The 57,671-nt window shown below is 44.5% G+C and carries 29 protein-coding genes and 1 riboswitch (2 of these 30 running past the window's edge); of the genes, 20 read left to right on the plus strand and 9 right to left on the minus strand.

Annotated elements, in window-relative coordinates; all coding sequences use genetic code 11:
* Positions 1-462, minus strand: partial view of a class I SAM-dependent methyltransferase gene (locus BAE31_RS13745; protein ID WP_076840694.1) — the 5' portion only. 312 nt of this gene lie to the left of the window's left edge; the window shows 462 of its 774 coding nt (coding positions 1-462); its start codon is at positions 460-462; its stop codon lies beyond the left edge, outside the window.
* Positions 463-578: 116 nt separating this feature from the next.
* Here BAE31_RS13745 and BAE31_RS13750 point away from each other — a divergent pair, with 116 nt between their 5' ends.
* Positions 579-1,484, plus strand: a complete 906-nt coding sequence (locus tag BAE31_RS13750; protein WP_076840695.1) for a LysR family transcriptional regulator — start codon at positions 579-581, stop codon at positions 1,482-1,484.
* Positions 1,485-1,529: 45 nt separating this feature from the next.
* Here BAE31_RS13750 and BAE31_RS13755 read toward each other — a convergent pair whose 3' ends face one another.
* A complete protein-coding gene (locus BAE31_RS13755; RefSeq protein ID WP_076840696.1) occupies positions 1,530-2,315 on the minus strand; it encodes a carbon-nitrogen family hydrolase in 786 nt (261 codons plus the stop codon).
* Between the two features lie 212 nt (positions 2,316-2,527).
* On the opposite strand from BAE31_RS13755, the gene BAE31_RS13760 reads away from it, so the two are divergent.
* Entirely contained in the window at positions 2,528-3,484 is a 957-nt protein-coding gene (locus BAE31_RS13760) for an acetylxylan esterase (RefSeq protein WP_076840697.1), read from the plus strand.
* A 35-nt stretch (positions 3,485-3,519) separates the two neighbouring features.
* Here the strand turns inward: BAE31_RS13760 and BAE31_RS13765 are convergent, their stop codons facing one another.
* Positions 3,520-3,834 (minus strand): hypothetical protein, encoded by a 315-nt coding sequence (locus BAE31_RS13765; protein WP_041106627.1) that lies wholly within the window; start codon positions 3,832-3,834, stop codon positions 3,520-3,522.
* A 92-nt stretch (positions 3,835-3,926) separates the two neighbouring features.
* Between BAE31_RS13765 and BAE31_RS13770 the strand changes: the two genes are divergently transcribed.
* From BAE31_RS13770 to BAE31_RS13790, 5 genes are all read left to right on the plus strand, one after another.
* The gene (locus tag BAE31_RS13770; protein WP_076840806.1) at positions 3,927-4,697 is read left to right on the plus strand and encodes a nucleotidyltransferase domain-containing protein; all 771 of its coding nucleotides are present in this window, start codon (positions 3,927-3,929) and stop codon (positions 4,695-4,697) included.
* Between the two features lie 161 nt (positions 4,698-4,858).
* Complete coding sequence (locus BAE31_RS13775) at positions 4,859-5,776, plus strand: proline dehydrogenase family protein (RefSeq protein ID WP_076840698.1); 918 nt, start codon at positions 4,859-4,861, stop codon at positions 5,774-5,776.
* 23 nt (positions 5,777-5,799) lie between these two features.
* Complete coding sequence (gene pruA / locus BAE31_RS13780; protein ID WP_024424316.1) at positions 5,800-7,347, plus strand: L-glutamate gamma-semialdehyde dehydrogenase; 1,548 nt, start codon at positions 5,800-5,802, stop codon at positions 7,345-7,347.
* A 126-nt stretch (positions 7,348-7,473) separates the two neighbouring features.
* Positions 7,474-8,706, plus strand: coding sequence for a PucR family transcriptional regulator (locus BAE31_RS13785; RefSeq protein ID WP_041106624.1), 1,233 nt, complete (start codon positions 7,474-7,476; stop codon positions 8,704-8,706).
* Between the two features lie 133 nt (positions 8,707-8,839).
* Positions 8,840-10,138 carry an arsenic transporter gene (locus tag BAE31_RS13790; RefSeq protein ID WP_076840699.1) on the plus strand — a complete coding sequence of 433 codons (1,299 nt, stop codon included), beginning with the start codon at positions 8,840-8,842 and terminating at the stop codon, positions 10,136-10,138.
* 157 nt (positions 10,139-10,295) lie between these two features.
* Here BAE31_RS13790 and BAE31_RS13795 read toward each other — a convergent pair whose 3' ends face one another.
* Together BAE31_RS13795 and BAE31_RS13800 are read right to left on the minus strand one after the other, a co-directional pair.
* Positions 10,296-10,973 carry an amino acid ABC transporter permease gene (locus BAE31_RS13795; RefSeq protein ID WP_034283291.1) on the minus strand — a complete coding sequence of 226 codons (678 nt, stop codon included), beginning with the start codon at positions 10,971-10,973 and terminating at the stop codon, positions 10,296-10,298.
* A 12-nt stretch (positions 10,974-10,985) separates the two neighbouring features.
* Entirely contained in the window at positions 10,986-11,858 is an 873-nt protein-coding gene (locus tag BAE31_RS13800; RefSeq protein WP_024424312.1) for a transporter substrate-binding domain-containing protein, read from the minus strand.
* 181 nt (positions 11,859-12,039) lie between these two features.
* Between BAE31_RS13800 and BAE31_RS13805 the strand changes: the two genes are divergently transcribed.
* Positions 12,040-12,369, plus strand: coding sequence for a YckD family protein (locus tag BAE31_RS13805; RefSeq protein ID WP_024424311.1), 330 nt, complete (start codon positions 12,040-12,042; stop codon positions 12,367-12,369).
* A gap of 44 nt (positions 12,370-12,413) precedes the next feature.
* On the opposite strand, the gene BAE31_RS13810 is transcribed toward BAE31_RS13805, so the two are convergent.
* Positions 12,414-13,178 (minus strand): MBL fold metallo-hydrolase, encoded by a 765-nt coding sequence (locus BAE31_RS13810; RefSeq protein ID WP_076840700.1) that lies wholly within the window; start codon positions 13,176-13,178, stop codon positions 12,414-12,416.
* A gap of 115 nt (positions 13,179-13,293) precedes the next feature.
* On the opposite strand from BAE31_RS13810, the gene BAE31_RS13815 reads away from it, so the two are divergent.
* Positions 13,294-13,710 (plus strand): Lrp/AsnC family transcriptional regulator, encoded by a 417-nt coding sequence (locus BAE31_RS13815; protein ID WP_025092811.1) that lies wholly within the window; start codon positions 13,294-13,296, stop codon positions 13,708-13,710.
* Positions 13,711-13,738: 28 nt separating this feature from the next.
* A complete protein-coding gene (locus tag BAE31_RS13820; RefSeq protein WP_076840701.1) occupies positions 13,739-14,545 on the plus strand; it encodes an AAC(3) family N-acetyltransferase in 807 nt (268 codons plus the stop codon).
* 1 nt (position 14,546) lies between these two features.
* Here the strand turns inward: BAE31_RS13820 and BAE31_RS13825 are convergent, their stop codons facing one another.
* The 3 genes from BAE31_RS13825 to BAE31_RS13835 form a co-directional block, all read right to left on the minus strand.
* Positions 14,547-14,933, minus strand: coding sequence for a competence protein ComJ (locus BAE31_RS13825; RefSeq protein ID WP_041106618.1), 387 nt, complete (start codon positions 14,931-14,933; stop codon positions 14,547-14,549).
* 119 nt (positions 14,934-15,052) lie between these two features.
* The gene (locus tag BAE31_RS13830) at positions 15,053-16,750 is read right to left on the minus strand and encodes a methyl-accepting chemotaxis protein (RefSeq protein WP_076840702.1); all 1,698 of its coding nucleotides are present in this window, start codon (positions 16,748-16,750) and stop codon (positions 15,053-15,055) included.
* A 128-nt stretch (positions 16,751-16,878) separates the two neighbouring features.
* Positions 16,879-17,307: a NucA/NucB deoxyribonuclease domain-containing protein gene (locus BAE31_RS13835; RefSeq protein ID WP_076840703.1), complete on the minus strand. Its 429-nt coding sequence runs from the start codon at positions 17,305-17,307 to the stop codon at positions 16,879-16,881.
* 367 nt (positions 17,308-17,674) lie between these two features.
* On the opposite strand from BAE31_RS13835, the gene BAE31_RS13845 reads away from it, so the two are divergent.
* The 10 genes from BAE31_RS13845 to BAE31_RS13890 all read left to right on the plus strand — a co-directional run.
* Positions 17,675-19,744 carry a hydantoinase/oxoprolinase family protein gene (locus tag BAE31_RS13845; RefSeq protein WP_076840705.1) on the plus strand — a complete coding sequence of 690 codons (2,070 nt, stop codon included), beginning with the start codon at positions 17,675-17,677 and terminating at the stop codon, positions 19,742-19,744.
* The gene (locus BAE31_RS13850) at positions 19,734-21,722 is read left to right on the plus strand and encodes a hydantoinase B/oxoprolinase family protein (protein WP_076840706.1); all 1,989 of its coding nucleotides are present in this window, start codon (positions 19,734-19,736) and stop codon (positions 21,720-21,722) included. The genes BAE31_RS13845 and BAE31_RS13850 overlap by 11 nt, the downstream gene beginning before the upstream one ends.
* Complete coding sequence (locus tag BAE31_RS13855) at positions 21,719-22,804, plus strand: ABC transporter substrate-binding protein (RefSeq protein ID WP_076840707.1); 1,086 nt, start codon at positions 21,719-21,721, stop codon at positions 22,802-22,804. Before BAE31_RS13850 ends, BAE31_RS13855 begins: the two co-directional genes overlap by 4 nt.
* Positions 22,805-22,812: 8 nt before the next feature.
* The gene (locus BAE31_RS13860; RefSeq protein WP_076840708.1) at positions 22,813-23,904 is read left to right on the plus strand and encodes an ABC transporter ATP-binding protein; all 1,092 of its coding nucleotides are present in this window, start codon (positions 22,813-22,815) and stop codon (positions 23,902-23,904) included.
* Positions 23,904-24,773: an ABC transporter permease gene (locus BAE31_RS13865; protein WP_024424299.1), complete on the plus strand. Its 870-nt coding sequence runs from the start codon at positions 23,904-23,906 to the stop codon at positions 24,771-24,773. Before BAE31_RS13860 ends, BAE31_RS13865 begins: the two co-directional genes overlap by 1 nt.
* Entirely contained in the window at positions 24,766-25,569 is an 804-nt protein-coding gene (locus tag BAE31_RS13870; protein WP_076840709.1) for an ABC transporter permease, read from the plus strand. Before BAE31_RS13865 ends, BAE31_RS13870 begins: the two co-directional genes overlap by 8 nt.
* Positions 25,570-25,937: 368 nt before the next feature.
* Positions 25,938-26,031: riboswitch (cyclic di-GMP riboswitch) on the plus strand.
* A 145-nt stretch (positions 26,032-26,176) separates the two neighbouring features.
* Positions 26,177-36,889 (plus strand): non-ribosomal peptide synthetase, encoded by a 10,713-nt coding sequence (locus BAE31_RS13875; protein ID WP_076840807.1) that lies wholly within the window; start codon positions 26,177-26,179, stop codon positions 36,887-36,889.
* Positions 36,890-36,911: 22 nt separating this feature from the next.
* On the plus strand, positions 36,912-47,612 hold the full coding sequence (locus BAE31_RS13880) for a non-ribosomal peptide synthetase (RefSeq protein ID WP_076840710.1): 10,701 nt from the start codon (positions 36,912-36,914) through the stop codon (positions 47,610-47,612).
* 43 nt (positions 47,613-47,655) lie between these two features.
* Positions 47,656-51,489, plus strand: coding sequence for a non-ribosomal peptide synthetase (locus tag BAE31_RS13885; RefSeq protein WP_076840711.1), 3,834 nt, complete (start codon positions 47,656-47,658; stop codon positions 51,487-51,489).
* A gap of 63 nt (positions 51,490-51,552) precedes the next feature.
* Positions 51,553-57,671 carry the 5' portion of a non-ribosomal peptide synthetase gene (locus tag BAE31_RS13890; RefSeq protein WP_076840712.1) on the plus strand. The gene runs 4,015 nt beyond the window's last position, so only the first 6,119 of its 10,134 coding nucleotides appear in the window; the start codon lies at positions 51,553-51,555; its stop codon lies beyond the right edge, outside the window.

The following is a 57,671-nucleotide window of genomic DNA, read 5'->3' on the forward strand; positions in this document are numbered from 1 at the left end:
ATCCTGTGCAGTGTTTTCAGGTGCATAATGATCAACGAGCAGAAATTGGCCGCCTTTTTTTAAGACTCGGCTGATTTCAGACATGGCTGCCTGAAGGTTTGGAAAGTGGTGAGCAGCAAATCGGCACGTCACTAAATCAAATGATTCATCAGAGAAGGGCAATGCTTCTGCGGCTGCCTGCTCAAAAGTAATGTGGTTCAGGTGGCGTTCTTCCGCAAGTGCTGCTGCAACCTCGATCATTTTTTGCGTGACATCAATGCCGATCCCTTTAGAGATAACGTCTGAAAAGGAAAAAACGGTATGTCCTGCCGCGCAGCCAATATCAAGTAAATGCTCATGTCCCTTCGCATGTGCTGTTGTTTTCATCCATTCCAGCTCTTCTCCGGCTGCAAATATAGGTGAATCTCGATAGTTCTCGGCATTTTGTGAAAATTGGTTCTCGGCTTTAGCATATGGATTCATTTCTTTTCCCCCTTTGTGGTCTCTTTATCGTAGAATTCCTTCTGTTATTTGTCTAAGACATAAAAGATATGACACGGATAGTTAAAACCTATGAGGTGATGAAAGTGGATATACGAATGATGGAATATGTCATTGAAGTGTACCGGCAGCAAAGCTTTACAAAAGCAGCGGATCAACTTCATATTGCACAGCCTTCTTTAAGCCAGCAAATGAAGAAGCTGGAAGAGGAATTAGACACACCGCTATTTATTCGAAAGTATGGACAAGTAACGCCTACACCTCAAGGGAGACGATTCATTAAAAGGGCTGAGAATATTTTGAAGGAAAGAGATGATTTGCTGCGTGAAATGGGAGAAGCAGCTTATGAAATCGGGAAAGAGCTGAACATTGGAGCGCCAGCAGTGACTGGGGGATATGTCTTGCCCGGTTTATTAAAAACCTTTTGTCAAACGTATCCCCATGTTCACGTTCAACTGATAGAAGAGTCTCCTCGTGAGCTCGAAAAACGTCTATTGGCTGGAAAACTGGATTTGGCTATTTTATCTATGCCTGTCGAGCATGAATCATTGAAAACGAAACAAATGCTGACAGAGCCGCTCCTTCTTGCAGTTCCGCAAGCTGCTCAGCCTTGGTTATCAGAGGAATTGAACGAGATTATCAAGCAAGCAGGGCAAAAAGAAATGGTTCCCTTTCAACTTCTTGAAGGTACCCCATTTATTATGCTGAAAGAGGGATACGGTTTTCGGCAAGTGGTCATGGAGCTGTGCCGTCATCACGGTTTTCAGCCAAAAGCGGCTTTTGAAACAAGTCATATTCAAACAGCACAGGCATTGGTCAAAAACGAACTAGGTGTGACCGTTGTGCCGAAAATGGTGGCACAAGAGGATAGGAACGGGGTCATTTATTTACACATTGATTCATGCCCCACCCGCACACTTGTGTTTGCATATGTGGAAGAAAGGTATTTAACGAAAGCCGCTCAAGCCTTCATGGACCTTTATCAGGATCAAGGGAAAGCTTAAACAAACGTTTAATTAAACGCAAAAAGCAGGGGAGCACCCTGCTTTTTAATATAAGTCGAGACGCTGATCCGTCATAACCGGAATTTGCTGTCTGACTTCATCCACCAGCTGAAGATCAATTTCCGCATAATAAATATCTTCGTCATCGTTTGTTTCAAGCAGGATGCGGCCGAGTGGATCAATTACCATAGAGTGTCCAGGGAATGCCGTGTCTCTGCTTGTGCCTGTTCTGTTAACAGCAATCATAAATGACTGGTTTTCAATCGCTCTTGCGATGAGCAGGCTGCGCCAATGGTCCACTCTTGCTGACGGCCATTGCGCCGTATTGACGAGCACCTTCGCTCCTTTGTTCACAAGTGTTCTGGAAAGCTGCGGGAAGCGGAGGTCATAGCAGATCATCGCACCAATCGTTACATCTTCACCATAGTCAAATAAACCAAGCTGATCACCAGCGGTTAAATAGTTATGCTCATCCATTAAGCGGAATAAATGAATTTTATCATAATCTAACAAAAGCTCACCTTGGCGGTTAAAGACATACATCGTGTTGGTAATGTGTTCATCTTCTGTCCGTTTATTTAATACACTGCCTGCGATGAGATACACTTGATGCTTACGTGCAAAGGAAGAAAAGAGCTGTTTTGTGCGTTCACCGTTTACATCCGCAAGCTGATCGGCTTGCTCAAGGGCGTAGCCGGTATTCCACATTTCGGGTAAAATGATCAAATCAGGCTGCTCGCGGACCGCTTCTTCTAAAAACGCTGCTGCTTTTTTAAAATTCACTTCAGGTTCTCCAATTTGTACGTCCATTTGGACAAGGGCGATTTTCATACGAGTTCCTCCTTTATTTGCTATATGTCATGTGAAAATCATGAATGTATGTAATGGTTTTATTCTAGTCTTCAAGGCCAGTTTCTTTATCATAAAGGTTTCCATCATCTTTGCCAATAGAAATGTCAGAAGGTTTTGTTAAATAGCTTTCTAACTCAAGAAATCGGTGTTATGATACATATAATGAATAAAACAAAGGGGGATACTCGGATATGCAATTGTTCGATTTACCACTTGAAGAATTAAAAAAATATAAACCAAAGAAAACAGCACGTTCTGATTTCTCAGATTTTTGGAAGAAATCACTCGAAGAACTGCGCCAAGTGGAGGCAGAGTCATCACTTGAACCTTATGACTATCCAGTGAAAGGCGTCAAGGTGTACCGCCTGACATATCAAAGCTTTGGACATTCTAAAATTGAAGGCTTTTATGCTGTACCTGATCAAACTGGCCCGCATCCAGCGCTCGTTCGTTTTCATGGCTATAATGCCAGCTATGACGGCGGCATTCACGACATCGTCAACTGGGCGCTCCACGGCTATGCAACATTTGGTATGCTCGTACGCGGTCAAGGCGGCAGTGAAGATCAGACAGTGACACCAGGCGGTCACGCTTTGGGGTGGATGACAAAAGGCATTTTATCAAAGGAGACTTACTATTATCGCGGTGTTTATTTAGATGCGGTTCGTGCACTCGAAGTCATTCAGTCCTTCCCTGAAGTGGATAAACACCGGATCGGCGTAATTGGTGGAAGCCAGGGAGGCGCATTAGCGGTAGCAGCTGCAGCACTTTCAGATATTCCGAAGGTCGTCGTGGCAGATTACCCTTACTTATCAAACTTTGAGCGTGCAGTGGATGTGGCATTGGAGCAGCCTTATTTAGAAATCAATTCGTACTTTCGGAGAAATAGTGACCCGGAAGTGGAAGAAAAGGCATTTGAGACATTAAGCTATTTTGACTTAATCAATTTAGCTGGATGGGTGAAACAGCCAACATTGATGGCGATCGGTCTAATTGACAAAATTACCCCACCATCTACTGTATTTGCGGCTTACAACCATTTAGAAGCAGATAAAGACCTGAAGGTATATCGCTATTTTGGACACGAGTTTATCCCGGCTTTTCAAACAGAGAAGCTCTCCTTCTTACAAAAGCATTTACTCAAATAAAAGAACAAAGAGGCCGCTCTAGGAGGGCCTCTTTTTTAATAACTCGTATTTTGTCTCGTTTTTTCATCAGGTACTAACGCGGTGATAATAAGGGCAAGAGCTGTGATGATGTGAAGGATGAATCCGAGTATCGGAATCCAGGCGAGGCAGGATGTGATAATCCCAATGATGCTGCCAATCATTGGTCCTTGGTCTCGCTTCGATAAGACGAGTGTGATAATATGCAGAATAAGCATGACCATGAGCGGTGTATAGCCATTACTAATAATAAATAGTCCTCCGATGACAGGGATGGCAAGACAGGCTTCAAAAATCCCGGTGATCCATTTCATGATGCGAGATATAGACATGAGATCCAACTCCTTTTTCATATATGTCTTATTCGTATTTTACCAAAACGTGAAGAAGTCATGCAGATTTCTATAGAAAGAGTTGATGGATGATGAGAGAGAGAATCAAGGAAGAGCTGAAAATCATCGAAGAAACGTATGACGTAAAAATTTGTCTTGCGGTCGAATCAGGCAGCAGAGCATGGGGATTCCCCTCGACTGATAGTGATTACGATGTTCGCTTTTTATATGTTCCTCGAAAAGAATGGTATTGGGCGATGGAAGAACATCGTGATGTCATTGAACGGCCGATTGATGATGTGCTTGATATCAGCGGCTGGGAGCTTAGAAAGGCACTTCGCTTATTCAATAAATCGAATCCGTCCATCATGGAATGGCTGTCTTCTGACATCATCTATGCTGAATCCTTTTCTTTGGCAAAGCAGCTAAGAGAATTAAAGGATCGAGCGTTTTATCCTGCAGCATTGATGTATCATTACCTCAATATGGCGAAGCGGAATGAAAGCCGGCATTTACGAGGAGAGCAGGTGCGAATCAAGAAGTATTTTTATGTACTTCGTCCGCTGCTTGCCTGTCAGTGGATTGAACGCTACCGGACGGTTCCGCCGATGGACTTTCATGAACTACTCGAGGAACTAGTAGAGGAAGGTCCGCTTTTAGCGGAAATCCATGAGCTGCTCAAACGTAAAATGGACGGCGAAGAAATGGATGTAGAGAACCGCCTCGCTTATGTCCATCCATTTATCGACAAAGAGATTGCGCGATTTGATGAATTGGTGAAAAGCTACAATCAGCCGAAAGACAATCTGATGCAAGAATTAAATGAGCTGCTGCAGTCTACCCTTGATGAGGTGTGGGCGTAAGCAGGGAAGAGCCAGCCGGATCGCGGCAGGCTCTTTTTTATCTCTTATTGTGATAAAACCACAAAAAAAGTCAGAATTTTTGTCATCTTCAAATATTGTAGGGGACAGCTTATGAGCTTTACAATAAAGACATAGCTTACAAAGAGTGGGAGGTGCCCTTTATGGAGTCGGTCACAAGAAATTTCTTCTTGTTTTTGTCAAAGAGCAGTCTCTTGAACCATATTGCTCGTAATTGGGGAAGTGCTGTTGCATCTAAGAAAATCATCGGAGGGAAGGATTTTGAGAGTGCCATCCCTGTCATCAAACGATTAAATGAACAAGGAATGTCCGTGACAGTTGATCACCTTGGTGAGTTTGTCACAAAGGCAGAGATTGCAAATGAGCGGACGACTGAGTGTATTCAAACCATTCAGCGGATTGCAGAGGCGGGACTCAATTCCCACGTGTCACTCAAAATGACATCACTTGGCCTGGATATTGACGATGACCTTGTGTATCGCAATATGAAACGTATTTTAGATACGGCAGAGAAGCACCGTATCATGGTGACAATCGATATGGAGGATGAACAGCGCTGTCAAAAAACGCTGGACATTTTTAAAGAGATGAAATCTCAATATGAGTATGTCAGTACGGTCTTGCAGGCGTATTTGTACAGAACAGAAAAGGATCTTGATGACCTAAATGAGCTGCAGCCATTTTTAAGACTTGTAAAGGGTGCCTATAAGGAATCCGCCGAAGTGGCGTATCCAAACAAAAAAGACGTCGATCAGAATTATCAAAAGCTGATCGAGAAGCAATTGCTCTCAGGGAACTATACAGCCATTGCGACACATGACGATCGAATGATTGAGTTTACGAAAAATATTGTGAAAAAACACAATATACAGACAAGTCAGTTCGAATTTCAAATGCTGTACGGCATGAGATCAGAAACGCAGCAGGCACTTGTGAAAGAAGGCTATCAAATGAGGGTCTATACTCCGTATGGACGAGAGTGGTATGGCTACTACATGAGACGTCTTGCAGAACGGCCGGCAAACATTGCCTTTGCTCTAAAAGGGATGACGAGAAAATAATTTGAAACGGGAGCGTGACAAAAATGACAACACCTTACAAGCATGAACCATTCACGGATTTTAGCCAGGAAGAAAACCGCAAAGCGTTTGAACAAGCATTAGCTAAAGTAACAGAATCACTTGGTCAAACCTATCCGCTCGTGATTAATGGAGAAAGAATCGAAACGAAAGACAAGATTGTTTCGATCAATCCAGCGAAAAAGGATGAAGTGGTTGGAACCGTATCGAAGGCCGGCAAGGAAGAGGCAGAACAAGCGGTTCAAGCAGCAGCGAAAGCATTCGAAACATGGCGCTACACGTCTCCAGAAGAAAGAGCTGGCGTATTATTCAGAGCTGCGGCAAGCATTCGCCGTAAAAAGCATGAGTATTCAGCCCTTCTTGTCAAAGAAGCAGGTAAGCCTTGGAATGAAGCGGATGCAGATACAGCAGAAGCGATTGACTTCCTAGAATATTATGCCCGTCAAATGCTGGAGCTGGCGAAAGGCAAACCAGTGAACAGCCGCGAAGGCGAACGCAATCAATATGTTTACACACCAACTGGCGTGACGCTCGTGATTCCGCCGTGGAACTTCTTGTTTGCGATCATGGCAGGAACAACAGTAGCCCCAATCGTCACTGGGAATACAGTTGTTTTAAAACCAGCAAGTGCGACGCCTGTCATTGCAGCCCGTTTTGTGGAAGAGCTTGAGCAAGCCGGTCTTCCAAAGGGTGTTGTCAACTTTGTACCAGGAAGCGGAGCAGAGGTCGGGGATTACTTAGTAGATCATCCAAAAACAAGCCTGATTACATTCACTGGATCAAGAGAAGTAGGAACACGTATCTTTGAACGCGCGGCAAAAGTGCAGCCAGGCCAGCAGCATTTAAAACGTGTCATTGCTGAAATGGGCGGTAAGGATACAGTGGTTGTTGATGAGGATGCAGATGTTGAATTAGCGGCTAATGCCATTTTCACATCAGCCTTCGGATTTTCAGGTCAGAAATGTTCAGCTGGATCTCGGGCTGTCGTCCACGAGAAGCTGTATGACCAAGTGGTTGAGCGAGTGAAGGAAATCACAGAAACGAAAACAACAGCCAATCCACTTTCTGCGGATGTTTACATGGGACCTGTCATTGATCAAGCGTCCTTTGACAAGATCACGGATTATATCGAGGTTGGCAAACAGGAAGGCCGCTTAGTCACTGGCGGAACGAGTGATGATTCGGAAGGATACTTTATTCACCCGACCATTTTTGCAGATCTTGAGCCAACTTCCCGTTTAATGCAAGAAGAAATCTTTGGACCAGTCTTGGCTTTCTCGAAAGTCTCTAGCTTTGATGAGGCACTTGAGGTAGCCAACAACACAGAATATGGTTTAACAGGTGCTGTCATTACGAATAATCGTGATCACATCAACCGTGCGAAGCAGGAGTTCCATGTGGGGAACCTTTACTTTAACCGTAACTGCACAGGTGCCATCGTTGGTTACCACCCATTCGGCGGCTTCAAAATGTCAGGAACGGATTCAAAAGCAGGCGGTCCAGATTACCTAGCTCTGCACATGCAGGCAAAAACGATTAGTGAAATGTTTTAATATGGAAAAAGCATGAACCTGCACTGACGGGTTCATGCTTTTTTTGCCTGCCTGCGACTTGTTTCTATACAAATCTGACTGGAAAGAAGTATGATAAATGTATCACTTAATCAGGGAGCAATCGGGATGGAAGAGATATTAGAAAAGCTTCATACATTTTTTGATGTCGATAAATTAATTGCATTTATTAGCGGATATTTAAAAAAACCAGTCATTTTAGAAAGCACAGAGTGTCAGCTCCTTGCTTATAATTCTTACAGCATTCAGCAGTTTGACCCAGTCAATCAGCAAACGATTTTCTCAAAGGAATGTCCGGGGTCTGTGGTCGATTGGTTAAAGAAAACAGGGGTAATTGAGCGGCTTTTCGCGGAATCAAAGCCTTTTTATGTGAGCGGTCATGACGAGCTCGGATTTAATCGGCGGGTGGCTGTGAGCGCCAAGCATAAACAAGAGGTAGTAGGCTTTATTTGGGTGCAGGACATTGAGGACTCCCTCTCTCAGGAGGAGCTGCAATTTTTACACGAAGCTTCCTTTCAGGTTGGAAAAGTGATTTATAAGAATAAGAAACAGCTTGAGAAAAAGGAAGGCAAGATTGAAGAGTTTTTCAAAAAGGTCATGGATGATCATTTTTATACAGAAGAAGAGCTGAAATGGGAGGCTGAGAACTTAAGCATTCCACTGCCAGCCGTATTTACCGTTATGGTCGTGCACGCTGCCGATAACAAAAGTGAGACGGCAGAAGATGTGAAGGATGTCATTCGAACGTATTTGCAGCTAGAGGATAAAGTGAATCACGTCTATTCGGTTCAAGCAGATATTGTCGTTATATTAGGCAGCCTGTCAGACCGGCACTCACCGAAAGCGACTGCCGCTGATGTCATCGCACATCTGCAATCGAAAACGCATGCACATCCTTCCCCTTTGTATATTGGGATGGGAAGAGAGTATCGTGATGTCATGAAAATGAGTACAAGTCGATTTGAAGCGATAGAGGTCGTCAAGGCAGTAAAAATTGTCGGAGGACAAGAACTGATTCCATATGATTATGAGAATTTAGGGGTCTTCCGGTTTTTAGACTCTATTTACAGCCATCAAAAAAAGAAAAACGACTTCAATCCAGATTTGTTACGCTTGAAGGAAAAAGACCGCGAGAGTCAAACCTCGTTTTTAAAAACGCTGGAAGTCTACTTATTGAATAACTGCAAGCTAAAGCCAGCTGCGGAGCAGTTGTTTATTCATCAAAATACATTAAACTATCGAATGAAACAAATTTTTGACATGACCTCGATCGACTTAAGTCATTTTAGCCAGCGATGTGAGTTATTTATTGAATTGATGCTGATGAAAAAAGATCAATAATACATGATGGAATCCGCAGGTGCATAGGATCACCTGCGGATTTTCATGTGACATGCGAAAATGGCATACAACGGGTGCATTTCGTTGTATGATAGATAAAGATTTTATGAGAAAAGTGAAAGGGGGGCCACCTTTGGGATCAGTCACCTTAGCCATTTTGATTTTCATCATGACCCTCGTCCTTGTCATTTGGCAGCCAGGACGTGTCACCATAGGATGGTCAGCATGTGGAGGCGCCATTCTTGCACTTGCCTTTGGCGTCGTTCATCTGGGCGATGTGTGGGAAGTCACGCAAATTGTATGGAACGCCACCTTTGCCTTTATTGGCATTATTATCATTTCGTTAATTTTAGATGAGATCGGTTTTTTTGAATGGGCTGCACTGCATATGGCAAAAGCCGCAAGAGGCAACGGTGTCCGCATGTTTATTTATTTAACATTGCTAGGCGCTGTTGTGGCTGCTTTTTTTGCCAACGATGGAGCGGCACTGATCTTGACCCCAATCGTTTTATCTGTGGTGAGAGCGTTGAAGCTGGATGAGCGCATGGTGCTGCCTTTTGTGATGGCAAGCGGCTTTATTGCAGACACAACCTCCTTGCCATTTGTCATTAGTAACCTGGTCAATATCGTATCAGCCGACTATTTTCATATTGGTTTTCTAGAATATACAGCGAATATGTTCGTGCCAAACCTTGTGTCGCTTGGAGCGAGCATACTGGTTCTTTATGTATTTTACCGAAAGCTTATCCCCAAAACCTACGATCTGTCACAGGCAAAGGAACCGGCGTCAGCTATTCGAGATATCCGTATGTTCCGTTTGTCTTGGTATGTGCTCGGCTGTCTCCTTGTTGGTTATTTTGCGGGGGAGCTGATCGGTATTCCAGTGTCCATCATCGTAGGCGGGATTGCCCTTGCTTTCTTGTGGCTGGCGAGAAGAAGTCCGCAAGTGGCGACAAAGCGAGTGATCAAAGAAGCGCCTTGGTCCATTGTGTTTTTCTCGATCGGTATGTATGTCGTCGTATATGGACTGAAAAATGTCGGTCTTACAGAAATATTGGCGGCATGGATCCAGCAAGGGGCTTCACATGGCTTGCTTGCAGGAACGATGTTTATGGGCGTGCTTGCCGCAGTGCTGTCCTCTGTGATGAACAATCTGCCGACCGTTTTAATTGATGCGATTGCCATTGGACATACAGATACAGCAGGTGTCATGAGAGACGGATTGATTTATGCCAATGTCATCGGCTCCAACCTTGGACCGAAAATGACCCCAATCGGCTCATTGGCGACATTGCTGTGGCTTCATGTCTTAAAGAAAAAAGGCGTCCATATCTCTTGGGGGGCGTACATGAAAGCCGGAATCATCCTGACCATCCCAACCTTGATTCTCACTTTACTCGGGTTGTATGTGTGGTTATGGCTTATTCATTAATTATCGTGTAGACAAACCCTCGCATTCGCCCTCAGGTCTGCGCTCCGGTTCTCACGAATGTCAAATTCGCTCCGCTCCGGTACTCGCCCTTTAGGGCTGCAAAGGTTTTCTATCACGCTGAAAAAGAGCAGATCCATGAGATCTGCTCTTTTTTTTGCTACAGATATTTCGCATAGCGTTTTTCTAAAAAGTCCTGAAGCAATGAGACGACACTGCAAATGCCCCAGTAAATGAGTGCGACCAAAATATACATGGTCATATAATCAAATTCTCGTCCGCCTACAATTTTTGCTTGCTGGAAGAGCTCTGGTACAGTAATCATTGCTGCCAGTGAGGAAGCTTTGATTAAATCGAGCATGACATTGGTCAATGGCGGCAGGGCGATGCGGACGGATTGAGGCAAAATGACACCACGCATCGTTTGCCAATAGCTGAGACCTAATGATTTAGCGGCTTCCACCTGTCCGCTTGGAACAGAGGAGAGGGCCGCCCGGTTAATTTCTGCAATATAGGCAGCACTATTAAAGCTGAACCCAATAATGGCGGCAGTGACCGCTGTGAACTCAATGCCGATATAGGGGAATCCAAAATAGAGAATAAACAAAATCACTAGAATGGGCACGCCTCGCATGAATGAGATATACAGCCGTGCAGGCAGCCGAAGAATCCACGAATTCGCCATCCTGGCAAGAGCGATAAAAAAGCCAAGAATGGTACCAAAAAACATGCTCACAAAGGAAATGAGCAGCGTCAGCCAGATGCCTTTCATAACAAATGGAAATGACGCCTTTGCCAGTGCAGGATTAAATATATATTCTAAATGAATATCTCCCACGATTGCGGCTCCTTATTTGGAAATGTCGACATCTTCGACATCAGCATCAATTTTCTTAGAGACGTCTGCATGATTAAAGAATTTCTCAGAAATCTTTTTCATTGTTCCGTCTTTTTTCATGTCGCCTAATACACGATTCAATTCTTTTTGAAGTTCTTTGTTGTCCTTCTTCATAACAAAACCTTGTTCATTCGGCATGTACTTCAAGTCAGGGTGAATCGTAATATTTAATTTAGGAAATGCAGCAAGAGCCAGTGTCTGCAAGTAATAATCATTTAGAATGACATCTGTACGGCCGTTTGCAACATCCTTTAAGTATTGCTCGTTTGTCGCATTATCATAAATGACTTCCTTTGCACCGTACTTACGAGCAACATCCATATAAATCGTTGTGGCAGCCCCTGCTGCTTTCTTTCCTTTTAAATCTTTTAAAGTTTTAATGCCAGATAAATCATCTTTCCGAACGATAGCCGTTCCGTAGGAATATTTATAAGGGGTTGAAAAGGCAAACTTGTCTTTTCTGTCATCTGTGATGTCGATATCATTTGCAGCGGCATCCACTTGACCAGAATTAATGGCGCTCAGCATCCCATCATAGCCCATTTCTTTAAATTCTACTTTCACATCAAGACGTTTAAACGCTTCTTTGACGACTTCTACTTCATAGCCAGTTAATTGATCCTTACCATTAGAAGTATCATGATAAGAAGTTGGATAAAGGGTGCCTGAAGTTGCAACCACGATTTTCCCTTTCTTTTTAATCTGATCCCACTTTGTGTCTTCAGATTGAGATGAGCCTGATTGGCTGCAAGCAGACATGATAAGAATGAAAGCAGATACAACAAGCATGATCCATATAGGTTTTTTATGATAAAAACGACTCATTTAAGAATCCTCCTCTATTTTTTATACAAAACAAAACATAGCACGCTTTTTCTGTAAGGACAACGTTTTCAGAAGAAAAGTGAAAAAGTAAGAATATTATAAGCAATTTGCGTGTTGAAATAATGTATAAAAAAGGAAAGTGAGCGCAAAATAAAGGCGAATAAAGGAGGGAACAACAATGATGAAAAAAATAAGTAGTTTGATCATCTTGTCGATGATGCTGTTATTTGGTTTTCATATAGAAACGGCTCATGGAGAAACACCTCAAATGGAAAAGCGCCCGGTGACACACCAAGTGAAATTAACAGCAGAACAACAAAAACAAATTGAAATCCTTGAACAGCAAATTCTTTCTAAGCGAAAAGAAGTCATTGAGAAATATGTACAGTACGGCGTGTTAACAAAGGAACAAGGCACACACATCACGAAACGAATGGATGAGCATTACACTCATTTGAAAAAGAACGGATTTGTTCCATTGCTGAAAAAACCACAGCACCATCGCCCATGATAATGATGAAACCGGCAGCGAAGTGCCGGTTTTTTTATTGTTGATCAGAAGGTGAGACTTTCCCCATCTTGAGGGACAAAAATGGATTGATCTGCATGATGCTCTTGAATGTAAGCCTCTAAAGCAGCTCTTGTTAACAAGCAATGATTCACTGCTTCAAGATGACAGACGACAATTTGAGCTTTTGGCTGAGAACGGTGAATGTCTAGAATCTCTTCCTTGGTCATTGTAATTGGATCGCCTTCTAAAAATTGAGCAGCCCCGCTATTGACCACAATGACGTCTGGCTTGCTTGTATTCACAACCTCTTTCGGTTCATCACACCAAATGGTATCACCTGCAATATAAAGGGTAGGTTCATCAGGGTGAGAGAAAACAAAACCGCTCACCTGGCCCATCCGCTTCGCCGTTTCTCCCGTCCCATGCTGTCCGCCTGTACGTTTAATATAAACGCCGCAAATGTCCATTTCATCTTCAATACATGTGACATGCTGAAATCCAGCTTCTTCAACTTCTTTTCGATCCTTCTCCGATTGAGTATAAATTGGTTGATCCTGAGCTAATTTCCTTTTGGCCGCGTCGTCAAAGTGGTCCACATGTAAATGAGAGAGTACGACAGCATCTGGGTGTAACAGACTGTCTAAATCTATATTTACAGGAAGATCCACAATAGGATTGTTCAAATGTTGATTGGCTGTATGAGGGAACGGTGGATATGTTCCTTTTGCTGCTAAAAAGGGATCGATTAAAAAAGTTGAATGACCATAGTGAAGGTATAAAGTAGCATTGCGAATGAGTGTAATTTTCATAAAAAGGCCTCCTTTTTTTCTGATTAAGTTTACAGTATATTAAAAGAGTTCTACGTGACAGAGGATCATGAAAGTCTTTTGGCAGAAGGGCTTGATTTTTGAAAGAGGTGAGCCAATGCTAGACCAAACAGATATGAATATTTTAAAAGAACTATCAAAGAACAGCCGATTAACGATGAAAGCTCTAGGTGAAAAAGTTCATTTAACCGGCCAAGCTGTTGCAAATCGGGTGTTAAAGCTAGAAGAAGAAGGCGTGATTGAAGCATATACCATTTCAATTGATTGGCAGACACAAAAGACGATTCAAACCTTTTTGCAGCTGTATACCCGTAGTCATCATCATGAACCACTTCTGTCGTTTCTTTATAAAAAGGAAGAAATCAAGAATTTGTTCAAAATAAGTGGTGAAGGCTGTTATATGGCTGAAGGACATTTCTCCAGTCATGATGAACTTGATCAATTTTTAACGGAGTTGACAAATTACGCAAATTACAAACTGTCTATTGCGGTTAAACGTCTCATTCATCAGTAATAGAAGAGACGCAGGAGGAAAAGGAACGATGCAAAAATTAATCGAAAATCAAGCTGAACCGATGACAAAGGAAAGAATCAAAGCAGACTTGGTTCAACTTGGTGTGAAAAAGGGCATGATTTTATGTGTTCATTCATCTTTATCATCAATCGGCTGGGTAAACGGAGGCGCTGTAGCCGTCGTACAAGCATTGATGGAAACCTTAACTGAAGAGGGGACACTGATTATGCCGGCACAAACGTTAGAGCTTTCTGATCCTGCCGATTGGATCGATCCGCCTGTTCCTTATTCATGGTGGAAATCGATTAAAGAAACAATGCCCGCATTTGACCCAGCTTACACGACGCCAGCAGCAATGGGAAAGGTGGCGGAAACATTTTGGAAATACCCAGGCGTGGCGAGAAGCAATCATCCCCATTTTTCATTCACAGCCTGGGGGAAAAGAAAACATGAAATTCTGAAACACCATGCACTTTCCTTTGGATTAGGAGAGCAGTCGCCTCTTGGCCGCATGTATGATCTTCATGCTCAAGTGCTGCTGCTTGGTGCATCATTTGAGAGCATGACAGCTTTTCATCTAGCTGAATACCGAATCCCTCAGCAGGACCTCATGACAAGAGGAGCCCCTATTTTAGAGAATGGGTGGAGGGTATGGAAAGAGTACCAAGATATCATCACAAGAGAAGAACTATTTGAACACATTGGCCGTGATTTTCTGAAATCAGGGGGTATCCATCAGCACAATCAAATTGGACTTGCCAGTTCATATTTACTGCCCATGAGAGAATCGGTAGACTATGCGGAAAAGTGGCTTGATCTATACGATCAGTCGTAATCTACACTGTTTGGAAATTTACATAATAAACGTCTTGATCAGGCTGCTGTGAGGTGTAGCAGGTAAGCTGATAGTTTCCTTTTGGAATGGAGAAAGACAGCACATGGGCCATGACGCTTGTGATATAAACTTGATCACTTGTAAGCGTAAAGGGAACTGTTATGGCTCTATCAACCGAGACTTGGGGCTCATCGCTATTTAATGTCACAATAATAGACGCCTTTCCATTATTGATTCCTTCAAAGGAAACTCCTTGATCTCCCGTTGCAAATCCTTGAAGAATGTCCTCATCTGTCCAATCAATGACAGGTGGTGTTTCGCTTCCAGTGTATACCGTGATTTGGTGGTAGGAGATAGATAGAGAATAGGCTTGATTTAAATGATTCATATAAAAAACTCCTTTATTTATGGATTTTCGTTGGAACGTGAATGGTTAAAGAGTGATTCTTGAGGAGAAAGTTAGGCAGCAAGACGATTGTCGCCGTCTTGCGCTATTTGGTGTGGGATCTAGATGTGAAATTGCGAGACCATTGCTTTTAAATCTCCTGCTAAATGGGCAAGCGCTTCTGATGAAGCTGTTACTTCTTCCATTGCAGCAAATTGTTCTTCTGTTAAACCGGCTACTTGCTGTGAATGTTCACTCGTTCGTTTCACGCCTTCTGTAATAGACGCAAAAGACTGTTTCGCATCGTTTGTATAAGCTGCGATTTTTTGTGTTGCACTTGATAAATGCTTAATGCCATTCGCCATTTCTCTCATCGACTGCTGGATATCATGAAATGATTCCTCTGTATGAGAGATAAGTACAGCCCCTTGAGCCGCTTCCTCTCTTACTCGTTTGATAGCATTCGTCGAATGAGTCATCTCTTTTTGTATTTCAGAAATGAGATGGGAAATCATGTTTGATGATGCTTGAGATTCTTCTGCGAGCTTTCTCACTTCGTCTGCGACAACAGCAAATCCTTTTCCATGCTCACCTGCCCGTGCTGCTTCAATTGCTGCATTAAGAGCAAGCAGGTTTGTCTGGCTGGCGATATCTGTAATGACTTTGGAAATATGATCAATTTCAGCTGAACGTGTTTCCAATGCTTGAATCGCTGTACCATTTTCTTCAATTGATTTGGCAATAGACGTCATTTGTGAATGAACTTCACCGATATTGTGTACACCTTTTTGGGCCACTTCTTGTGCGGAGTGACTTCTTGAAGCCATTTGTCCTGCATTTTCAGTGATGTTTGCCAGCTCGTTTGATACTTGAATCATTTTGTGCTCACTAGCTGTCATTTGAGCGGACTGTTCTTCTGAAGATTGTGCCACTTCTTGAATCGTGTAGGTGATTTTTTCTGATGCTGCACTCGTTTCTTCTGCGCTAGCTGACAGCTGCTCAGAGGATGTGGCCACTAATTCAGACGTGTTCATGACATTTAGAATGGTTTGATTTAGTTTTTCACGCATCTTATTGAAATGGCCAGCAAGATCAGACAATTCATCACCAGCAGTATCCGTCACATTGATGGTTAAATCACCTTCGCCTGCACTCTTAATGGCAGAAGCCATATGCTTGAGACGTGCCTGAATCCGCTTAGTGAAAATAGAAATAATGATGACCGAAACGATCAGACTTAACAAAAGGACGATGACAAATTGTATATAGAACGACTGAAGCATTTGTGAAATCATGCCTTGATTGGCGCCAGTATAAAAAATACCAATTGTTTCGCCTGCTTCATTTTTGATCGGCATATAAGCCGTTTGATAGTCTTTCCCGGCAACATTTGCTGTGCCGTAATAGTTTTCTCCTTTATCTAAAACAGTGGTCTTCACTTCAGGAGAGACTTCTGTACCTACAGCTCGTTTCCCGTTTAACATGACATTCGTAGCAACGCGGGTATTTCCTTGAAAAATCGTGATGGTATCACCGGTATATTCGGCTAATTGGTCAACCAATGTGTCATGATCATTCATTTGCGTATTTCCTTTGAATAGCTTGTCCTCTTTAATCTGCCACGAGCCTTCTACTTTTTCATTCAGGTAGGCGTAGCCTAGTTTTAAATCACCTTTTGCTTTTTCAGTTGCCATTTGCTTGATGTTTTCTGTCATCTCGCGATTCACCACATAACCAACAACTGCGGAAAAGATGATGAGGACACTTAAAAAGATCAGCAAAATTTTGGCGCCAAGCCTCAGTTTTCCCTTTTTCTTCATGCTTTTTAACTCCTTTAGGTATAAGGTAGGATATCCCTCCTTAAGGATTATCGGCATGAAAAAAGTGTTTAAAATACCTGCATGCAGTCATGTGAAAATTTTTTTAATATAGAAAAGGGGAAAGGCTGCTAATCGATGATAAATTGAATTCTTGTGCCGTCAGGATCATCCGATAATTGATGACTTACCCACGAGCCTGCGCCTCTATTATCAGAAGGGCGTACATATTTGACAGAAGCTCCTGTGCCTCCTTCTTTGCACATTGCCATTGGCCATTCGTCACGATCATACCCGCGCTTTGTTGGAACGCCATGTAATGATCGATCCCTCTGCTCATCACTATGTTTACGGTCAATTGTACAAATGGATGAATGACCTTCATCAATGGCTTCTTCTATGTGCTTGGCTGTTTCGGGATAGCGGTCTGATGGAAAATGAATCGTTTTGTCATAAGATGAATTCGCTGTCTCTTGTTTCCCTTGCTCCAGCTGGATATAGCCTGTTGCTACACCAATAATAATCAATAAAAGCAAGAGAATCATTTTAAGAAGTTTCATAGGTGCTGGCTCTCTTTCTTGTTTGCGTATTTTGTAAACAGAAGTATAGCAGAATTACTTACCAATTTCTCCTGGTCTTGAAAAAACGCCTTTTAAAATTCAAAAAAAAGATTTTACTTGATTTCTTGTTTTTCATTTTTGTAGAAATTCATAAAAATTTTAATTTTGTAGATCATAAAACGATTATGCTCATCCAAAATGGCTTTATCACTGCTTTTTGAGCTAATTTCAAGAATTTAACACACAGAAATTTCAAAAAAATAAAATTGACTAGACCGATCTGCTTTAATAATATGGAGTCAAATATCAAAAAATGTCGTAATTTATCAAAATATGATTCTAATTACATTGTAGGAGGGAAGTACAAATGGCGGATGTCTCATACCGGCTCGGAATAGACATAGGCGGAACATTTACTGATTTATCGTTGATAAATGAAGCAACAGGGGAGCTGACTGAACTCAAGACACCCACAGTGACTGATGACCCACCCCAAGGTATTATCAATGGGTTAAATCTTCTAAAAAAAAGAGGTGTTGATTTATCCAACATCCAATACCTCGTTCACGGAATGACAATCGGTCTTAATACATTATTGCAGCGAAAAGGAGCAGATTTAGCCCTTTTTGTGACAGAAGGATTTCAAGATATATTGTCACTTCAACGTTTACGACTACCCATTCCTTATGACTTCAATTCTCGTTTGCCAGAACCATTGATACCTCGGAAGCATGTATATCCAATCTCTGAAAGGTTGATACACGATGGTACGATCAAAAACCCTCTCCATCTGCAGCAGTTAGATGATGCAGTCCAGCATGTTATATCTAAAAATCTAGCAGGTATCGTCATTTCTTTTTTACATAGTTATCAAAACCCAGTTCATGAATTACAGGCAAAAGCCTATATCAATCATCATTATCCACAGTTAGAAGTCCTTACCTCATCTGAATTATGGCCTCAAATGAGGGAATACGAGCGTACAGTGATGTCTGTTGTTAATTTGTACATTCAACCAAAGGTGAAACAGTATTTACAAACACTGAAAAGTCGTTTGAAGGAAGAAGGTGTACCAATTTCTCCATACATTACACAATCAAATGGTGGTTTAATGGATGCAGAAAGTGCGGCAACCTCGCCTGTTAAGACTCTCTTTTCTGGTCCGGCAGCTGGTGTCATCGGTGCGGCGAGAATTGCAGCATCAGCTAGTGAACCCAACCTGATCACTTTTGATGTTGGGGGGACGAGTGCAGATATCTCGATTATTCAAAATGGACAGTCTACAATGGCGCAATCGAATCAGCTTTCAGGCTTCCCAATTATTCTTCCATCTGTTGCGATGTATTCAATAGGAGCAGGGGGAGGTTCGGTAGCATGGATTGATCAGGGCGGACTTCTAAAAGCGGGGCCAGAATCAGTTGGCTCAAATCCGGGACCAGCTTCGTATGGAAAGGGAGAAAAAGCAGCTTTAACTGATGCGTTTCTCATATGCGGTTATCTCAATCAAGAACGTTTTGCCGGAGGACATTTACAATTACAGTTGTCTGCGGCGAAAAAGGCCTTTCAGCCAATTGCTGATCAGCTCAACAAAACGGTTGAAGAGGCGGCTGACCAGCTCATTCAAGTAGCCGTAGCCAATATGTACACAGAATTAAGTAATGTGATGGAGCAGCAAGGATTTGACCCTAGAGATTTTAGTTTGCTAGCGTTTGGCGGAGCAGGACCGGTTGTGGCGAATTTTCTTGCGAGAGAAATTCATGCGAAAAATGTGGTTGTTCCTCCGAGTCCGGGTACATTATGTGCATTAGGTGCTCTGACCGCTGATTTTATTCATGATGCGGTGCTGTCGAAGAAAATATGCTTACAAGACTATTCGATCAACCAACTAAAACAAGATTATGAGAAGCTGTCGCGAAAAGCGACTGATTGGGTCAGCCAGCAGGACATTCAGCATATCAATCAGACATCTATTCTATTATTAGCAGACGCACGTTATCAAGGACAGGCATTTGAGATTGAATTGCCATTATCGATTGATTGGCTAAAGCAAGAACAAGACATCCACCAACTCATTGAAGCCTTTCACAAATTGCATCAGCGTCAATATGGTCATAGGGATGATCAGGCAAACATCGAGTTTACTCATTTACGCGTTCGAGTCATAGGCGAGACTCCTCCGCTGCCTTTTTCACCTGTTCATGAAAACAGCGGACATTCTGTGAAATCATATGAATATAGACGAATCTTTATAGAGGAAAAAGAATACGAAGCATCGGTTTATAACCGGGATACTCTGTCAGTAGGTTCTATTGTAAATGGGCCAGCCGTTATTGAGCAGGATGATACAACAACATTAATTTTGCCAAACTGGGCAGGCAGCATTGATCCATCAGGTAACTTAGTGATTTCAAAGGAGGCGGCTTTACATGAGAACTGATCCAGCAAAGCTTGAGATGATGCGCAGTTATTTTAATGCGATTGCATCAGGCATGGGACATGTCATTGAACGAACGTCATTTACGACCTTCGTCAAAGAATCTGCTGACTTTGCGACAGCATTAGCCACGCCTTCTGGAGATTTCTTTGTTTATCCGAAGACAGTGGGTGTGACGATCTTTTTAGGGCTGAGTCTAAAAAAAGCGATTGAAGAAAGCGGGCCGATGCAGCCAGGAGACATTATCATCACTAATGATCCTTATACGACAGATGGTTTGGCGACTCACCTGCCAGATGTCCATATCATTAAGCCGATTTTTGTAGATAGTGAAATCGTAAGCTATGCTTGGTCTTTTGTTCATGTCAGTGATGTGGGTGGACTTGTGCCTTCGAGTATTTCACCGACAGCAACGGATGTTCATCAAGAAGGATTAAGAATTCCGCCAGTAAAAATTTATGAAGGCGGGAAAGAGAATCAGGTCGTACGTACCTTTTTAAGAGCTAACAGCCGCGCTAGTCATCTAAATGATGGTGATATCAATGCGATGATTGCTGCAGTTAATACAGCAGATATTCGGTTAAAAGAAATGATTGAGAAATTCGGAAAAAACGAAGTGAAACAAGGAATGATAGACTTGCTGAAGCAAGCCGAGGATCGTGCTGGAAAGGTCATTGAAGCTATACCGGATGGAACGAGTGAATTTGCTGATTATTTAGATGATGATATGATCTCAGACGTCCCTATTCGGTTGAAAATCAAGCTAACGATCAAAGGGAAACGGCTGACGCTCGATTTTTCTGAGTGTGACCCGCAAGTAAAAACAGCCTTTAACCTTGTTACCAATGGTCAGAAGCATTCCTTTCTTTATCAAGGATTGATTAATTACATCATTAGTAAGGATCCTTTTATACCGATTAATGGTGGAATAACGTATCCAATTGACGTGATCTCTCCTAAAGGAACGCTGGTGCATCCAGAATACCCGGCTTCTGTCGGGATTCGTCATTCGATTACGATGAGGCTGTACAATGTTGTGCTAGGCGCCATTGGTAAGCTGTTACCTGAAGCAGTGCCGGCAGCAGGTGCAGGTCAATCTGCCATTGTGGTTCTCTCTGTACCTGATGATCAAACGGGTGGCAGGAAAATGTCCGTTGTCGAACCATTAGGCGGAGGCGGCGGTGCTCAAAATGGTACTGATGGAGTGGACGGTATTGATCATTCGTCAGGCTTTTTGAAGAATACCCCAATTGAGAGTTTGGAACAGCATATTGATATTCATGTTCACCGATATGAACTTCTGCCGAATACAGGTGGAGCTGGTGAAAATCGAGGCGGACATGCGATTGGTTTGGAATTTGAAATGATGAAGCCTGAATCGATGGTGACAGCACGAGGAATGGAACGGATGAAGTTTCAGCCTTGGGGATTAATGGGCGGCCGAGCAGGATCGGTTGGTGAGGTCAAGCTGATCACAGCTAATGGTGAGAAACAAGACCAGCCCAAAATAGATGTTCTGCGACTTGAAAAAGGCGATATCGTTCAATTGATTTCACCAAGTGGAGGCGGCTGGGGGAATCCATTTGACAGAAAGAAAGAAAAAGTCCTTCAGGAAGTGGAAGCAGGTCTATTAAGTGAAGAAAGAGCGCTGCAGCAATATGGTGTGAAAGTATATTTAGACCAAAATGAATGGAAGATTGATGAGGAGCAGACGAGCAGGGTGCGAGAAAAGGTTGATGTTTCTGCATCTACTGACGTGTGGGATTTCGGAGAACAAAGAGCAGCTTATGAGAAAGTATGGACGGACGAAGCCAGCAGTGAGCTGGCCGTTCAGCTTCGTTCCTATCCGGCTAATGAACGTACGCACTATAAACATGCAGTTCATCAACATTTCAGTCATAGAAATGAGCCGTTAACAAAGGAAGATATTACTCAAGCACTTCGTCAAATGAATGGACAAAAAGGGGGAAATAAATCATGAAAAGAAGATTAATTGCTATTTTTGCAGGCATCCTACCAATCGTTGTACTGCTGGCCGCTTGTGGGGGAAATGGAAAGGATCAAGGCAAACAGCAGCAGACGGTGATTGTTGGCGTATATGGAGGCGATTGGGAAAAGAATATCAAACCAGTCCTTGAAAAGTTTGAAAAAGATACAGGAATTAAAGTGCAAACCGTCTCTGGGGCGGATTCTGAATGGTTTACAAAATTAAAAGCGTCAAATGGGAAAAATCCACCATATGACTTACTAATCTTACAGCCTGATACGATTCAAAGAGGTATCGCAGCAAACGTTCTTGCGCCTATCGATGAAGCTCAAGCGCCGAACGTCAAAAAACTTTACCGTTCTGTCCAAAAGAAGCTTACTGTGAATGGAAAACAATATGCAGCAGGCTTTAGTATGGGGCAGCTTGGAATTGCTTATAGAAAAGACCTCGTCAAGCAGGAACCAAACAGCTGGACTGACCTATGGAGCAGTCAGCTGAAAGGGAAGGTAGCCATTTCATCTCCGACTTATTCAGCCGGTTTGCAATTTTTTTCTGCACTTGTTCATGCGCAAGGGGGGACAGAATCAAATCCTAAGGATATTGATAAAGCATTTAAAAGTCTCGCGCAATTAAAAGGTCATGTAGCTGCTTTTCCAGATAATCCAGGATCGATTCAAACTTTGTTAGAACGTGGGGATGTCGCGGCTGTTCCATATTGGGACGGGCGAGTATTTGCACTTGAAGAAGAAGGAATGGATATTGGTTTCTCATATCCGAAAGAAGGCGCTGTTGCAGCTGTTGCGAGCTGGGCTTTAACGAAGGGAAATCAGCACGAAGAAGCGGCATACAAACTATTAAACTACTTGAGCGGAAAAGAAGCTCAGGAAGCTTTTTCGGAAAAATCTTATTATGGCATGTCGAATTCTGATGTGAAATACAATGACAAGATTAAGGGGAAAGTGAAAGTTGGAGAAAATTATTACAGCAAGCTGACTTGGGTAGATTATGAAACAGCGACCTCTGAGCTTGGCAATTGGACAAATCGATGGAACGAAGTATTAGGCGGAGGAAAATAGGTGATCGCATGAGTGGAATTCATTTAGAACACATCAGTCAGCACTTCGGTGAGCAGATTGCTCTCAACGATGTCAGTCTTACGGTGAATGAGGGAGAGTTTTTCTCCCTTCTTGGTCCTAGCGGCTGCGGAAAATCAACGTTATTAAACATCATTGGCGGTTTTTTAGAACCAACAAAAGGTGTCGTCTATATTGGTGATCAGGATGTGACAGCTTTGCCGCCTTACCAAAGAAAAACAGGTATGGTCTTTCAAAGCTATGCACTTTTTCCGCATCTGACTGTATTTGATAATGTGGCGTACGGGCTAAAGGTTCAAAAGAAAAAGAAGGCGGAAATCAAAGAGAAGGTGATGGAAAGCTTGTCTCTTGTTCAATTAGAGGCATTTGCGAAACGGATGCCCCACCAATTAAGCGGTGGTCAGCAGCAGCGGGTAGCGATTGCAAGAGCGCTGGCGATTCAGCCGTCTGTTCTCCTTCTTGATGAACCGCTCAGCAACCTGGATGCCAAACTAAGAAAAAACATGCAGACAGAGCTGCGAAATATTCAAAGGAATGTCGGGATTACAACCATTCTTGTGACACATGATCAAGAGGAAGCCTTAAGCCTTTCTGATCGGGTTGGAATTTTAGGAGAGGGAAGAATTCAGCAGATTGGGACGCCTTTAGAGGTGTACCGCCAGCCAAACAACCGATTTGTAGCTGAATTCATCGGACAGGTGAACATCTTTGAGGCCGTGTACAATGAAGCTGATGTGGCATTTACGGTTCCGCATGTAACCCATTCAAACGGTCAGCATCTTCAGCTGCAGGCTGCGGCACATCAAGAGAAGAGGGAAAAGCAACTGCTTATGCTGCGCCCTGAAAGAATCAGCATCTCTTCTGAGCAGGAGGAAGTAAAGCCGAACCATGTATCAGGCGTGCTGTCAGATGTGAGTTATATTGGGCATTCATTACGTTTGGTTGTGGGGCTTGATAATGGTGAAATCATTGTCCATGCTTCTGATGCGGCATTTCCCGAGCTGCCTGAAGTTGGAGAAACCGTCCATATCCATTGGCAGCCTGAAGATATCGTTTTCTTAGATTCGAAGGTGCATACGTGATGCGAATCAAGAAAAAGAATCAACGATTTCATTGGTTTATGCTGCTGCCAGCCTGTTTGTTTCTTGTTGTATTTTTACTAGCTCCGCTTGTGATGATGCTCGTTCTCAGTTTTCGCGATGTCGATTCGATGATGAATACATTACAAACGTATAGCTTTTCTCAATATATTCATGTGTTCACGACAGATGCATATGTAAAGGCGATTGGAAGTACTGTGTGGGTGGCTTTGCAGACAACGGTGATTTGTTTATTGATGGCATACCCCGCAGCATACGTGCTCGTCAAAGCACCTAATCCGCGTCTGCGGGCATTTTTCTATATCTTACTTGTGTCGCCGCTTTTGACAAGTGTTGTGATTCGGACATTTGCATGGATCGTTCTTCTTTCGCAAAATGGTCTGATCAATGGCATGTTACTAGATTTACAGGTAATTGAGAAGCCGCTCTCGATGCTGTGGAATATGAATGCGGTCATTATTGCCTATGTCCAAGTCATGCTGCCATTTGCAGTACTGCCGATCGCAACAAGCTTAACCGATATGGATCGTCACTTAAGACCGGCTTCTATGAGTCTTGGAGCTGGCCGGATTCGAACCTTTTTTCATGTCACCTTACCATTGACCATTCCAGGCATGGTGACTGGCGCGATCATCGTCTTCTCACTGGCAGCAGGAAGTTATATCACCCCGTTGTTAGTCGGCGGACGGATGCAGCCGCTGCTGCCGCTGTCAATTTATCAGCAGGTCATGCAGGTGTATAATCTGCCTCTTGCTGCAGCTATGTCCTTTACATTATTGGTTTGTGTGCTTGTGGTAGTCAGTCTATTAAGCTATTTATTGAAGCGTTGGGAGGCGAGGATGCATGCGTAAAAAGTCAATAGGTGACCGCTTGCTTTCCATCCTGATTTGGACTGCTGGGTCATTGGTTTATCTTTTTTTAACCATACCTGTTCTTGTGATCGTCCTATCTGCTTTTAGTCCAAATGCCTTTCCTGAATTTCCACCGACTTCGTTCTCTGTGCGCTGGTTTCATGAGGTCGTGTCAAATCCAGAATGGATGGAATCTCTTCGGATCAGTGTGATTCTGCTGTTCATCGTGACGCCTCTCACGGTTCTTTTAGGGACAATGGCTTCGTATGCTTTAGCAAGGCTTTCCTTTAAGGGAAAGGAGGCTGTCCAAGCTTTCATTCTGTCACCTCTCATGATTCCTCAGGTGGTGTTAGGGATTGCAATGCTTTACTTGTTTACGGCTATGGGCTTTACAGGGTCTTTGTGGGCGCTCGTCATTGGTCACGTCATCATTGGTTTTCCCTATGTGGTTCGAACGGTAGGCGTGAGTGTTTCGAATTTAGATCCGCGGCTTGAGCTGGCTTCAATGATTCTTGGCGCAGGACCCATTCGCACGTTTTTTCGAGTCACATTGCCTTTGATTAAGCCGGGAATCATTGCAGGAGGGGTGTTTTCTGCTGTGACGTCATTTGGGGAAATATCGATCAGTTTGTTCGTTTCCTCTCCTCAAACCATTACAATTCCTGTCAGGACCTTTAATTACATTGAGCAAACCTTTGATCCAAGTGTCAATGCGATATCTGTCATATTTATTATCATTTCTATCATTGCGCTGCTCATTATTGAAAAAACGATTGGTCTGTCTAAGGTGATGTAAATATAATGAAGAAACAAGGAGTTGTCATTTGAAATGACAACTCTTTTTTTGTTGTTTTTACAGTAAAAAAATTCATTTTTTTTAGGGAATATAGTTCTTAAGATTTAAGAATTTGCGGGGAACGCAAGGAGACCTCTATCCTACATTTTCGGTCATATTTTCAAAATTTAAGGGAAAATATGAAATTTTTGCGGTATTTAGTCGATTATTTTCGGTTGAACGCAACTATTATTAGTTATTTTCGGTAAATATCGTCAATTCTCACAGGATCCCTTCGGTATAACGCATGAATCTTTACACCCATTTTTCGGTGAAAAAAACAATATTTTCATATAAAGTGGACGTAAATAGAAAATATCTAAAAGAAAAGAAGAAAAAGGCAAATCTATGGAAACATAGAGACGCAAAGCCATGTCCTAAGGTAAATGATTCTTTTTTTGCTAAGGTCGGCAGGCTACCGAATAAAAATGGGAGTCCCTCCGTTTTATTCGGGGTGGGCTCCTTTTCTGTTTAACCGTCTATTTTAATGAAATAGACTTGGTTCTTTTGATATAGAGGGTGCAGGGTGAAATTGGTGGAGAAAACATAGAAGAGGCGGAGGATGAGAATGAATACAGTTTATTACCCCTTAACACATGCGCAAAAGCGAGTATTCTACACGGAAAGATTTTATCCAGGTACAAGTATTTCTAATTTGGGTGGATTCGCCAGGTTGAGATCGGCATCTGGTCTCGATCCTTCTTTGGTCGTCGATGTGCTTCAAGCGTACATTCGACAAACTGACTCTCTTCGGCTGAGGCTCGTGTATCGAGATGAAGAGGAGGAGCCTGTTCAATATATCAAACCTTATGAAAAACAGCCGATTCGCATGGAAAAGGGCTGGAGTGAAGAGGAAGTAAGGGTTTGGGCAAACGAGCAGATTCGTGAGCCGATGCCATTGATTGACAGCCCTTTGATTGAATTTACGGTGTTTCAAATCAGTGATCAAGAGTGCTGGCTGTTCTGTAAAGCACATCATATTGTCGCGGATGGTATTTCCATCATTTTAATGGGAAATCGCATTATTGATTTATATCATGACATGCTGCAAGGAGTAGACATCTCACCAGTTGAGGAGATTTCCTTCGTTGATCACATCATGAGTGAGCAGACCTATGAATCTTCTAAACGTTTTCAAAAAGACCAAGCTTTTTGGAATGAGCAATTTGCTCATATTCCAGACTTCGCATCTTTAAAACCGCATAAGGGATACGAGATGAGTTTGCATGCGGAGCGATTTTCAGGGGATGTTCCAGATTCTTTAAAGGAGAAGCTTCGTGTTTTTTGTGAAGAACAGAAAGTCAGTATGCTTTCGATGTTTATGTCCACTGTCTATATTTACTTACATCGCTTTAGCGGTATGGAGGATGTCGTTCTTGGAACCTTTATGGGCAACCGGACGAATGCCAAAGAAAAAAAGATGATTGGGATGTTTGTATCCACGATTCCAATGCGTGCATCTGTTCAAGGGTCGCAATCGTTTCTTGATTTCGTAAAGCAGGTCATGGCGGATCAAATGAAGATCTTGCGACACCAAAAGTACCCTTACAATTTGCTCATGAATGATTTGCGGGAAAGAGAAGGGTTTACAGGACGCCTTTTTGATATTTCTTTAGAGTATCAGGTGATGCAGTGGCAGAAAAAAGAGAATCTGTCGTTCATTACTGAACCGATTTTTAGCGGAAGCGGAATGAATGATATTTCAATACATGTGAAAGACCGCTGGGATACTGATACATTGACCATTGATTTGGATTACCGTACAGATGTATTCACAGAAGAAGAAATGAGTAAGATGTTTGATCGATTCTTGATATTACTAGAAGCGGCCGTCTCTCAGCCTGATCAGCTGATCGGGACACTGCCTTTACTTTCAGCAGGTGAACAAAAGGAGCTGCTGCAATTATCTGAAGGAGAATCGTTTGAAAGGCCAGCAGCAAAACCGGTTCATCACATGTTTGATGAGACAGCTAACAAATATGCAGACCGGACAGCCGTTGTAGCAGAAAATGGAACAATTACTTATGGAGAGCTGCAACAACAGGCAGAAAAGCTGGCACGTTTTTTACAAATGAAAAGTATCTCACGTGATGTGCCTGTTGCTGTTTTGATGGAGCGGAAGACAGATGCCATGGTGGCAGTCTTCGGCATACTAAAGGCTGGCGGGGCATATGTACCAATTGATCCGGCATTACCTGAGGAGCGCATTCAATTTATTGTGGAAGATTCAGGTGCTTCTATTGTGTTAACAGATGAATCGTTCATTCAAGAGTACCCAGCCCTTTCGGAAAAATTGATCGTGCAGCAGCAAATATTATTAGATGATGGACGGCTGCCTGAGCTTGTCGATCAGACGGCGCCGGAGGATTTAGCCTACATGATTTATACATCGGGTACGACTGGAAAGCCGAAGGGCGTCATGATTGAGCATCTTCAGCTTCATCATTTGGTCCATGCTTTGCATCATGAGATTTATCAAGGGGCGAATGAGCTAAAAATGGCGCTTCTAGCCCCATTCCATTTCGATGCATCGGTCAAACAAATCTTTGCTGCCCTTTTATTTGGACATACGCTTCATATCATCCCGCGAGAAACGACGAGAAATGGCATGCAGCTAGCGGTTTATTACAGAAAACATCAAATTGACGCGGCAGATGGAACACCGGCGCATGTGCAGCTTTTACTTGCTGCGGATTTGGACGGGCTGTCATTGACGCACATGTTGATTGGGGGAGAAGCGCTGCCTGCGAAAGCAGCACGTTCACTCATCGAAGCAGTTCGTATGAGTCAGCCTGATTTTACTCTGTGGAATGTGTATGGTCCAACGGAGACGTGTGTGGATGCGGCGGTGCATCGTCTAGATCTCAGTGAGCTGAGCGAATCAACTGAACAGCGCTATGTGTCGATTGGAAAACCGCTTGGTCATCATCGTATTTATATTTTAAATGAACATGATCAATTACAGCTGCATGGGGCAGCAGGAGAACTGTGCATTGCCGGTATAGGTGTTGGGCGAGGCTATGTGAATCAGCCTGAATTGACGGAGAAGGTATTCACAGCAGATCCGTTTTCTCCGCATGAGCGGATGTATCGAACGGGGGATCTAGTCAGATGGCTTCCGGATGGCACGATTGATTATCTTGGCAGAATGGACGATCAAGTGAAAATAAGGGGTTACCGGATAGAAACAGGCGAGATTGAAGCTGTGATGGAGCAGGTAGATGGAGTTGATAAGGCTGTCGTGCTAGTGGTTGACGAAGCGGATGGAGAAAAGGCGTTAAGTGCTTATTATCAAGCTCGTCATGAAGGAGTGTCTGTTGACATGCTGCAAGCGGCTATCAAACATCAGCTTCCAGCGTACATGATGCCTCTTTATTTCAAAGAGCTCGATGCTTTTCCACTCACAGTCAGCGGCAAAGTCGACCGTCGTGCACTTGCTGCGTTAAAAGGTGATAGAGCGGTACATGCTGTTTATACGGCACCTAGAAACGATATAGAAACGAAGCTTGTTCATTTGTGGGAAGACATTCTTGATCAAGAGAAAATCGGTGTATATGATTCTTTCTTCGATCGAGGCGGGCATTCGCTCAAAGCAATGACCGTACTTACCAAGGTTCAGCGAGACTTTGAAGTAGAGGTGCCGCTCTCCGTTTTATTTGAACAGCAGACGATTGCTGCATTGGCTGCTTATATTGAGCAAGCAGATAAGTCTTCTGAAACGGTGATACCAAAAGCGCCGGCTGCTGATCATTATCCATTGTCGCCTCCACAGCAGCGCGTCTATATGGTGAGTCAATTGGAGCAAAGCACTGCATATCATATGCCTGCTGTTGTGAGGTTAAAAGGAACTCTGCAGCTTGAGAAGCTGACTGAAGCCTTTGACAGACTGATCTCACGTCACGATGTGCTGCGCACTTCTTTTCATACGATAAAAGGTGTTCCTCGTCAGCGGATCGTTTCATCAGTGTCCTTTCAAATAGAACAGCTGACAGGCGGTACGATGGAAGAAAACATGCAGCAATTTGTCAGACCTTTTGATCTTGAGTGTGCGCCGCTTCTTCGAATTGGTTTGCAGTCATTGCATGATCAGGAGCATTTGCTCTTTTTCGATATGCATCATCTGATTTCAGATGGTCTTTCGATCGATTTGATGCTGCGTGAGCTGTCAGATGCTTACGAGGGATCGGTTAGAGCACCATTGAAGCTTCAATATCAAGATTATGCTGTTTGGCAACAGCACCAAGGCTTTCAAAAAGAAGAGACATTTTGGCTGCAAGAATTTTCGGGTGATATTCCGGCTTTACAGCTGCTGACCGATTTTCAGCGTCCAGCTGTCCAGTCTTTCGCAGGTGATCGTGTCATCAAAGAAATAGATGAAGCGTTAAAGAATCAATTACAGGAGCTTGCAGCAAACCATCACACGACACTGTATACGGTCTTGCTTTCTGCTTACTATACATTGCTTGCCAAATATACAGGTCAAAAGGAATTCGTGGTCGGAACACCGGCGGCAGGGCGTGTGCATACAGATTTGAATGACATGATCGGTATGTTTGTCCAGACACTTGCTTTGCGGTCTGAGGTAGATCCGAATGGAACCATGTCTCAGCTGATTGAGCAAGTAAAGAAAAAGACAATGCAGGCATTTGAACATCAGCAATATCCATTTGAACGGCTGCTTGAAAAGCTGAATGTGCCAAGAGATTTTAGCCGTCATCCATTGTTTGACACCGTCTTTACACTCGCGCCGGATCATGGAGCATCTCAGCATATTGGAGATATGCTGGTCGAGGTTGAAGAAACCAATTTCCATATTGCGAAATTTGATTTAACACTGCAAGCGATGGAGTCAGATCAAGGTTTATCCTTTGTACTTGATTACAGTACGGCGCTATTTAAACGAAGTACGGCAGAGCAGATGATGAAACATTATGTTTATCTGCTGGAGCAGATGGTTCAAGCGCCGCAGGAAGCTATTCAATCCTATCGATTACTGTCTGAACAAGAAGCAGAAGCTCAGTTAAATAGGTGGAATCCGTTACCTTCGCCTTATCCAGCAGAAGAAACCATTGTAACGGAGTTTGAAAAACAGGTGCAGCAGCATGGTCATCAGCCTGCATTGCAATGTGAAGATGTGGTTCTTTCTTATCAAGAGCTGAATGACCGAGTGAATCAGCTGGCTCATTATTTGCGTGAAAATGGTTTTGAAAAAGGGATGAAAGCGGCCTTATTCTTTGAACGATCCAATGAAATGGTGCTCTCTGTTCTGGCTGTGCTTAAGGCTGGCGGTGTCTATGTACCAATTGACCCCGATTTCCCTGATGAGCGCGTGAAGCACTTTTTAACAGACAGCGGTGCACAATTTTTACTGACACATCAAGTGCTGCGCCATCGCTCGGTGCTCACTTCATTTGAGGGAACCATCATAGAAACAGAAGATCGAGCGATTGAACAGCAGTCAGACAGCCCTATAGATGCTCATATTTTACCTGAGGACTTAGCGAATTTGACCTATACATCTGGTACAACCGGTAAGCCTAAAGGAAATATGGTGACACACCGGAACATTTTGAGAACGGTGAAGCAATCGAATTATCTCACCATTCATCATGAAGACACGGTGATGAGCCTCTCAAACTATGTATTTGATGCCTTTATGTTTGATGTGTTTGGTGCTTTATTAAACGGAGCGAAACTCATTGTTCTGCCAAAGGACCATATCTTAAACATGAATGAGCTTTCTGGAGCGATTGAGAAGGAAAAAGTCAGTATTTTAATGATCACGACAGCTCTTTTTCACTTACTTATTGATATGAAAAAAGACAGCCTGAAAAACGTGAGAAAAGTGCTGTTTGGCGGAGAACGTGCTTCTGTGCCTCATGTAGTGACTGCACTTGAGACAGTTGGGAAAGACAAGCTTGTTCATATGTACGGACCTTCTGAGAGCACAATATTCACCACGTATTATCCTGTGAATCATATTGAGAAGCAGGCGTTATCCATCCCGATCGGAAAGCCAGTGAGTCAAACGGCTGTTTATATTGTAGATGAGTTTGGACATGTTCAGCCGCCGGGTGTGGCGGGAGAGCTATGTGTCGCTGGTGATGGACTGGTGAAAGGATATTATAAGCAGCCAGAACTAACAAGCGAAAAGTTTGTCAACAATCCTTTCCGCCCTGGAGAGGCCATGTATAAAACGGGCGATCTTGCACGCTGGCTGCCGAATGGAGATATTGAATTCATTGGACGGATCGATCATCAAGTGAAGATTCGCGGACAGCGTATCGAGCTTGGGGAAATTGAACACCAGCTGCTGCGGCATCCTCAGGTGAAGGAAGCTGTCGTCATTGCTGCTTCGAATGACACGTTATGTGCGTATTTCACAGCAGAAGGATCTGTTTCATTATCTGATTTGCGCGAGCAAGCAGGGCGTGAACTGCCTGTATATATGATGCCGGCATTTTTCATGCAATTAGACGAGCTTCCTTTGACGAATAATGGCAAGGTCGATAGGCGGGCGCTGCCGGCACCTGATCTCAGTGAGCAGGGGGCAAATGAATACACCTCTCCTCAAACAGAAACAGAGCGTCTGCTGGCGAACATTTGGGAGGAAGTTCTTGAAGTGCCGCGAATCGGCAGGCATGATCATTTCTTTGAATGCGGGGGCCATTCGCTGCGCGGCATGAAAATGCTGAACAGGCTGTATGAAGAGATGCAGGTGGAGCTCTCTTTGAAGTCTTTATTTGAATCCCCAACATTAGAAGCGTTCGCCCTTGCGGTTGATCAAGCGGATCAAACGGAGATCAAGCGAGTGGAAGTTGCCAAAGAGGCGGCCTATTATCCAGTGACATCTGCTCAGAAAAGACTGTTTGTTTTGGAGAAAATGACTGATGCGGAGCAAAGCTATCATATGCCGGCTGCCTTAAAGCTAGAAGGTGTCTTTGATGAAAAACGATTTGAAAAGGCAATTGATCAGCTAGTCCAACGTCATGAAGCTTTCCGAACGAGCTTTGATTTTGTTCAGAATGAACCTGTTCAACGGATTGAAACAAATGTCTCTATAGACATTGAAAAAATTGAACAGAACGGCCGGGACATACAGGAATTGATGAATGAATTTATCAGGCCATTTGATGTAGAAAAAGCGCCTTTACTAAGAATAGGACTGGTTTCCGTCTCCGTAAATGTCCATTATTTACTGATTGATATGCATCATATCATTTCAGATGGTGCGTCTGTTGGCATTTTAATTGAGGAGCTATCAGCCCTGTATCGAGGAGAAAAACTAGAGGAATTACCTGTTCAATATAAGGATTATGCAGTTTGGTCAAAAAGTGAGGCATCTGCTGCGCAAAAAGCAGCTGAAGAGGCTTTCTGGCTGAATCAATTACAAGGGGAACTGCCTGTACTGGCACTGCCGGAAGACCTGCCAAGGCCAAAAGTGCAAACATTCTCAGGAGATCGTGTCTCATTTACAATCGAAGGTTCGCTTAAAGCGAAATTGGACGAACTCGTTAGAGCGCTCAACAGTACGACCTATACAGTCCTGCTTGCTGGCTACAGTATTCTTTTAAGCAAGCTTTCAAGACAAGAGGATATCATTATTGGTTCTCCGGTTGTCGGCAGAACCCATCCTGATATTCAATCTGTGATCGGCATGTTTGTGAACACGCTGGCACTTAGAACAAGACCATCAGGACATCAGACAGCTGCTGAATTTGCGTCAAATGTTCATCAGCTTGTGTTAGAGGCAAACGAGCATCAGCTGTACCCATTTGAAGAATTGGTAGATCAGGTGCAAACGGTTCGAGACACAAGCCGCCATCCAATTTTTGACGTGGTATTCTCCATGGAAAATGCGGATATTCGTGATTTATCAATGGATGGGCTTCACATTGTTCCACAGCCATTCGAAGAGAATATCGCCAAATTTGATTTAACCTTAACTGGAAACGAATCCTCAGATCAAATTGAGCTCGTGTTTGATTTTAATTGTTCTATCTTTCAAAAGACGTCAATTGAAAAGTGGAAAGAATATTTCCTTCATTTGCTGGAACAAATGGTATCAGCGCCAAATCAATCGCTAGATCAAATGCAATTATTGTCACCGCAGCAGCAGCAAAAACAGCTGGATGAATGGTCAGGACCTATCCTAGATGTCCCGTTAGATCAAACCGTTCACGCGCTAATTGAGTCTAAGGCACAAGAAACACCTCATCAAAAAGCAGCGACCTTCTGCGGAATGAGCTGGACGTATAAAGAGTTGAACAGCAGTGCGAATGTAGTCGCTTCAAGACTCATCTCAAGCGGCACAAAACCAGGAGACCGCGTCGGTATTCTCACCCGCCCATCTCTTGACATGACAGCCGCTGTTCTTGGTGTCCTCAAGGCAGGTGCGGCATTCGTTCCAATTGATGCGGATTATCCGGGGCAGCGTATTGCGTACATGCTGGAAGACTGCGGGGCAGAGGTGCTTCTGATTCAGAAAGGACTTACTGCACCAGCTTCATTCACAGGTCATGTCCTGTTCATAGAAGATGCGGTAGAGGGAGACGCTCACGAAATTCAGGTTCATATCAAACCAAATGATCTTGCCTACATGATTTATACCTCTGGGACGACGGGACAGCCGAAAGGTGTCATGGTCGAGCACCAGTCCCTTGTGAATCTTGCGTTCTGGCACAATGATGCGTTCCAAGTGACGAACAAGGATCGAACTGCGAAATATGCCGGCTTTGGCTTTGACGCTTCCATTTGGGAGATGTTCCCGACGTGGATCGCCGGCGCAGAGCTGCACATTATCGATGAGGCAATTCGTCTCGATATGATCAAGCTCAATACGTATTTCAATGAAGAAGACATCACCATTGCCTTCCTGCCAACACAGCTTTGTGAGCAGTTTATGTCAATGGACAACCATTCTCTGCGCTACTTACTGACAGGCGGAGACAAGCTGAAACAGGTAAAGCCTGTTCCATATAAGCTCGTCAATAACTACGGTCCGACTGAAAATACAGTCGTAGCGACAAGCGGAGTCATCAATCCAGATCAAGGCACGCTTCCGATTGGAACTGCGATTGCCAATACACGTTTCTACATCATGGGTTCGTTATATGACCTGTCGCCGCCAGGCGTACCGGGTGAGCTTGTGATTGCAGGAAAAGGATTGGCAAGAGGCTACTGGAATCTTCCAGAGGAAACCGACAAACGATTTGTCCCAGATCCATTTTTTCCAGGCGAGCGCATGTACCGCACAGGCGATTTAGTGAAATGGATAGAGGGTGGTGAGCTGATTTATCTCGGCAGAAAAGACCATCAGGTCAACATCCGCGGCTTCCGTATTGAGCTGTCAGAAATTGAAGCCCAGCTTTTGACGCTGGATTCGGTCAAAGAAGCCGTCGTGACAACGGTCAAAGATGCGAGTGATCAGGATGCCCTTGCCGCTTACGTGATTACGGAAAACGATACAGATACTGAGGAATTAAAAGAAAGCCTAAAACGCACACTGCCTGAATACATGGTGCCATCATGGATCATAAAGCTAGACCAATTTCCAATGACGGCCAATGGAAAAGTTGATCTCAAAGCATTGCCAGCTCCTGATATCGAAGCAAACCAAACGATATACGAAGCCCCAAGAGATGAAGTGGAAACACTGCTTTGCGGCATTTGGGAAGATGTCCTTGGCGTCAGCCAAGTCGGCATTCACGATCACTTCTTCTTCCTTGGAGGAGATTCGATTAAAGGCATCCAAATGGCAAGCAGACTCACGCAAGCAGGCTGGAAGCTCGATATGAAACTTCTATTCCAGTATCCGACCATTGCAGAGCTGCGCCCATATATAGAGGAAGTCGATCTCCTCACAGCCGACCAATCACCTGTCGAAGGAGAAGTCATTTTTACACCGATTCAGCGCTGGTTCTTTGAACGAAGCTTTACGAATCAGCATCACTGGAACCAATCGATGATGCTTCATGCGCCAAATGGTTTAAATGAGAAAAACGTTCAGCAAGTACTGGAACAGCTCATGATTCATCATGATGCCTTGCGAATGGTGTATCCGCTCGAAGAAGGGCGCGTCATCCAGCGTCATCGAGGAATCGAGGAAAACAATGTAGCAATTGATGTGGTGGAAGTAAAAGGAGAGCTGTCACAGCAAATCCAGCAGGTAGAAAAGCTGGCAAATGAAGTGCAGGCGAGTATATCGCTAGCAGACGGGCCTTTAGTGAGACCTGCCATTTTCCGAACGGATCAAGGGGATCATTTATTGCTTGCTGTGCACCATCTTGTCATTGATGGTGTGTCATGGCGCATTTTCCTTGAAGATTTCATGGCTCTTTATGAACAGTCGAAGCGCGGGGAAACTCTTACCCTTCCTGAAAAAACACACTCCTTCCAAGAATATGCCCAGAAGCTGACTGAATACGCTGTGTCAGATGAGCTGCTATCGGAAAGAGATTATTGGAAAAAGGTGCTTGCGCATTCCGCTCCTCCGCTTCAAAAGGATCATGTCACGGAGGATCAACGAATGCTTCATACACAGACCGTTCGTTTTACATTGTCTGAAGAGGAAACACGCAGTCTGTTGACGGATGTACATGAAGCCTACCAAACAGAAATCAATGATATTTTGCTGACGGCATTAGGGTTGTCCATGAAAGAGTGGACAGGTGAAGACAGGCACTTTATTCATCTTGAAGGGCACGGGAGAGAGGACATCCTCCCTGCGGTTAATGTATCACGGACCATCGGCTGGTTTACTAGTATGTATCCTGTGTTATTGGATATGTCGCATGCAGACGATCTTTCTTATCAGATCAAGTATTTAAAAGAGGAACTCAGACACATTCCGAACAAGGGCATCGGCTATGGCGTTTTAAAATACTTAACGCCTGACAAGATGAAGGACGATATCGATTTTCAAGTCACACCAGATATCAGCTTTAACTATCTTGGTCAGTTTGATGAACAGATCGGCGGCGGTGAATTGAGGCGCTCTCCATGGCATGCAGGACAATCGCTGAGCCCTGAATCTGAGAAACCTCATGCGCTGGATATTGTTGGTTTCGTAGAACAAGCAGTGCTCCATGTGACGATTTCCTATCATCACCTTGAATTCGAAGAACGTACGATCGAACAGTTCAAGGAACTCTTAGAAAAGAATGTGAAGGCACTGATCTCACATTGTCTATCACAGGATGAGAGTCAGATCACACCTAGTGATGTGGGGGATGAGGATCTCACTATGGATGAACTTGAAAAGCTAATGGATCTATTTTAAGCAAAAATGAAGAGGTGGACTTATGAGCAAGCAGAAAATTCAAAAGGTATATCCTTTAACACCAATGCAAGAAGGCATGCTGTATCATGCCATGCTAGACCCTAATTCCTCCTCTTATTTCACACAGCTTGAGCTTGGAATAAGCGGAGATTTTGATCTCGATCTTTTTGAAAAGAGTCTCAATGAACTCATACGGACATATGACATTCTGCGTACAGCCTTTGTTTATCAGCAATTACAAAAGCCTCGTCAGGTTGTGCTGGCTGAACGTCATTTAGATGTGTATAGAGAAGATCTATCTCATCTGAATCATCAAGAGCAGAAAAAGGTATTGGATCAATATAAAAAGCAAGTGAGAAAGCAAGGATTTCACTTAACGAATGATCTGTTGTTGAAAGTCGCTGTTTTTCAATTAAATGAAACAAACTGGCACCTGATTTGGAGCAACCATCACATTATTATGGATGGTTGGTCTATGGGTGTTTTGATGAAAAAACTGTTTCATTACTATGAATCTTATCGGAACGGCCGAACGCCGGATCGCTCACAAGGTAAGCCTTATGCGGACTATATCCAGTGGCTTGGAAAGCAAAACAAACAAGAAGCGGAAGACTATTGGAAGGAGAGGCTGGATGGTGCTGTTCAGCACCAAGGGCTGCTGCAGCAAAAAGAAGCGAACGGACAATATGACCATCAGGAATGGACGTTTACATGGGACGCTCAAACCGTACAAGCCATTCAAGATGCGGCAAGACAATGCCAAGTGACAGCACCGAACCTTTTTCAGGCTGTCTGGTCCGTTCTTTTAGGCACCTATCATGCAGCAGATGATGTCACATTCGGAACAGTCGTATCAGGCAGACCTCCAAGTGTGTCTGGGATTGAGCGGATGGCAGGGCTGTTTATCAATACGATACCTGTCCGGGTGACATTGGATCAGGAGCAGACCTTTAAACAGCTGTTTCAAACGGTTCAGCAGCATGCACTGGAAGCGGAAAACTATGATTTTATGCCGCTTTATGACATTCAGCAGAAAACAGCTGCTGGAGGAAAACTCTTTGATCATTTGGTTGGGTTTGAAAACTATCCTTTAGATCAGGAGCTGTCTGGTGACACCATGTCTGCACGTCTCGGTTTTGCCATTGATGTAAAGGACGGATTTGAACAAACGAATTTCGATCTCAATGTCCTTGTCTATCCTGGTGAAACGTGGACATTGACATTCAAATACAATGCGATGGCTTTTGAAGAAAAGGTCATTGAAAACATATCAAAACATCTGACCAACCTCATGAAGCAAATCATTCACAATCCTGATGTACGCCTTCATGAAGTGACATGTATTACAGAAGAAGAAAAGCAGCAGATTGAAGCTTGGAACCAGACGGAGCGAGATTATCCGAAGCACCTGTCCATTCCTGAGCTGCTCCATGAACGTATCAAGGCGCAGCCTGACCATCTGGCATTAGTCGAAGGCGAGCGAACATTCACATACGAAGAGCTTGGACAGGAAATCCGTCGTTTAGCCAGCAGTCTTGTAGAAAACGGCGTTCAGCGGGGGGATGCTGTCGCGGTATATATGAACCGATCAGCAGATGCGGTGATCTCTATTTTAGCCATTTTACACGCAGGGGCTGCTTATGTACCGATTGATCCAGCTCAGCCTGAGGAGAGAATCCGTTGGATGCTTGAAGACAGCGGCGTATCCATTTTGCTCTATGCTGACAGCCAGCCGCCAGTTGATGAAAGCATCAAAGCTGTTCGTGTGACCGGCATGTCTCATCACTCACAAGCGGAGTTATCAGTCGAGACGTCTCCATCTCAATTGGCATATATCATGTTCACATCGGGATCAACTGGACGGCCAAAAGGAGTTCAAATTGAGCATCAGCATATTGTGAGGTTAGCATGCTCTCAGGAAAAAATAGGGTTGAACACGTCGGATCGTATGGCGCATACAGGAGCTGTCAGCTTTGATGCGATTACCCTTGAAATCTTCACTACGCTTCTGAATGGGGCGACGCTTTATCCTGTTGACCGTGATACTTTATTGGATATTCACCGATTCGAACAATTTATCCAAACACATCAGATCACAGCGCTCTTTTTAACGACTGGTTTATTTAATCAGCTCGCTCAGCAGCGGCCGCAAATGTTCAAAGGGTTAAAAACATTATTCACCGGCGGTGATGTGATCAATGTGAAAAGTGCGGAGCTTGTGAAAAAGCATCATCCGTCAATTACCTTGCTGAATGTCTATGGCCCAACTGAAAATACAACCATCTCGACCATTTACGAAGTAAGAGGAGATGAAGCGGGCCCGATCCCAATTGGTCAGCCGATCAATCATACGTCAGCTTATATTTTAGATGACTATCAAAGACTTCAGCCAATTGGAGCCCCAGGAGAGCTGTATGTGGGCGGAGATGGTGTTTCAAGAGGGTACATCAAACGTCCAGTTTTGACTGATCAAGTGTTCATGGCAGATCCTTTTAAACCGTCAGGACGGATGTATCGAACAGGGGACTTGGCTAGATATGGTGCAGATGGTCAGATTGAATTCCTCGGCCGTGCCGATGATCAGGTGAAAATTCGTGGTTTCCGTATTGAGCTAGGTGAAATTGAATCAGTGCTTCACCAAGAAGCGGGCATAGATGAAGCAGTTGTACTTGTTCAGCAGCTCTCCTCAGATGAAAAGGAAATCATCGCTTACTTCACAGGGACACTGACAGAAGAAGAGGTACGAGATGTATTCAATCAAAAACTGCCAGCATATATGGTGCCGCACCATGTGATGAAGCTGGATACCTTTGCGCTGACATCGAACGGGAAGGTAGATCGAAAAGCTTTACCTAAGCCTGACGAAGTGCATCGCGAGGAAATCAAAATCATTCTGCCTGAGACTGAGACAGAAAAGGCACTCGCTGACATTTGGGAGGAGCTTCTTGGGAAAACGGTTGGGGTAGACGAGCATTTCTTTATGGCTGGCGGGCACTCGCTCAAAGCGATGATGATGTCTGCGAAGGTTCAAGAAGTGCTTCAAAAGGAAGTGCCGATTCAAGTGATTTTCGAGAAGCCGACGATTCGCTCATTAGCGGCTTACATCGATCAGGATGGTAAAGAAGAAACCGGACATCCTATTTTGCCAGCAGAGCAGGCGGACGAATATCCGGTATCACCAGCTCAGCGCCGTTTATATATTTTGCAGACACTTGAACCTGACAGCACGAATTATCATATACCGATCGTCTTAACGCTTGAAGGAACACTCGAATATCAGCGGCTCAAATCAGCATTTAATCAGTTAATCCAATCACATGAAATCTTAAGAACGAGCTTTCATATGAACGGAGAAGACATTGTCCAAAGGGTGCATGAATGGACTGAATTTGACCTTCCCGTTCATGACATCAAGGAAGAAGAGGCGGAGGCATTTCTTACTGAACGTCAATCGCCATTTGATTTAACAGCAGCACCCCTTTTGCGGGCTCAGCTGCTGAAAGTCAGTGAGAACCGTCATCTTCTCGTCTTGGAAGCACATCATCTCATTACAGATGGCAGCTCTATGAAGACATTCATTCAAGATTTGGCGAAGGCTTACGATGGAGAAGCTCTTGCTGAACGAGCCCTTCATTATAAAGATTACGCTGTCTGGCAGCTAAGTGAAGAAGAAACGGAGAAACAGAAGGAGCATGAAGCGTATTGGCTGAAGCAATTTGAAGGAGATTTACCGGTTTTAGAGCTGCCAACTGATTATCCGCGTCCAGCAGAACGTGATTTTACTGGAGAACGATTCATGTTTGGCTGTGATCAAGCAACGACTCAGCGCATTCATGAACTGCTTCAGAAAACCGATACGACCATGTATATGTTCTTATTATCCGCCTTTCAGGTGCTGCTTGCCTCCTATAGCGGGCAGGAAGATATCATTGTGGGTTCGCCTGTTGCTGGACGGACACACCCTGATATCCAGGACATGCCGGGGATGTTTATCAACACCATTGCGATGCGCGGAAAACCAGAACAAACCAAAACATTTTTACAGCTGCTTGAAGAAATAAAAGAAACAAGTGTTGATGCTTTTGCACATCAAAGCTATCCGCTCGAAGAGTTAATTGCGAATCTTCCATTAGACCGTGATACAACTCGGAGCCCGCTTTTTAGCGTTTCATTTAACATGCAGAACATGGAGGTACCGGCGCTAAAGCTCGGCGATCTGCACATTTCGCCTTATGCCATTCAGCATCACTCGGTCAAATTTGATCTATCTTTAGAAGCATTTGAACGCGAGGGAGCATTAAAGCTGAGCTTTGACTATGCAGCGGCGTTATTTAAAGAAGAGACCGTCCGCCGGTTCGGAACTCATCTTCTGGCGATTATTCGGGAGGCAGTTCGTCATCCGGAGGAAAAGATCGGCTTGCTCCATATACTGGATCAGCATGAACAAATAGAGCGTCTGGAGAAAAAAGCCGAAGGACAAACGAATCGTCATGAGCCATTCCATGTCCAATTTTCACGTCAGGCGAAGGAAACACCGGATGCTATCGCCGTCATGGATGATCAAAGAAAACTCACCTACCGCGAGCTTGAGGATATGTCATATGCACTTAGCTGTGAGCTTAAAAAACGAGGCGTCGAGAAAGAACAAACTGTGGCACTGATCCTTGACCGCTCTGTCTATGTCATTGTCTCCATGCTTGGTGTGATGAAAGCAGGAGGAGCGTTTGTACCGATTGATCCGGCCTTTCCGGCTGAACGAATCCGCTACACATTAGAGGATTCAGGTGCACAAGTCATCGTGACAAATGAGTCTCTAGCAGATTCCTATCAAAATCATAAGTCGATTCAAGTGGTGCAGGTTGAACAAGCAGTGCATCAAAGCCATCCACTAGAATTGCCGGAAGTATCGGCAGATCAGCTTGCTTATGTCATTTACACATCTGGGACAACGGGGAAGCCGAAGGGTGTACAGCTCACGCATCGTAATCTATCACACTATGTCAGCTGGCTGATAAATGAGGTAACATTGCAGGAATGTGATCGGACGGCACTGCTTTCTTCTTATGCATATGATCTTGGTTACACAAGCATTTTCCCTGTTTTAAAAGCAGGGGGGACACTCTATATTCCTCGCGAAGACGTGTATACAGACCCTGTACGTCTGATGCGTTTGATTGATGAACAAGAGCTGACTTATATCAAAATGACACCATCCTTATTTCATATGATGGCAGATTCTAAGGAATATTCATTTAATGCTTTACGCCTGGTGGTACTTGGAGGAGAACCGGTGATCCCTGAGGATGTTGAAACATTTATGATGCAGCATCCATGCGTGGCAGTCATGAACCATTATGGTCCGACTGAGACAACCATTGGTACAGTGACCAAGCTGATCACACCGCAAGAGCTGGACGCTTTGAAGGAACGATCTTTGATCGGACAGCCAATTGCTCACACAAGAGCGCTCGTATGCAATCAGCAGCAGCGTCTTGTCCCTTATGGCGCGCCGGGAGAGCTTTATATATCTGGAGAAGGTGTGTCGAGAGGATATTTGAATCAGCCTGAATTAACAGCAGAACGTTTTCTTGAAAATCCATATGATCCTCAAGAGAAAATGTATCGCACAGGGGATTTGGTCAGACAGCATGCAAATGGAGATATTGAGTTTCTTGGAAGAGTCGATGATCAAGTGAAAATCCGCGGCTATCGCATTGAGAAACAGGAAATTGAGCATGCCGCACGTGCTCTGGCATCTATTCAAGAAGTCTATGTAAAAGTCCTGCACCTGTCTGGGTTGCCGGAGCTTGCACTCTATTACACAGCGCCAGAACACATTGGAACACTGACGTTTAGAGAAAATCTTGCGGAGACACTGCCGGATTATATGATTCCAACGTACTTTGTGAAAGTCGATCACATTCCACTCACCCAAAACGGAAAGGTGGATGCGAAGTCTTTGCCGCTTCCGCATGAGGTGCATATGAACCGTACGGCGCATGTGGCACCAGAAACGGAACTTGAGCAGGCGCTGTGTGACATTTGGTCAGAAGTTCTTGGGGTTGAACAAATAGGTGTTCATGACCACTTCTTTGAATTGGGAGGTCATTCCCTCAAGGGCATGGTGCTCATTTCGAAGGTGCAGGCAAAGCTGAACAAGCATGTGCCGCTCAAAGTCCTTTTTGAAAAACCAACCATACGGGCAATGGCAGCCTACTTGGAAGAAACAGATTCTTCGGTGGTGACATCCATTCAGCCAGCGGAAAAGCAAGATTTCTATCCCGTCTCTTCTGCTCAAAAGCGTATGTATGTACTGCAGCAGCTGCATCCAGAAGCAGTCACTTATCATATGCCAGCCGTTTTAATGATGGAAGGCAGCCTTGATGTGAAGCAGCTGGAAGCAGCGCTTCAAGCCTTGATCGACAGACATGAATCACTTCGGACAGCCTTTGTAGAAATTGACGGCGTACCCGTTCAAAAAGCCTATCGCCAAGTGCCGTTTACATTAAAGATTGATGAAATAGAGGGCGATCAGGAGCAGTCTGTCATCGAGTCATTCATTACACCATTCTCATTACATCAAGCACCATTAATGAGGGCAAAAGTGGCGAAGCTTTCTGATGAGAAATATGTATTCATGATGGATATGCACCATATCATTGCAGATGGTGTCACACGCAGCCTGCTCATTCAAGAACTCGCAGAGCTGTATGAGAAAAAGACATTACCGCCAGTTCAGCTGCATTACAAGGATTTTGCGGTATGGCAGCAGGAAGAAAAGCAGCAGGCGCTGCTTGAGAAACAGCGGCAGTATTGGCTGGAGCAATATGCACAGCCGCCGGAAGACTTAGCACTGCCCCTTGATTTTCCGCGTCCTCAAGTTCAGTCATTTGAAGGAGGGCGAGTCGATAGATGGTTGTCTGCTGAAAAGGTGCAGTCCATCAAAACGCTTATGGCGGAAAAAGGTGTGAGCTTGAACATGGTGATGCAAACGGCATTTGCCATTTTCCTTTCCAAATTAACTGGGCAGACAGATATCGTCATAGGTGCTGTGACCGCAGGACGTACGCATGCTTCAATCGAGCGGGTTCCAGGCATGTTTGTCAATACACTGGCTCTTCGAAACGAAGTGCAGCCAGAAGAAACGACAGCGCAGCTGCTTGAAAAAATGAAAGATCGCAGCCTATCAGCCTATGAACATCAAGAATTCCCGTTTGAGGAATTGGTGGCTCAGTTAGATCTTCCGAAAGACACGAGCCGCAATCCATTGTTTAGTGTCATGCTGACAACAGATGACCGTGACCTGACGTTACCGGATTTGAATGGACTCAAGCTGTCGCAAAAGCAGCAAGATACCGTTCATGCAAAATTTGATATAACGCTCGGTGTATTTGAAGAAAATGACCAAGTGGGCTTGCGCTTTGAGTATGCAGCGGCCCTGTTTAAAAAGAGCACCATTCAGCGCTGGAGCCGTTATATTGAAAAAATCATAGACGATATGCTGGCTAAGCTGAATCAGCCAATTTCAGCGCTATCTCTCATAACTGAAGAGGAAAAACGAGAGCTGATCAATGAATGGTCAGGACCAGACCTCAACGTCCCGTTAGATCAAACCGTTCATGCCTTGATTGAGGCTAAGTCACAAGAAGCACCGCACCAAAAAGCGGCGGTCTTCTGCGGAACGAGCTGGACGTATGAAGAACTGAATCATCGGGCAAATGTAGTCGCTTCAAGACTCATCGCAAACGGCACAAAACCAGGCGACCGCGTCGGTATTCTCACTCGTCCGTCCCTTGATATGACGGCAGCTGTTCTTGGCGTTCTCAAGGCAGGTGCGGCATTCGTTCCAATTGATGCAGACTATCCAGCGCAGCGTATTGCGTACATGCTGGAAGACTGCGGGGCAGAGGTGCTTCTGATGCAGAAAGGACTCACTGCACCATCTTCATTCACAGGTCAAGTGTTGTTCATAGAAGATGCGGTAGAAGGAGAAGCTCACGAGATTCAGGTTCATGTCAAACCAACGGATCTCGCCTATATGATTTACACCTCTGGGACGACAGGAAAGCCGAAGGGTGTCATGGTTGAGCACCAGTCCCTTGTGAATCTTGCATTCTGGCACAATGATGCGTTCCAAGTGACGAAAGACGATCGAACTGCGAAATATGCCGGCTTTGGCTTTGACGCCTCCATTTGGGAGATGTTCCCGCCGTGGATCGCCGGCGCAGAGCTGCACATTATCGACGAAGCGATTCGCCTCGATATGATCAAGCTCAATGCGTATTTCAATGAAGAAGGGATCACCATTGCCTTCCTGCCAACGCAGCTATGTGAGCAGTTTATGTCAATGGACAACCATTCTCTGCGTTATTTACTAACAGGCGGAGATAAGCTGAAACAGGTAAAGCCGGTTCCATATCAACTCGTCAATAATTACGGTCCGACTGAAAATACAGTCGTAGCGACAAGCGGAATGATCGATCCAGAACAAGGCACGATTCCGATTGGAACAGCCATTGCCAATACACGTTTTTACATCATGGGTTCTTTATACGACCTGTCGCCGCCAGGCGTACCGGGTGAGCTCGTGATTGCAGGAAAAGGACTGGCAAGAGGCTACTGGAATCTTCCAGATGAAACCGACAAACGATTTGTCCCAGATCCATTTTATCCAGGCGAGCGCATGTACCGCACAGGCGATCTAGTGAAATGGACAGAGGATGGTGAGCTGATCTATCTCGGCAGAATAGACCATCAGGTCAATATCCGCGGCTTCCGTATTGAGCTGTCAGAAATTGAAGCGCAGCTTTTGACGCTGGATTCGGTCAAAGAAGCCGTCGTGACAACAATCAAAGATGCGGGTGATCAGGACGCCCTTGCCGCTTACGTGATCACGAAGAACGATACAGATACAGAGGACTTAAAAGAAAGCCTAAAACGCACACTGCCTGAATACATGGTGCCATCATGGATCATAAAGCTAGAACAATTTCCAATGACGGCCAATGGAAAAGTTGATCTCAAAGCATTGCCAGCTCCTGATATGGAAGCAAACCAAACGGTATACGAAGCCCCAAGAGATGAAGTGGAAACGCTGCTTTGCGGCATTTGGGAAGATGTCCTTGGCGTCAGCCAAGTCGGCATTCACGATCACTTCTTCTTCCTTGGCGGAGATTCCATTAAAGGCATTCAAATGGCAAGCAGACTCACGCAAGCAGGCTGGAAGCTCGATATGAAACTTCTATTCCAGTATCCGACTATTGCAGAGCTGCGCCCATATATCGAAGAAGCCGATCAAATGACAGCCGACCAATCACCTGTCGAAGGAGAAGTCATTTTCACACCGATTCAACGCTGGTTCTTTGAACGAGCATTCAGCGATCAGCACCATTGGAATCTCTCGATGATGCTTCATGCACCAAATGGATTTGACCTTTCCATTACAGAACAAGTCATGCAAAAACTACTTTCACATCATGATGCACTGCGCATGGTATACAGACAGGAACATGGCGGCATCCTGCAATACAACCAGCGGGAGCTCCCGGAACCGATGGCGATTATTTCTCATGATGTCTCAAAAGAGCACGACGTGAAAAAGGCTGTTTCCACATATGCGAACGAGTATCAGCGTCAGCTGAACCTCGAAACAGGTCCGTTAATGAAAGTGATTTGTTTCCATGCAGAAGATGGCGATCATTTACTCATCGTGACACACCATTTAGTCATTGACGGTGTCTCATGCCGAATTCTACTAGAGGACTTTATGTCTCTATATCAGCAGGCAGCTCAGGGGCAAAAGCTTGTCCTGCCGCTGAAAACTCATTCCTTTAAAGAATGGGCAGAGGCCATTGAACGTTATGCACAGTCACAGCCATTAAAAAGTCAGCAGGAGTATTGGGCACAAATTGAAAGCAAGCCATTAACCGCATTACCTGTTGATCATGAAGTGACAAAAAGAAAAGTTTCAGAAACCAAATCGGTTCAAATGCAGCTGACAGAAACAGAAACTGAACATCTTTTGACCGATATTCATCTGCCGTACACAACGGAAATGAACGATATTCTTTTATGTGCTCTCAGTCTTGCTGTTCAAGAGTGGACAGGTGAGTCTCGTGTACATGTGCAGCTTGAAGGTCATGGTAGAGAGGATATTTTATCAGGGCTGGATGTCTCTCGCACGATTGGCTGGTTTACAAGTATGTATCCAGTTGTTCTTGAAGCGAAGCCGGATCAGACCATAGCTGATGCTATTAAAGGAACGAAAGAAATGCTGCGGCGTGTGCCAAATAAAGGAATTGGCTACGGAATCTTAAAATACATGACAGCCACTGAACCGTCAGGGCAGCACGTACATCCTGAAATCAGCTTGAACTATCTTGGACAGATTGATCAGGAAGTGACGACAGAACTCTTTGGGCCGTCGACTTATGATATGGGACGACAAGCAAGCCCTGATTCGGAAGCTGTTTATAAGCTAAACCTTAGTGGTCTTGTTCAACAAAACCGATTCATTTTGTCTTGTTCCTATTGTGCAAGTGAATATGAAGAACAGACGATACAGCAGTTCATGGCATTGTTGAAGGGGAAAATTCAATCCATCATCACCCATTGCTTAGCGCAGCAAGAACGGGAATTTACGCCAAGTGACTTCTCTGCGGCTGACCTTGAAATGGACGAAATGGACGACATTTTTGACATGCTTGAGGAGAAATTGACTTAACAACACGAGATGAATCATAAAAAAGGAAGGGAGGATGAAATAGATGAGTCAATTTAAAAGGGATCAAGTTCAAGACATGTATTATCTGTCACCGATGCAAGAAGGAATGCTGTTTCATACCCTCCACCATCAGGAAAAGGGCTTTTATGTAGAGCAAATGGATATGAACGTTAAGGGCACACTGCGTTATGACTTACTTGAGAAAAGCATGAATATCATCGTGGAGCGGTACGATATTTTTCGTACCGTGTTTCTCCACGAAAAAGTAAAGCGCCCTGTTCAAGTTGTACTAAAGGAACGTCCTTTTACACTTGATGTTGTGGACTTGCAAGATCTTTCTGAAGACGAACGGCTTGAACGTATAGAGAAATTCAAACAACAGGATCAACTGAGAGGATTTGACCTCTCGAAGGATTCTCTCATGCGGGCATCTGTTTTCCAAACGGGCCCTGCCAGCTATCGCTGGATATGGAGCTATCATCATATCCTTCTGGATGGCTGGTGCTTTGGACTTGTGGTGCAGGAGTTATTTGCGATTTACCATGCACTTTTACATGACGTTCCTTACAAGTTAGAACCGGTCAAACCATATAAAGAATATATAAAGTGGCTGGAAAAACAAGATAAGCAAGCATCACTTCAATATTGGCAGCAATCATTAGCAGGATTTGATGGACAATCGACCTTTAAAAAGCAGCGGAAACAAACGAATGAACATGAATTAGGCGAAATTGAATGGTCCTTGAGCAAAGAAGAAACGGCCGCTTTATCAGAGTTAGCGCTGCAGCAAAATGCGACGTTAAGCAGTGCGCTTCAATCAGTCTGGTCGGTTCTGCTGAGCAGGTATCAGCGGTCAAATGATTTGCTGTTTGGAACAGTTGTGTCAGGACGTCCGGCAGATTTGGCTGGCGTTGACAGGATGGTTGGGTTGTTCATCAATGTCATCCCAAGAAGAATTCAGCTGACAGATCACATGACATTTCGTGCGCTCCTGTCAGAAACACAGCAGCATTCTCTTGCAGCCGAGCCGCACCAATATATTCCGATTTACGATATTCAGGCAAAGACAGGTCAGCAGCAGCTCATTGATCATATTGTCGTGTTTGAAAATGTCCCAGCCGCAAAGAAGGACGAGCAAGAAGCACGGTTAGGGTTCACGGTGGAGGACATGAATGTCTATGAAAAATCAAACTATGATCTCAATCTGCTCGCGTCGCCTGGAGAAGAATTACTATTGAAGCTGGCCTTTAACCAAAGAGCGTTTGATCCTCAATTTGTTCATAAGTTAAAGGAACAGCTCAGCCTATTGATAAATGAGGCGGTCAAGCATCCCGATCAATCGGTTCATACACTCCCACTCGTCACAAAACAGGAAAAACATCTGATTCTTGAGGAATGGAATGCACCTGAGCTTGAGCATGACCAGCTGTATTTATCGAAATGGTTTGAGCATAATGTCCGCAAACAGCCAAATGCAGTGGCGCTATCAGCAGAAGAGCAAACGATGACATATGCCGAGCTGAATGAACAAGCCAATCGATTGGCAAGACATTTGCAAAAAAATGGGGCCGCACATCAAACGGTCATCGCCATTTTAGCCGATCGAACGCCTGAACTCATTGTCAGTCTGCTTGCTGTCTTAAAAGCAGGCGCAGCCTATGTGCCAATTGATCCTGATTATCCAGAAAGCCGCATTCAATACATGCTTAAAGACAGCGGAGCGACGCATCTTCTGACTCACTCATCTTTTATTGGTCAGGCGAAGGGACTCGGGTTTGCTGGCACGTATCTGTTTGCAGATGATCAGGAGATTTCACTAATGAGCTCAGAGAATCTGCCGCTAGAAGCAGGTTTACACGATACGGCATATATCATGTATACATCAGGCACAACGGGTCAGCCAAAAGGCATCATGACAACCCATTCCAATATTGCCCGGGTGGTCAAAAATACGAACTACTTAACCATTTCAGAAACAGATACACTGCTTTCGCTATCCAACAGTGTATTTGATGGCTTTACCTTTGATGTATACGGTGCACTTTTAAACGGAGCAAAGCTTGTCCTGCCGAAAAAAGACACCATTTTAGATATGCACGAGCTGACGGAGCTGATTAAAAGAGAAAGCATTTCGGTCATGTTTGTTCCAACTGCTTTATTTAATCTTCTCGTTGATGAAGAAACTGATTGGATGCGCAGTGTGCGCAAGGTGCTGTTCGGAGGTGAGCGTGCATCTGTACAGCATGTGAGAAAAGCCTTTGATGTCATGGGGAAAGGCAGACTAATCAATGTCTACGGCCCAACTGAATCAACGGTTTTCGCCACCTATTATCCTGTAGATGAAGCTCCTCCGATCGAAGCGCATTCTATTCCAATCGGAAAGCCGATTAACCAAACGGGTGCTTATATATTGAGCCAGCAAGGACAGCTTCAGCCGATTGGAATGGTCGGAGAACTTTGTCTCAGCGGCAAAGGACTTGCGAAGGGGTATTTGAACCGTCCTGATCTGACAAAAGAAGCCTTTATCACACATCCATTTGCTGCGGGAGAAAGGCTGTATCGTACGGGTGATTTGGCTTATTTTCGAGCAGACGGTCTGATTGAGTATGCAGGCAGAGTGGATGATCAGGTGAAAATTCGCGGCCACCGAATTGAGCTGACAGAAATTGAAGCCCACCTTCTCATGCATCCAGGCGTAAAGCAAGCTGCCCTTATAACGGATCAGCATGGCTCGCAGCATACAAGACTGCTCGCCTATATGACGTGTGAGGAGGAGTGGAAGGACAAAGTGGATGTGATCAAGTCAGGGTTGAAGGAGAAACTTCCGGCTTACATGCAGCCTCATGAGCTGATCAGACTTGAGAAAATGCCGCTGACACCAAATGGAAAAGTTGATAAACGTCAGCTGCCAAAGCCGGAGACGCCTCAAGGAAACCGCCATGTGAAGCTTCCGGCCAATGAGGTAGAACAAAAGCTGCTTGTCATGTGGCGTGAAGTGCTTGAACGAGATGATATCAGTACAGATGATCATTTCTTTGAGCTTGGCGGACATTCTTTAAAAGCGATGTCGCTTTTATCAAAGGTGTCGAAGGAATTCGATGTTCAGGTGCCTATTCACTTGCTGTTTGAGACGCCGACAATTGAAGCCATCAGCCGTTATATTCAACAGCAGGATCACGAAGCTGCCGGCTATCTTGTATTCAATGAATCTCAAACCCCAACAGTCTTTGCTCTTCCGCCATTACCGGGCTACGGCTTTATCTATCAGGAAGCTGCCAAAACGCTTGATAGCGTTCGTTTGATAGCCTTTGATTTTATTGAAGCTGATCAACGCATGACGCAATACGTTCAGCATATTCAGCACCTTCAGCCTGAAGGGCCGCTGACTTTGATGGGCTACTCTGGCGGGTGCTACCTGGCCTTTGATCTCGTTCAATCGCTTGAAAAAGCAGGACGGACGGTGGAAAAGGTCATCATGATCGATTCCTATAAGAAAATTGGTGAAAGTGATTTAGAAGGACGATCCATTGATGACGATATCGCAGCGATTGTCCATCAATCAAAGCAAAGTGAACTTGCCCAAGAAGAGCTCGTTCAAGAAGCGCTTGCTCAAAAAACGCGGGCCTACTATGAAACATTTGTTAAGGGGGTGAATCAAGGAAAGATACAAGCAGATATTGATTTCATCCAATCAGAAGAGCAAATTGATGTTCCAGACTGGATGGATCATTGGGAAGAAGCGACGACCGGTGCTTATCGCTATTATCAAGGCTATGGTCAGCATGCTGACATGTTCAAAAACAAAGAATGTGCAGCTCAAAATGCCCACCTGATCCAAAAGATCGTCAATCAAAAAAATAGAGAAGCCGTTTTGTAAACTTTAGATCAGGCAGGGGTGCACATTAGCAGCCCTGCCTGTCAAAAAAGGAAAGGAACTCATATGAAACCATCAATTATGAACCAATCAAATGTACATGAATCAATGGATACGATTTTACAAGATGTACAGAGAACCATTTTACAAACCAACGAAATCGAACGCTTCGCTGTTTTTTCTCGGGAAAAAACCATTCGACCGCGGCCATATCACCTCTCTCATTTATTTCTCGACAATCACATGGAGCAGGAGGCCGCATCTGAATCGATACAGAAGCACACGGCTTCCCCTGCTTTAGCGGACATGCCGCCTGCCCTTTCCTATGGAGGGGATCTAGATGTTAAGGCAGGAGCCCAAACCTTGCAGGACGCCTTAACAGAGGCGGCAAAAACGACAAATGGGCTGACTTATATCGTCAATAGTGAAAATGAACTCACACAATCCTATGCGCAGTTAAAGGAGGATGCCGAGCGGGTTCTGACAGGTTTAAGGGCGCTCGGACTTGAACCGGGTGATCCTGTGTTCTTTCAGTTTTCATCCAATCATGCGATGGTAACCGCCTTTTGGGCGTGTGTGTTAGGCGGATTTGTTCCAACACTAGTGTCCGCTGCACCGACCTATCGGGAAATGAATGCCTCCGTGAAGAAACTTCATCATGCGTGGCACCTGCTGGAGCATCCGCTCATTTTAACAGATGACTCGCTGATTGATGAGGTGCAAGGCTTAGCTTTATTGTGGCATACAGACAAGTTACGTGTCGCAGCCGTTGAGCCGATGCTTTCTTTAGAAAGAGACATAGAAGCTTATCCCGCGTCACCGGATGATTCAGTCTTTTTTATCTTAACGTCTGGAAGTACAGGGATGCCCAAATGCGTAGAGCATTCTCATCGAAGCGTGCTGGCGAATGTCAAAGGAACAGTGGCAGCCAATCAATTTACAGAAGAGGATGTATCGTTAGACTGGATGCCTTTAGATCATATTGGCGGCATTGTGATGTTTCACCTTGTCAATGTATACACGGGCTGTGAGCAGGTTCGGGCAAGAACAGATGATTTTATCGCACAGCCGCTGCGCTGGCTTGACTGGATGGACCGCTACCGTGCAACGAAGACATGGGCGCCTAACTTCGCATTTGCGATGATCAATGATTATGAGAAAGACATTTCATCAGGATCTTGGGATCTTTCTGCTATGACCTGTATGATCAATGGGGCAGAAGCGGTCGTACCGAAGACGATTCACCGATTTTTACACTTGCTTGCTCCGCACGGCTTAAAGGGAGACGTCATTAGACCGGCATTCGGCATGTCTGAAATCTCTTCAGCCGTTGTCTTCTCTTTTGCGATAGAGCGGGGAGATGAAAGCAGCGGGGTTCTAACCTTTGAGGAAACATCACTCACAGAGCAGCTAAGACCAGCAGAGGCACGTGAGACAGGAACCGTCAGCTTTACAGAGCTGGGAAGACCAATTCCGGGGATCACGATTCGTATCGTGAATCATCAGCATGAGCTTCTTCCCGAAGATCATATTGGCAGTGTGCAAATTAAAGGGCCGACGACAATGAAGGGCTATTACAAGAATGACGAAGCGAATCAAGAAGTCTTTCAAACAGACGGCTGGTTTCACACGGGGGATTTAGGTTTTCTGCACGAAGGAAGGCTGACATTAACCGGTAGAGAAAAAGACATGATCATCATCAACGGGAAAAATTATCACAACTATGAAATAGAAGTCATTGCAGAGGAAGTACCCGGCGTCGAAACGAGCTTTGTAGCCGCTTGTTCCGCTCGGATGGAAGCATCTGCATCCGACGAGCTGATTCTCTTTTTTACACCGAAGCTGTATGAACCTTCTTATATCATGAGGGCAAGTCAGAATATCAAATCCCATATTGCAACAAAAATGGGGTTGTCTGCATCGCGCGTGATTCCTGTCCAGAAGCATGCCTTTCCGAAAACAAGCTCTGGAAAAATAGAAAGGGCACAGCTCAAGAAGCGATGGCAGGAAGGCGAATTCGATGAAATCATCAAGGAGCTGGACATCAGACTTGAAAATGAGCACACCTTGCCTGATTGGAGTCTACAAAAGAAGTGGACACCTGCTCCGCTTCATGAAGCGGAAAAACAAACAGAAGGGAATATGGTGATCTTTGCAGACACACTAGGGCTGGCAGATCAATTAAAATCCCTTTCAGGCAATGAGCAAACGTATATTACGGTTGAACCGGGTCAAGCATTCACACAACTTACACATACACACTTCATCATCCACCCGAATCGGCCGTCTGACTACGAACAACTCTTTGAGACGCTCCGTTCGTATGGCGTTTCGGTGAAACAAATCATTCACCTTTGGAACTACACAACTCAAGAAGACACACTTCATGCATCGTTGGCAAAAGAAGCGCAGAAAACCGGCAGTATGAGTGCATTATATGTAACAAAAGCGATCGCTGCTTATGAGGAGCCGGTAGAGATCACGTTTGTCTCTGCTCATGCGATGAATTTGCCGGAAGATCAAACACACGATGTGGAGAAAGCAACGACAGCAGGATTGATGACAGCTGTTCAGCATGAATGGCCGTTTATCAAGGTGCGGTGTCTTGATTTTTCTCTGATAGAACCGGATGCTGGCCGTTCTCATGCATCATTGATCATGACAGAGCTCACACATGACACAAGCCATCATATCGCCGCTTATCGCGAAGGTGTTCGTTATATTCCTCTTTTAATACCGTTTCATCTGGAAAAAGAACAAAGGATGAAGAAACCGCCATTTGAATCATCCGGGCTTTATGTGATGACAGGCGGGCTTGGTGGCATTGGGAGGATGCTTAGTGAGTACCTGCTGACATCCTATCAAGCGCATCTTGTGCTGGTTGGAAGAAAAGCGAGAGAGGCTTTATCTGCGGAGCAGCAAGACGTATTGATTTCACTTGAGAATCTAGCGGAAAAGCGCGGCGGCACAGTTCTTTATGAAAAAGTGGACATCACTGACGCACAAGCCATTGAAGCCCTGATCTCAAGAGAGGAAACGGCTTTAGGTGAAAGGCTTCATGGCGTTATTCATTTCGCTGGCATCATTCAAGAAGAGCTGCTTCGTGACATGACGTCTGTGTCATTACATGCGATGTACGAAGCGAAGGTATATGGCACGATTGCGCTTCATGAAGCAGCCTCTAAACGGCACAATGTCTTATTCCTTTCTAGCTCGTCAGCTCGAACGTTAAAGGGCGGGATGACCGTTGGCGCTTATTGCGCGGCCAATGAGTTCGTTGAACAATTTGCTCATTATCAGAGGCTGACATCTACTGTAAAGCCGTATTGCTTTAGCTTTAGCATGTGGGATGAGACCGGAATGAGTGAAGGCTCAATGATCAAAGGCATGCTAAAAGAAAGGGGCTATCTCCCGATTCCAAAGCGGGCGGGCATTCAAACAATGCTGGCATGCTTGATGACAGATGCTCCCCTCATTTATATCGGGCTGGATCGGTCGAAGCAGGAAATTCAAGAGATGATACAGGGGGAGATCCCAACAGAGCAGGCCGTATATGTCTTTTTCAAAACTGATCAAACAAAGGCTATTGAAGAAAGACTGTATCAATCCATTTATACGTGTATACAGTCTCGGCTATCTGGTGAATATTCCGTCCATCTATATCCTGAAGAATACTGGAAAGAAACAGAGGATGGGATGCCGGACGAAGAGTATTTCAATGAATTAATAGAGGAAAGCGGACATGCTGCAGAGGACAGAGTACCTCAAACCGAGACGGAAAAACTTTTGGCACATATTTGGTCCGAACTGCTTGATGTCTCAAACATCAGCTGTGGTGATCATTTCTTTCTACTCGGAGGTCATTCGCTCAAGGCAACGCAAATGCTGTCTGCTGTTAGGCAGAAAACTGGATTTGACGTGCCGCTCGCCGTTCTTTTTGAGCATACGAGACTCGGAGAGTTAGCGGACTGGATTGATTCACATGCCAAAGCCGATGAAGCGATTCCGATACGGAAAATAGAAAAGGGTCAGGAGCTTCCGATGTCCTATGCTCAGCAAAGACAGTGGTTTCTCTATCAATTACAGCCTGATCTGCCATTATACAATAATACGATTTCCTTTCGGATGAATGGACCTTTAAATGTAAAGGTGCTTCAGCGCAGCCTGCAGCAAATGGTGCAAAGGCATGAATCACTCAGAACATCTTTTGCAATGAACGGCGATGAACCGGTACAGATCATACATGAGCATATGACTCTTCCAGCGCTTGAGGTGGTCGATGTATCAGATTTGGCATCACAGGAAGAAAAAGAACAAAAAGCGGCTGAGTGGGCGAAAAAAGAAGCGGGCACACCTTTCCGCTTAGAGCATGATGCACTCTTTCGGGTGAAACTAATTCGGCTGTCAGAAACAGATCATTTGCTGCTGATGTCCATTCACCACATCGTGTCAGATGGCTGGTCGATTGGCATTGCCGCAAAGGAGCTGTCCGAATGGTATACAGCAATGATCGAGGGGAGGGAGCCTGATCTCTCACCGCTGCCGATTCAATATGCAGATTACGCACTTTGGCAGAAGGAGTATTTGACGGGAGAAACACTGCAGAAGCAGCTTTCCTATTGGAAGGAGCAATTTGCGGTACCTGTGGAAGAGTTGATGCTGCCGTATGACTACACGCGTCCGGCCGTTCAATCCTATAAGGGAAAAACGAAAAAATACCGCTTGTCGAAGCCGCTGTCTGACCAGCTGGCTGCTCTTTCTCAGAAAACAGACAGCACCCTTTATATGACATTACTTTCGGCTTTCTCTACCTTGCTGCATCGATTGTCTTCACAGGATGAGTTTGTCATTGGATCCGTCATTGCCGGGAGAAATCGGACGGAGATGGAGCAGCTCATCGGATTTTTCGTGAATACGCTGGCACTTCGGATCGATCATAGCGGGAATCCGGCTTTCACAGAGCTATTAGAGCGAGTGAAGGAAACAACAATGGGTGCCTATGAACATCAGGATGTGCCGTTTGAGATGGTCGTAGATGAGCTGAATATTGTACGTGAGGCTGGGAAGCAGCCGCTGTTTCAGGTCATGTTCGTTCTGCAAAACCTGCCCCTTGAAGCTTCTCCGATGGGTGAGGCGACATCTGTTTTAGCCATTGAAGATAATGATACGGCCAAATTCGATCTATCTCTGTTTGTTTTTGAAGGGGCGGAAGGTCTTCAATTAAAACTGGAGTATGATGCAGACTTATTTTCTGACGACACGATGGAACGGTTCCTTCGTTACTACGAGCAGCTGCTTGCATGTATTTGTGAAAATCCAGCACAGCCAATCAGACAAATGAATTACCTGCCAGAGAAAGAGAGGAATCAGCTGCTCTATGAATGGAGCGGCACAACAGATCAACCAGCAGGCCCGCTTCTCATCACAGAACGGTTTGAAGCGCAGGTGAAAAAGACACCTCATGCGATCGCCCTCGAATCTGGGGGAAAACAGTGGACGTATCAGGGGTTACAAGAGAAAGTCGACCGGCTTGCCGCTTATCTGCAGCAGCGAGGAGTGAAGCCGCATGAACCAGTAGGGCTTCTGATCGACAGGTCGCCTGAAATGATTTTTGGGGTGCTGGCGATTGTGAAAGCAGGCGGGGCCTATGTCCCAATTGATCCTGAATATCCAGAAGCACGCATTGATTATATGCTGAGGGATACAGGTATTCAGCTGTTATTGACAAAAAATGAATGGTTGAAACAAGTCTCGATCAGTCAAACCGAGCTCATTTGTCTTGATCAGGGGTATGAAGAGTTTTTATCAGAGGCAGAACTCAAGTCTGCTGCTTTAAAACCTGATGGACTCGCTTATATCAATTACACATCAGGATCAACCGGTCAGCCAAAAGGGGTTTTAATTCCGCATCAAGCGGTCATCCGGCTTGTATGTGAAACAGATTATGTCACCCTTCATGAACAAACGCGTATTTTACAAATCGCGAGCTTTTCCTTTGATGCCTTTACGTATGAAATATGGGGAGCCCTGCTCAACGGGGGAAGGCTGATACTGACCGATCGAAATACGATCTTATCAATGGATACACTGGCTGACACGCTGACATCTCACAAGATCACAACAGGATTTCTGACAGTGCCGCTGTTTAACCGATTAACAGAGGAACATCCAGAAGCTTTATCTGG

Origin of the sequence: Bacillus sp. I-2, from assembly GCF_001974945.1 — a bacterium.
GTDB lineage: Bacteria > Bacillota > Bacilli > Bacillales > Bacillaceae > Bacillus > Bacillus safensis.

What these genes read in the sequence shown, in the direction of transcription:
- BAE31_RS13865 (WP_024424299.1), top strand. Translation starts at nt 23,904, where the DNA reads ATGCGAATCAAGAAAAAGAATCAACGATTTCATTGGTTTATGCTGCTG.
- BAE31_RS13810 (WP_076840700.1), bottom strand. Translation starts at nt 13,178, where the DNA reads ATGAAAATTACACTCATTCGCAATGCTACTTTATACCTTCACTATGGT.
- BAE31_RS13800 (WP_024424312.1), bottom strand. Translation starts at nt 11,858, where the DNA reads ATGAGTCGTTTTTATCATAAAAAACCTATATGGATCATGCTTGTTGTA.
- BAE31_RS13880 (WP_076840710.1), top strand. Translation starts at nt 36,912, where the DNA reads ATGAGCAAGCAGAAAATTCAAAAGGTATATCCTTTAACACCAATGCAA.
- BAE31_RS13875 (WP_076840807.1), top strand. Translation starts at nt 26,177, where the DNA reads ATGAATACAGTTTATTACCCCTTAACACATGCGCAAAAGCGAGTATTC.
- BAE31_RS13855 (WP_076840707.1), top strand. Translation starts at nt 21,719, where the DNA reads ATGAAAAGAAGATTAATTGCTATTTTTGCAGGCATCCTACCAATCGTT.
- BAE31_RS13760 (WP_076840697.1), top strand. Translation starts at nt 2,528, where the DNA reads ATGCAATTGTTCGATTTACCACTTGAAGAATTAAAAAAATATAAACCA.
- BAE31_RS13860 (WP_076840708.1), top strand. Translation starts at nt 22,813, where the DNA reads ATGAGTGGAATTCATTTAGAACACATCAGTCAGCACTTCGGTGAGCAG.
- BAE31_RS13835 (WP_076840703.1), bottom strand. Translation starts at nt 17,307, where the DNA reads ATGAAACTTCTTAAAATGATTCTCTTGCTTTTATTGATTATTATTGGT.
- BAE31_RS13820 (WP_076840701.1), top strand. Translation starts at nt 13,739, where the DNA reads ATGCAAAAATTAATCGAAAATCAAGCTGAACCGATGACAAAGGAAAGA.
- BAE31_RS13805 (WP_024424311.1), top strand. Translation starts at nt 12,040, where the DNA reads ATGAAAAAAATAAGTAGTTTGATCATCTTGTCGATGATGCTGTTATTT.
- BAE31_RS13830 (WP_076840702.1), bottom strand. Translation starts at nt 16,750, where the DNA reads ATGAAGAAAAAGGGAAAACTGAGGCTTGGCGCCAAAATTTTGCTGATC.
- BAE31_RS13885 (WP_076840711.1), top strand. Translation starts at nt 47,656, where the DNA reads ATGAGTCAATTTAAAAGGGATCAAGTTCAAGACATGTATTATCTGTCA.
- BAE31_RS13815 (WP_025092811.1), top strand. Translation starts at nt 13,294, where the DNA reads ATGCTAGACCAAACAGATATGAATATTTTAAAAGAACTATCAAAGAAC.
- BAE31_RS13770 (WP_076840806.1), top strand. Translation starts at nt 3,927, where the DNA reads ATGAGAGAGAGAATCAAGGAAGAGCTGAAAATCATCGAAGAAACGTAT.
- BAE31_RS13845 (WP_076840705.1), top strand. Translation starts at nt 17,675, where the DNA reads ATGGCGGATGTCTCATACCGGCTCGGAATAGACATAGGCGGAACATTT.
- BAE31_RS13870 (WP_076840709.1), top strand. Translation starts at nt 24,766, where the DNA reads ATGCGTAAAAAGTCAATAGGTGACCGCTTGCTTTCCATCCTGATTTGG.
- BAE31_RS13750 (WP_076840695.1), top strand. Translation starts at nt 579, where the DNA reads ATGATGGAATATGTCATTGAAGTGTACCGGCAGCAAAGCTTTACAAAA.
- pruA (WP_024424316.1), top strand. Translation starts at nt 5,800, where the DNA reads ATGACAACACCTTACAAGCATGAACCATTCACGGATTTTAGCCAGGAA.
- BAE31_RS13765 (WP_041106627.1), bottom strand. Translation starts at nt 3,834, where the DNA reads ATGTCTATATCTCGCATCATGAAATGGATCACCGGGATTTTTGAAGCC.
- BAE31_RS13850 (WP_076840706.1), top strand. Translation starts at nt 19,734, where the DNA reads ATGAGAACTGATCCAGCAAAGCTTGAGATGATGCGCAGTTATTTTAAT.
- BAE31_RS13825 (WP_041106618.1), bottom strand. Translation starts at nt 14,933, where the DNA reads ATGAATCATTTAAATCAAGCCTATTCTCTATCTATCTCCTACCACCAA.
- BAE31_RS13755 (WP_076840696.1), bottom strand. Translation starts at nt 2,315, where the DNA reads ATGAAAATCGCCCTTGTCCAAATGGACGTACAAATTGGAGAACCTGAA.
- BAE31_RS13785 (WP_041106624.1), top strand. Translation starts at nt 7,474, where the DNA reads ATGGAAGAGATATTAGAAAAGCTTCATACATTTTTTGATGTCGATAAA.
- BAE31_RS13775 (WP_076840698.1), top strand. Translation starts at nt 4,859, where the DNA reads ATGGAGTCGGTCACAAGAAATTTCTTCTTGTTTTTGTCAAAGAGCAGT.